The organism is Staphylococcus sp. FSL W8-1270 (genome assembly GCF_038007165.1).
In the GTDB taxonomy this organism is placed as follows: Bacteria; Bacillota; Bacilli; order Staphylococcales; family Staphylococcaceae; genus Staphylococcus; species Staphylococcus hominis.
Window position 1 is genome coordinate 519,043 of record NZ_JBBOWQ010000001.1, and the last position, 57,671, is coordinate 576,713.

38 protein-coding genes and 4 pseudogenes (2 of these 42 only partly in view) are annotated in these 57,671 nt (G+C 31.1%); 27 read left to right on the plus strand and 15 right to left on the minus strand.

The features are described from left to right. From narH to NSU06_RS02420, 7 genes are all read left to right on the plus strand, one after another. On the plus strand, nucleotides 1-1,521 hold the 3' portion of the coding sequence (gene narH, locus NSU06_RS02390; RefSeq protein ID WP_019834828.1) for a nitrate reductase subunit beta. The gene continues 39 nt to the left of window position 1, outside the view; 1,521 of the gene's 1,560 nt are visible here — the last part of the coding sequence; its start codon lies off the left edge, out of view; its stop codon occupies nucleotides 1,519-1,521. Continuing rightward, nucleotides 1,514-2,089, plus strand: a complete 576-nt coding sequence (narJ, locus tag NSU06_RS02395; protein WP_019834829.1) for a nitrate reductase molybdenum cofactor assembly chaperone — start codon at nucleotides 1,514-1,516, stop codon at nucleotides 2,087-2,089. Before narH ends, narJ begins: the two co-directional genes overlap by 8 nt. Beyond that, nucleotides 2,082-2,771, plus strand: a complete 690-nt coding sequence (narI, locus tag NSU06_RS02400) for a respiratory nitrate reductase subunit gamma (protein ID WP_017174958.1) — start codon at nucleotides 2,082-2,084, stop codon at nucleotides 2,769-2,771. The genes narJ and narI overlap by 8 nt, the downstream gene beginning before the upstream one ends. Before the next feature lie 20 nt (nucleotides 2,772-2,791). Further along, entirely contained in the window at nucleotides 2,792-3,244 is a 453-nt protein-coding gene (nreA, locus tag NSU06_RS02405; protein WP_019834830.1) for a nitrate respiration regulation accessory nitrate sensor NreA, read from the plus strand. A 33-nt stretch (nucleotides 3,245-3,277) separates the two neighbouring features. After that, a complete protein-coding gene (nreB, locus tag NSU06_RS02410) occupies nucleotides 3,278-4,288 on the plus strand; it encodes a sensor histidine kinase (protein WP_221413217.1) in 1,011 nt (336 codons plus the stop codon). Nucleotides 4,289-4,313: 25 nt separating this feature from the next. Further along, nucleotides 4,314-4,967 (plus strand): nitrate respiration regulation response regulator NreC, encoded by a 654-nt coding sequence (gene nreC, locus NSU06_RS02415; RefSeq protein WP_002448626.1) that lies wholly within the window; start codon nucleotides 4,314-4,316, stop codon nucleotides 4,965-4,967. A gap of 256 nt (nucleotides 4,968-5,223) precedes the next feature. Then, nucleotides 5,224-6,381, plus strand: a complete 1,158-nt coding sequence (locus NSU06_RS02420; RefSeq protein ID WP_049382389.1) for a nitrate/nitrite transporter — start codon at nucleotides 5,224-5,226, stop codon at nucleotides 6,379-6,381. A gap of 259 nt (nucleotides 6,382-6,640) precedes the next feature. Here NSU06_RS02420 and NSU06_RS02425 read toward each other — a convergent pair whose 3' ends face one another. After that, a complete protein-coding gene (locus NSU06_RS02425; RefSeq protein WP_002488807.1) occupies nucleotides 6,641-7,057 on the minus strand; it encodes an Hsp20 family protein in 417 nt (138 codons plus the stop codon). 233 nt (nucleotides 7,058-7,290) lie between these two features. Next, nucleotides 7,291-7,734, minus strand: coding sequence for a MarR family winged helix-turn-helix transcriptional regulator (locus NSU06_RS02430; protein WP_002448339.1), 444 nt, complete (start codon nucleotides 7,732-7,734; stop codon nucleotides 7,291-7,293). A 281-nt stretch (nucleotides 7,735-8,015) separates the two neighbouring features. Between NSU06_RS02430 and NSU06_RS02435 the strand changes: the two genes are divergently transcribed. Then, nucleotides 8,016-8,375 (plus strand): DUF3139 domain-containing protein, encoded by a 360-nt coding sequence (locus NSU06_RS02435; RefSeq protein ID WP_049414187.1) that lies wholly within the window; start codon nucleotides 8,016-8,018, stop codon nucleotides 8,373-8,375. 366 nt (nucleotides 8,376-8,741) lie between these two features. Next, nucleotides 8,742-10,019 (plus strand): cation:dicarboxylate symporter family transporter, encoded by a 1,278-nt coding sequence (locus NSU06_RS02440; protein ID WP_017174953.1) that lies wholly within the window; start codon nucleotides 8,742-8,744, stop codon nucleotides 10,017-10,019. 127 nt (nucleotides 10,020-10,146) lie between these two features. On the opposite strand, the gene NSU06_RS02445 is transcribed toward NSU06_RS02440, so the two are convergent. The 3 genes from NSU06_RS02445 to rsp form a co-directional block, all read right to left on the minus strand. Beyond that, entirely contained in the window at nucleotides 10,147-10,500 is a 354-nt protein-coding gene (locus NSU06_RS02445; RefSeq protein ID WP_002488761.1) for a DUF4889 domain-containing protein, read from the minus strand. Between the two features lie 175 nt (nucleotides 10,501-10,675). Beyond that, the gene (locus NSU06_RS02450) at nucleotides 10,676-11,098 is read right to left on the minus strand and encodes a pyridoxamine 5'-phosphate oxidase family protein (RefSeq protein WP_002488735.1); all 423 of its coding nucleotides are present in this window, start codon (nucleotides 11,096-11,098) and stop codon (nucleotides 10,676-10,678) included. Between the two features lie 44 nt (nucleotides 11,099-11,142). Next, on the minus strand, nucleotides 11,143-13,248 hold the full coding sequence (gene rsp / locus NSU06_RS02455) for an AraC family transcriptional regulator Rsp (protein ID WP_049379325.1): 2,106 nt from the start codon (nucleotides 13,246-13,248) through the stop codon (nucleotides 11,143-11,145). A 1,045-nt stretch (nucleotides 13,249-14,293) separates the two neighbouring features. On the opposite strand from rsp, the gene NSU06_RS02460 reads away from it, so the two are divergent. Beyond that, on the plus strand, nucleotides 14,294-15,736 hold the full coding sequence (locus NSU06_RS02460) for a sucrose-specific PTS transporter subunit IIBC (protein ID WP_002488727.1): 1,443 nt from the start codon (nucleotides 14,294-14,296) through the stop codon (nucleotides 15,734-15,736). Between the two features lie 273 nt (nucleotides 15,737-16,009). Then, nucleotides 16,010-17,704, plus strand: a complete 1,695-nt coding sequence (locus tag NSU06_RS02465; protein WP_340779273.1) for an IS1182 family transposase — start codon at nucleotides 16,010-16,012, stop codon at nucleotides 17,702-17,704. Here NSU06_RS02465 and NSU06_RS02470 read toward each other — a convergent pair. Together NSU06_RS02470 and NSU06_RS02475 are read right to left on the minus strand one after the other, a co-directional pair. Continuing rightward, nucleotides 17,681-18,622, minus strand: a complete 942-nt coding sequence (locus NSU06_RS02470) for a magnesium transporter CorA family protein (RefSeq protein ID WP_002454917.1) — start codon at nucleotides 18,620-18,622, stop codon at nucleotides 17,681-17,683. The two genes, NSU06_RS02465 and NSU06_RS02470, sit on opposite strands and share 24 nt — an antisense overlap. Nucleotides 18,623-18,646: 24 nt before the next feature. Further along, on the minus strand, nucleotides 18,647-19,270 hold the full coding sequence (locus NSU06_RS02475; RefSeq protein WP_002448440.1) for a TetR/AcrR family transcriptional regulator: 624 nt from the start codon (nucleotides 19,268-19,270) through the stop codon (nucleotides 18,647-18,649). A 168-nt stretch (nucleotides 19,271-19,438) separates the two neighbouring features. Here NSU06_RS02475 and NSU06_RS02480 point away from each other — a divergent pair. The 7 genes and pseudogenes from NSU06_RS02480 to ebh all read left to right on the plus strand — a co-directional run. After that, nucleotides 19,439-19,783 (plus strand): annotated as a pseudogene (locus NSU06_RS02480) (YhgE/Pip domain-containing protein); the annotation flags it as partial. 109 nt (nucleotides 19,784-19,892) lie between these two features. Then, a pseudogene (locus NSU06_RS02485) lies at nucleotides 19,893-20,051 on the plus strand (MATE family efflux transporter); the annotation flags it as partial. 154 nt (nucleotides 20,052-20,205) lie between these two features. Next, a complete protein-coding gene (locus NSU06_RS02490; RefSeq protein ID WP_017174946.1) occupies nucleotides 20,206-21,453 on the plus strand; it encodes a copper resistance CopC/CopD family protein in 1,248 nt (415 codons plus the stop codon). Nucleotides 21,454-21,469: 16 nt separating this feature from the next. Continuing rightward, nucleotides 21,470-22,081: a YcnI family protein gene (locus NSU06_RS02495; RefSeq protein ID WP_019834837.1), complete on the plus strand. Its 612-nt coding sequence runs from the start codon at nucleotides 21,470-21,472 to the stop codon at nucleotides 22,079-22,081. A 130-nt stretch (nucleotides 22,082-22,211) separates the two neighbouring features. Continuing rightward, nucleotides 22,212-22,628 (plus strand): DUF2871 domain-containing protein, encoded by a 417-nt coding sequence (locus tag NSU06_RS02500; protein WP_019834838.1) that lies wholly within the window; start codon nucleotides 22,212-22,214, stop codon nucleotides 22,626-22,628. Between the two features lie 88 nt (nucleotides 22,629-22,716). Then, the gene (locus tag NSU06_RS02505) at nucleotides 22,717-23,118 is read left to right on the plus strand and encodes a GNAT family N-acetyltransferase (protein ID WP_049382383.1); all 402 of its coding nucleotides are present in this window, start codon (nucleotides 22,717-22,719) and stop codon (nucleotides 23,116-23,118) included. Between the two features lie 404 nt (nucleotides 23,119-23,522). Then, nucleotides 23,523-38,210: pseudogene (gene ebh, locus NSU06_RS02510) on the plus strand (hyperosmolarity resistance protein Ebh); the annotation flags it as partial. A 540-nt stretch (nucleotides 38,211-38,750) separates the two neighbouring features. On the opposite strand, the gene NSU06_RS02515 reads toward ebh, so the two are convergent. Beyond that, a complete protein-coding gene (locus NSU06_RS02515) occupies nucleotides 38,751-39,746 on the minus strand; it encodes an acrylyl-CoA reductase family protein (protein WP_002448474.1) in 996 nt (331 codons plus the stop codon). Nucleotides 39,747-40,064: 318 nt separating this feature from the next. Here NSU06_RS02515 and efeO point away from each other — a divergent pair, with 318 nt between their 5' ends. The 3 genes and pseudogenes from efeO (at nucleotide 40,065) to NSU06_RS02530 (ending at nucleotide 43,830) form a co-directional block, all read left to right on the plus strand. Next, nucleotides 40,065-40,919 (plus strand): iron uptake system protein EfeO, encoded by an 855-nt coding sequence (gene efeO, locus NSU06_RS02520; protein ID WP_048680382.1) that lies wholly within the window; start codon nucleotides 40,065-40,067, stop codon nucleotides 40,917-40,919. Beyond that, nucleotides 40,916-42,142, plus strand: coding sequence for an iron uptake transporter deferrochelatase/peroxidase subunit (gene efeB / locus NSU06_RS02525; RefSeq protein WP_070436513.1), 1,227 nt, complete (start codon nucleotides 40,916-40,918; stop codon nucleotides 42,140-42,142). The genes efeO and efeB overlap by 4 nt, the downstream gene beginning before the upstream one ends. Next, nucleotides 42,123-43,830 (plus strand): annotated as a pseudogene (locus NSU06_RS02530) (FTR1 family protein). Before efeB ends, NSU06_RS02530 begins: the two are co-directional and overlap by 20 nt. Before the next feature lie 70 nt (nucleotides 43,831-43,900). Here the strand turns inward: NSU06_RS02530 and tatC are convergent. Further along, on the minus strand, nucleotides 43,901-44,656 hold the full coding sequence (tatC, locus tag NSU06_RS02535) for a twin-arginine translocase subunit TatC (RefSeq protein WP_170076295.1): 756 nt from the start codon (nucleotides 44,654-44,656) through the stop codon (nucleotides 43,901-43,903). Continuing rightward, nucleotides 44,598-44,822, minus strand: a complete 225-nt coding sequence (locus NSU06_RS02540; RefSeq protein WP_017174935.1) for a twin-arginine translocase TatA/TatE family subunit — start codon at nucleotides 44,820-44,822, stop codon at nucleotides 44,598-44,600. Before NSU06_RS02540 ends, tatC begins: the two co-directional genes overlap by 59 nt. Nucleotides 44,823-44,998: 176 nt before the next feature. Between NSU06_RS02540 and NSU06_RS02545 the strand changes: the two genes are divergently transcribed. Continuing rightward, on the plus strand, nucleotides 44,999-45,514 hold the full coding sequence (locus NSU06_RS02545) for a GNAT family N-acetyltransferase (RefSeq protein WP_070436511.1): 516 nt from the start codon (nucleotides 44,999-45,001) through the stop codon (nucleotides 45,512-45,514). 55 nt (nucleotides 45,515-45,569) lie between these two features. Here the strand turns inward: NSU06_RS02545 and NSU06_RS02550 are convergent, their stop codons facing one another. Further along, nucleotides 45,570-47,255, minus strand: coding sequence for a CDP-glycerol glycerophosphotransferase family protein (locus NSU06_RS02550; RefSeq protein WP_093514905.1), 1,686 nt, complete (start codon nucleotides 47,253-47,255; stop codon nucleotides 45,570-45,572). 355 nt (nucleotides 47,256-47,610) lie between these two features. Between NSU06_RS02550 and NSU06_RS02555 the strand changes: the two genes are divergently transcribed. Further along, the gene (locus tag NSU06_RS02555) at nucleotides 47,611-49,212 is read left to right on the plus strand and encodes an L-lactate permease (protein WP_049334634.1); all 1,602 of its coding nucleotides are present in this window, start codon (nucleotides 47,611-47,613) and stop codon (nucleotides 49,210-49,212) included. Nucleotides 49,213-49,261: 49 nt separating this feature from the next. Here NSU06_RS02555 and NSU06_RS02560 read toward each other — a convergent pair whose 3' ends face one another. After that, the gene (locus NSU06_RS02560; RefSeq protein ID WP_070436510.1) at nucleotides 49,262-50,407 is read right to left on the minus strand and encodes a glycosyltransferase family 4 protein; all 1,146 of its coding nucleotides are present in this window, start codon (nucleotides 50,405-50,407) and stop codon (nucleotides 49,262-49,264) included. Between the two features lie 310 nt (nucleotides 50,408-50,717). Here NSU06_RS02560 and mqo point away from each other — a divergent pair, with 310 nt between their 5' ends. Beyond that, nucleotides 50,718-52,196, plus strand: coding sequence for a malate dehydrogenase (quinone) (gene mqo / locus NSU06_RS02565; RefSeq protein ID WP_019834773.1), 1,479 nt, complete (start codon nucleotides 50,718-50,720; stop codon nucleotides 52,194-52,196). Between the two features lie 52 nt (nucleotides 52,197-52,248). On the opposite strand, the gene NSU06_RS02570 is transcribed toward mqo, so the two are convergent. Continuing rightward, nucleotides 52,249-53,622 carry a HAMP domain-containing sensor histidine kinase gene (locus NSU06_RS02570; RefSeq protein ID WP_340779286.1) on the minus strand — a complete coding sequence of 458 codons (1,374 nt, stop codon included), beginning with the start codon at nucleotides 53,620-53,622 and terminating at the stop codon, nucleotides 52,249-52,251. Continuing rightward, the gene (locus NSU06_RS02575) at nucleotides 53,615-54,289 is read right to left on the minus strand and encodes a response regulator transcription factor (protein WP_049415276.1); all 675 of its coding nucleotides are present in this window, start codon (nucleotides 54,287-54,289) and stop codon (nucleotides 53,615-53,617) included. Before NSU06_RS02575 ends, NSU06_RS02570 begins: the two co-directional genes overlap by 8 nt. Nucleotides 54,290-54,419: 130 nt before the next feature. Between NSU06_RS02575 and NSU06_RS02580 the strand changes: the two genes are divergently transcribed. Beyond that, the gene (locus NSU06_RS02580; protein ID WP_019834776.1) at nucleotides 54,420-55,475 is read left to right on the plus strand and encodes an ABC transporter permease; all 1,056 of its coding nucleotides are present in this window, start codon (nucleotides 54,420-54,422) and stop codon (nucleotides 55,473-55,475) included. After that, nucleotides 55,475-56,140, plus strand: a complete 666-nt coding sequence (locus NSU06_RS02585; RefSeq protein ID WP_017174927.1) for an ABC transporter ATP-binding protein — start codon at nucleotides 55,475-55,477, stop codon at nucleotides 56,138-56,140. Before NSU06_RS02580 ends, NSU06_RS02585 begins: the two co-directional genes overlap by 1 nt. A 69-nt stretch (nucleotides 56,141-56,209) precedes the next feature. Here the strand turns inward: NSU06_RS02585 and NSU06_RS02590 are convergent, their stop codons facing one another. Then, nucleotides 56,210-57,166, minus strand: coding sequence for a YdcF family protein (locus NSU06_RS02590; protein ID WP_019834777.1), 957 nt, complete (start codon nucleotides 57,164-57,166; stop codon nucleotides 56,210-56,212). Between the two features lie 171 nt (nucleotides 57,167-57,337). Here NSU06_RS02590 and NSU06_RS02595 point away from each other — a divergent pair, with 171 nt between their 5' ends. Then, nucleotides 57,338-57,671, plus strand: the 5' portion of a protein-coding gene (locus tag NSU06_RS02595) for a MarR family winged helix-turn-helix transcriptional regulator (RefSeq protein WP_049415279.1). Its footprint extends 128 nt past the window's final position; 334 of the gene's 462 nt are visible here — the first part of the coding sequence; it begins with the start codon at nucleotides 57,338-57,340; the stop codon falls past the right edge of the window.

Sequence of the window (57,671 nt, forward strand, 5' to 3'; positions counted from 1 at the left end):
GATAAATGTATTGGCTGTCATACATGTAGTGTGACATGTAAAAATACTTGGACCAATAGACCGGGTGCAGAATACATGTGGTTTAATAATGTAGAAACAAAACCAGGTGTAGGATATCCAAAACGTTGGGAAGATCAAGAGCACTATAAAGGTGGTTGGGTATTAAATAAAAAAGGTAAACTTGAACTTAAATCAGGTAGTAAGTGGTCTAAAATTGCCTTAGGTAAAATCTTCTATAATCCAGATATGCCGTTAATCAAAGATTATTATGAACCATGGACTTATAATTATGAACATTTAACCACAGCTAAAGAAGGTAAACATTCACCAGTTGCAAAAGCACATTCATTGATTTCAGGAGATAAACTAAATCTTGAATGGGGACCAAACTGGGAAGATGATTTAGCTGGTGGACATGTAACAGGACCAGAAGATCCAAATATTCAAAGAATTGAAGAAGATATCAAATTCCAATTTGATGAGACATTTATGATGTATTTACCTCGTCTATGCGAGCATTGCTTAAATCCTAGTTGTGTCGCTTCATGTCCTTCAGGGGCTATGTATAAAAGAGATGAAGATGGTATTGTTTTAGTCGATCAAGAGGCATGTCGTGGGTGGCGCTACTGTATGACAGGTTGTCCTTACAAAAAAGTATATTTCAACTGGAAAACAAATAAAGCTGAAAAATGTACATTCTGCTTCCCAAGAATTGAAGCAGGAATGCCAACTGTATGTTCAGAAACATGTACAGGAAGAATGAGATATTTAGGCGTTTTATTATATGACGCTGATCGTGTACACGAAGCGGCTTCAGCTGAAAATGAACAAGATTTATATGAAAAACAACTTGATATCTTCTTAAACCCATTTGATGAAGAAGTGATTGAACAAGCAGAAAAAGATGGTATCAGTTATGAATGGATCCAAGCTGCTCAAAATTCACCTGTGTATAAATTAGCGATTGAATATAAATTGGCATTTCCATTACATCCTGAATTTAGAACAATGCCAATGGTATGGTACTGCCCGCCTTTAAGTCCAATTATGAGTTATTTTGAAGGTAAAAATTCAGGTCAAAATCCTGATATGATTTTCCCAGCCATCGAAGAGATGCGTTTACCTATTGAATATTTAGCAAACTTATTTACAGCAGGTAAAGTAGAGCCAGTAAAAGAAGCGTTACAAAAAATGGCAATGATGAGAAGTTATATGCGTGCTCAAGTCACAAACAAACCATTTGATACTTCTAGATTAGAACGTTTAGGTTTATCAGAAATTCAAACAAAAGAAATGTATCGTCTATTAGGTTTAGCTAAATATGAAGATCGATTTGTTGTACCATCTTCACATAAAGAAACCTATTTAGATACGTATCACGCTCAAGGTAGCCAAGGATATGGCGGTGAATATTTCGGAGATAATTGTGAAGGCTGCGGTGTTCCAGTAGGTTCAACGTCAGGAAAATCTGGTCAAGAGATTTATAATGAGAATTTCTATGGAGGTATTTTCCGTGATTAATCTAACACAATTTAAATACTATCAAGAAAGTTTTGGATATCTTGCACAACAACTTAATTTTCCAGAAAAATTAACATTTCATCCTAATACATTTGAAGAAACGATTCATCCTTCGCATCCAGGATATTCAGATTTAATGAAATATCGTGAAATTATGTACCAATTTACTTTATCTGAAATTAAAGCAATTTATACGGATACGTTTGATTTCAATAAAACATCACCTCTTTATATGACTTACAATAAATTTGATACTCAAAAAGAAAGAGGTCAAATGCTCGCAAAACTAAAAGTACTTTATGAAATGTTTGGATTAAAAATGGTAGATAATGAATTATCAGATTATCTACCATTGATGTTGCAGTTTTTACATGTAGCAAGTTGGCATAATGATCCTCGTGCAGAAGGCAATATTGAGTTAGTGATTATGATTATTGAAGATGGTACATATGAAATGGCAAATCAATTAGCTAAGGAGAATAATCCTTACGCTTATGTGATTCGTGCATTACGAGAAACATTAAAAGCTTGTTTAGACATTCCAAAAGAGGTGACACATCATGCTTAATCAATTTCTTTGGATTATTTACCCATATTTATGTGTGGCAATTTTTATCGTTGGTCATATTGCTCGATATAAATATGATCAGTTTTCATGGACTGCAAAATCGAGTGAGTTTTTAGAAAAAAAACAACTTAAATGGGGCAGTCTGTTATTTCACTTAGGAATTATTCCAGTATTTTTTGGTCATGTGGTGGGGTTAGCTATTCCAGCAAAATGGATAGATGGACTTGGCATAAGCGAAAGTACATATCACTTTGGAGCTGTTTATATTGGTAGTATTTTTGGTATAATGACTCTAATTGGAATGTTACTTTTAACAGCAAGACGTTTAACGATTAGTAATGTGAGAAAGTTAAGTTCAGCTTCTGATATTTTCGTAAATTTCTTATTAATATTGATTATATTTATGGGATGTTTCTCAACTTTAGTTACTAATGCAATGGTAACTGACTTTGATTACCGTCAAACGATTTCTATATGGTTTAGACACTTATTTACATTCTCACCCAATGCAGCACTAATGACAGGCGTTCCATTATCATTTAAAATTCATATCTTATTAGGATTTACAATATTAGCTTGTTGGCCATTTACACGTCTTGTACATGTATGGAGTATTCCATTAGCATATACAAATAGACGTTATATTGTATATAGAAAACATAAAGCACCTCGTGCACATTAAATATAAAAGGAGTACGATATATGATTCCGGAACCTTTGTTTGAACCGGTACATTTTCAGCAGGAACTTGACACACTTAGAAAAAAAGTAAACTGTGATTTTGCTGCTGTTGCACTATATGAAAACCACGAACCTTCTGGACCTATTAAATGGCAATATGTTTCAGGTAATTTAAACAGTCGTTATAAATTGATTGTTTTGAGAAAAGGCAGAGGCTTAGCTGGGACAGTCATGAAAACAGGAAAGCGAATGGTTATAGAAAATGTTTCCAAAACAATAACACCAGAAGAAAAAATTAAGTACCCTATTTTGATGAGTGAAAACTTAAACGCGCTCGTTGCTATACCATTATGGCATGAACAGCATGTTGCAGGCGTGTTATTATTAGGACAAAGAGGTAATAAAACATTGCCTAAAGTGATTAATCAATTAAATATTAAAGGCCGTTTGTGGGAATTTAATGAAGAAATCTAGGTGATATATGTGTTAGAGTTATATAATCTGCAAATGGAAGACTTACTAAAAAAATATTATGAAACTACAAATGAAAAAATTGTTTTTGTAAATAAAGAAGGAAAAGTCATTGCAATGAATGACGCCGCTGAAGAAATTATTTCAAAAGATAATAATTATAGTGCGATGACAAATGCGATTTGTGATCGTTGTGAAGGGTATTCAAATGAATTTGAACTTCAAAGTTGCAAAAATTGTTATTTAGACACATCTAAACCAAACGATATCAATTTTCAAGTGTTTATGAAAACAGTAGATCATAAAGTTCGACCATTTACAGCTTCTTATCAAGCGATTGATGAAGATAATGAGATATATGCATTTACACTTCAAGATATTTCGCCGCAAATTGAAAGACAAGAAAAAATGTATCAACGTCAGATGATGAGAAAAACAATTTCCGCGCAAGAAAATGAAAGAAAACGTATTTCTAGAGAACTACACGATAGTGTTGTACAAGAAATGCTAAATATTGATGTTGAACTCAGATTGCTGAAATATCAAAAAGAATCCTCAGAACTTGTCCAACAATCACAACGTATTGAGGGATTAATGTCTAAATTGATTGATGATATAAGACATCTATCAGTTGAATTAAGACCCTCATCTCTAGATGATTTAGGCTTGGAAGCGGCTTTTAAATCATATTTTAAACAATTTGAAAATAATTATGGTATGCAAATTGTATATCAATCTAACATTCAAGATAAAAGATATGATAGTGAAGTAGAAACGGTGGTTTATCGTGTGGTACAGGAAGCGGTATTTAATGCATTAAAATATGCAGGCGTAAGTTCGGTAGATGTCTTTGTCCAGGAGGTTGGACGTTTATTAATGGCTGAAGTGATTGATCATGGTCAAGGTTTTGATCCGAATTCTCAACCACAAGGTACAGGACTAGGATTGTATGGTATGAATGAAAGAGCAGAGCTTGTAAACGGAAAAGTGAATGTAGAAACACATTTAGGAAAAGGAACGATTATCACTTTAGAAGTGCCACTCTAGAGAGCGTAAGGGGACTGACTTATAATTGAAAATAGTAATTGCAGATGATCATGCAGTAGTAAGAACAGGTTTTTCTATGATATTAAACTTTCAAGAAGATATGGAAGTTGTAGCTACGGCAGCTGATGGAGTAGAAGCGTACCAGAAGGTGATGGAATACAAACCGGATGTATTAATTATGGATTTAAGTATGCCACCTGGTGAGTCTGGCTTAATTGCTACTAGCAAAATTTCTGAAAGTTTTCCTGAAACAAAAATATTAATTTTAACAATGTATGATGATGAAGAATATCTATTTCATGTTTTAAGAAATGGTGCTAAAGGATATATTTTAAAAAATTCACCAGATGAACAACTGATTTTAGCAGTACGAACAGTGTATAAAGGTGAAACGTATATTGATATGAAACTAACGACGTCATTAGTAAATGAATTTGTAAATGTTTCTAATCAAGATGAAAAAGCAACCAATGATCCTTTCAAAATACTTTCTAAAAGAGAATTAGAAATATTACCATTAATTGCAAAGGGATATGGAAATAAAGAAATTGCTGAAAAATTGTTTGTATCCGTTAAAACAGTTGAGGCACATAAAACGCATATTATGACTAAATTAAATTTAAAATCTAAACCAGAGCTTGTAGAATATGCGCTTAAGAAGAAACTTTTAGACTTTTAAATATGTTGAAAGACTTAAATAATGACACTCATATTATAATTTTACCAGCACATAATATTCATGTGTTGGTTTTTCTTTGTCTTATTATTTAAATATAGGGGGATTATTAGAGAGTATAAGGGAAAATCCTTATGTTCATATTTTCACAAAGTGATTAAAATTTAAATGTAATCAGTAATTAATAACACAAATTGACTATATTGATATGTGGTTTAATTATCGATAATAGAAAATAAAAATTGATGAAGGTGAAAAAATGAATAAAACTAAGGGTGGTTTTCAACTTACGTTACAAACTTTAAGTCTTGTAGTTGGATTCATGGCTTGGAGCATTATTTCTCCATTGATGCCATTTATTTCACAAGATATTAAAATTAATCCAGGACAGTTATCAATTATTTTAGCGATACCAGTTATCCTAGGATCGATTCTTCGTGTACCATTTGGTTATTTAACAAATATTATTGGCGCTAAATGGGTATTCTTTTGTAGTTTCATTATATTATTATTTCCTATTTTCTTCTTAGGACAAGCCCAATCGCCTGGTATGTTAATGGCGTCTGGATTTTTTTTAGGAGTAGGAGGAGCCATTTTCTCTGTAGGTGTCACTTCAGTTCCTAAATATTTTTCAAAAGACAAAGTAGGATTAGCAAATGGTATTTATGGAATGGGAAATATTGGTACAGCAATTTCATCATTCTTAGCACCTCCTATTGCGGGTATTGTAGGATGGCAAACAACAGTAAGAAGTTATCTTATTATTATCGCTATTTTTGCAATATTAATGTTTTTCCTTGGAGATGCTAAAGAACCTAAAGTTAAAGTACCTTTAGGCGCTCAAGTTAAAGATTTATCTTCAAACTACAAACTATATTATTTGAGTTTATGGTACTTTATTACATTTGGTGCTTTTGTAGCATTTGGTTTATTCTTACCTAACTATTTAGTTAATAATTTCGGAATAGATAAAGTAGATGCAGGTATTCGATCAGGAGTATTTATCGCATTAGCAACATTCTTAAGACCTGTGGGTGGGATTTTAGGAGATAAATTCAACGCGGTTAAAGTCTTGATGATAGATTTTGTTGTGATGATTATCGGTGCAGTTATTTTAGGTGTTTCAAGTCATATTGCCTTGTTTACTATAGGTTGTTTAACAATTAGTATTTGTGCTGGATTAGGAAATGGACTCATCTTTAAACTTGTGCCATCTTATTTTGCTAAAGAATCTGGTACTGCAAATGGAATTGTTTCTATGATGGGAGGATTAGGTGGTTTCTTCCCACCACTTGTTATCACGTATGTTACTTCATTGACAGGTTCAAGTCATTTAGCATTTATTTTACTAGCTGTATTTGGAATACTTGCTTTTATTACAATGGGTCATCTTTACAAAAAAGAATACGCAAAATAAATAAACAACGTAGTGCACTAGCACTACGTTTGTTTATTAGCTTATGCTAAGTATCTATGTTTTCAATAATCTAATGTAAAATGAAATATGAATACAACGTACTTTGTTTGATGAGAGGTTGAAATAATAACACAAGCTGAAACTACCCTCTAAGAGAGTAAGGCAATAATACGAAGAATTATAAATAAGCCAGTAAATGAATGTCTCATCACTCATTTACTGGCTATTTTTCTGAAAGTTATATCTCAACTTCTTTTATTTATTCTACTGTAATTGTAGTACCTTCGTCTTCTTCAGTGACATTCTTAGGTAAAATCACCACTAAAACACCATCTTCATAACTTGCTTTGATTTGATTTTTATTAATATCTTCGAATTCAAAGCGTCTTACCAATTCTCCGCTTGAGCGTTCACTTAATTGAACACTACCTGTTTGCTCAGATACTTGTTTAATTACTTTAATCGTTAAAGTAGCATGTTCATATTTAAGATGAATGTCTTGTTTCTTTACGCCAGGTAATTCGGCTTCTAGAACATATTGATTTTTTTGACTGTAAACATTTGTTGGGAAGCTTTTAGTTGAAAATTGGTTAAATACTTGTTCACCTAGATCACGAAATACATCTCTTGGATTATTTTTAAAAATAGCTTGATCAAAAAATTCTCTATTATTCATATATGAAATCTCCTTTTCAGAGTAATATGTCATAAAATATATTGAAATTTTACAATATCATTATATAAATAGAGATACTACACGTAAAGTAAAAGCAATTTGAAAGTTTGAAGAATTAAAAAGTGAAAGATGTGGAATAAAGAAACATGACAAAAGACGTCGATATTATGTATTAGTTAGAAAATAAAAGAAAGAAGGAACAATAATTACTTAGCTTTTGTCATGTGTATTAACTATTCAGCATTAGAGCCGAAGTTCTCTGAAATAATATGTCTTAAGCTACTAGCAAGGCCATCCGCTTCATCGTCAGAAATATCAAAATCATTAAACACTTGATTAGAAATTTGCTCTAATACTGGTTTAATGTCTCTACCATTTTGAGTTAATGAAATTTGTAAATTACGTTCATCTTCTTTTTCTCGCATGCGTTGTACGTAACCTTTTTTCTCTAATTTTTTTAAGAGAGGCGTTAAAGTTCCAGAATCTAAGAAGACGCGTTGACCAAGGGACTTAATGTTTATTTTTTCGTCGTTTTCAATAGCCATAAGAACCATAAAACTTGTGTATGTTAAATCATACTCTTTTAGATAGTGAGTATATTTTTTAATTACCTCTTTTGAAGTAACATAAAGTAAAAAACATAATTGTTTACTTAAATAACTGTCCTTTACATACATATTCTTTCCCCCTCAACTTACTTAAAGATAGTATGAACAATAGCTATTGTCAAGACTATTGTTAGAGTAATATATAAGTTTTTTAATAAATTTAAAAGTAAATTTAAATAAGTCTACATATAATTTTAGATTGTTGATTTATTTCAAATTCTAAATTAAATTATTAGTATATTTTGTTACAAAAAAGATGTATCACTTTAAAAAAGTTACTATTTCATTCATAATTATTTAAATGATAAAAGAAGCTATTTTATTGAGTAATATGATGAAGGAGTGCTCTGATGAGTAAGAAGCAAAAGATTATTAGAATTATTATTATATTAGCTATTTCTCTTGTATTAGCTATTGCGTTCTTCTTTGGAACGAAAGCGTATCAAGGGCATAAAAATGTGCAACTTGTAGACAATTATATAGAACAAAAACATTTGAAAGATAAAATTAAATCAGAAAAAACATTATATAGTGCTAAAAGAGGCGTTTATTATAAACAAGTAGTGTTTAAAGACGAACCTAATTTAACATATATCATTCAGCCAATTGGTACACGTAAAGGTATTTTAGTTGAAGGATTTGATACGGAAACCAAGAAAAGTATTAAAGGTGCAAAACATAACTATTTCAACCAAAATTATAAGCCATAATATATAATCAATACGTAGAACCAGAGATATTAATGATGATTACTACTCAAAAAAACAATATCTATAGAAAAATAGATATTGTTTTTTTAAATGAAATTTTTTGTTAAATGGTAAAGGTAAACGAGTTAGTTAAAAAAGATTTTAGAGTAATGTAATTCATTTATAAACCGCTCTTACATTGAGAAGGTTAAAGATAGTGATTGAATTCCAACATCTATATTCTAAAAATATTCTCACTTTTCTGTTTTTAATTAATTATTTTTGCCAAATTAAATATGTATATTATTTAATAGTTTTTAATTTGTTATATCCGAATTTTGAATAATTTGATATAATTAAGCGATGTCAGAAGAAGGGGGTTTCAACGTGACTCTGTTCAAGAGAAAAGTTAGCCTACCTATGCAAGTATTAATTGCATTAGTGCTAGGTGTAGTAATTGGTTTATTATTATTTGGACAAACAGGTGTTGCAAATTATATTAAACCTTTCGGTGACGTTTTCTTAAATTTAATCAAAATGATCATCATCCCAATTGTATTCTGTTCACTTGCTTTATCTATTTCGAATTTAGGGGATTCGAAAAAAATAGGAAGCTATGGATGGAAATCAATTCTTTATTTCGAAATTATTACAACCATCGCCATCGGTTTAGGTTTAATTATTGGTAATATTTTTAAACCAGGAATTGGATTAGATCCTGATAAGTTACCTAAAGGCGATATTACTAAATATCAATCAACTGCGTCTGCCGCAGAACAATCTACATACGGTAACCACTTTATTGATACAATCGTAAATATTATACCAACTAATATTTTTGAAGCTTTAACTAAGGGTGAGTTATTGCCAATTATTTTCTTCGCAGTATTCTTTGGTTTGGGATTAGCTGCGATTGGAGAAAAAGCTGAACCAGTTAAAGGTTTCTTAAACGGTACATTAGAAGCCGTATTTTGGATGATTAATAAAATCTTAAAATTAGCACCAATTGGTGTATTTGCATTTATTTGTACAACTGTTATGACATTCGGTGCTTCAGCTTTAATTCCATTAGCTAAACTTGTTTTAGTAGTTGTGTTTGCGATGATTTTCTTCATTATTGTTGTTTTGGGTATTGTAGCAAGAATTTGTGGAATTAGTATTTTCTCAATCATTAAAATACTTAAAGATGAATTATTACTTGCATTCTCTACTTCAAGTTCTGAAGCAGTGTTACCAGTAATGATGAATAAAATGGAGAAATTTGGTTCACCAAAAGAAGTGACTTCTTTTGTTATACCAATTGGATATTCGTTTAATTTAGACGGATCAGCCTTATATCAATCTATCGCCGCTTTATTTGTTGCTCAAATGTATGGTATTCACTTATCATTATCTGAACAAATCATTTTAATGGTGACATTAATGGTTGCATCTAAAGGTATGGCAGGTGTGCCAGGAGTATCTATCGTAGTGTTATTAACAACATTGGGGGCAATGGGCTTACCAGCTCAAGGTCTTGCGTTAATTATCGGTGTAGATCGTTTGTTAGACATGGTTCGTACATGTGTGAACGTTATTGGTAATGCATTATCTACAGTAGTTATCTCTAAATGGGAACATGTTTATGATAAAGAAAAAGGTAAGAAATATCTAGAATCAATTTAAAAAAAGAAATCTGACATTTTTAGCGTCGCTTGGATAAGCGATGCTTTTTTATTCAAAAAGAAAAAGCGAGATAACTGATTTTAAATGAATGTTATCTCGCTCTTTATACTGCCTAATATATCAAAAGTTACATGCCTTTCATATCATGCATTTCATGAATTTTCATCATGAGACCATGTGGCACTTCATCATGATTTACTTTTGATACTCTAGAAAATGAATCAGAACCTTTTTCTTTTACTAAAAAGACAAAATCGCCTTTTTTTACTTTTACATTAGTGTTAGAAGGTAATTTAACATTTTTCTCTACTTTTTCAGTTTGTTCATTTACCATTTTATCAATAGTGTGACTATCTTTCATATAGCCATAGTAGGATTCTTTTTGCTGACCATTTAGCATTACAATGACTAAAATAATGCTAACAATTAACATAATTGCAATTAAAAAAATTCCTAACCCTAAACCTTTTTTGTTCTTCATTAAGACTCTCCTTAAATATATTAATTTATTTATACAAAAAATAGAATTAAATTGCAATAAAAGTTTCACAAAAATTCAATTGTACTTCAACTAATATAAATGAAGCATTATAAATAAGCAAAAAAAAGTAGATAGAATTCATGATACATTCTATCTACTCTTATTAACAATCAAATTAAAGATCAATTGTGATTGGTGTATCAATATCATCATCATTCATTAAAGTAATCGTTTTTGGATTTATTTTTAACACACATAAATTAGAATCCTCTTTAGAATCGAAGAATGTTTTGTCTTGTGTTTCCCACAACCAATCAATGACTTTCTGATCTTCTACAATGTCAATACTTGCTTCTATTTCAACAAAACTATTATTTGTTGTTTCATTATATCCTAGTAAAATATATGCTTCTGGATTACTTTGAATTTCTTTTACTTTAGAACTTTCATTGCTTGTTTTTGTATATAAATTAAGACCATCGTTATAGAACACCATATATCTGCTATTCGGTTTATTATTATATGCAGTTGATAATACGCCAATTTTAGAAGTATTTAAAACTTTCTCAATCGCTTGAGTCACTTTTTGTTTGTCCAAACTAATCATCTCCTTATTGTATTTATATCCTTTTAAAATTAAATTTAAACAGATTTGATATAAATATATTTCACTTCATCATGATGCAACGTTATGTTAAATGGATGATTGGTTTCTTCTTGTATAAATAGTTCTGTTTTAGGTTGATTGCATCTATCTAACTGATGAATAATACTTTTTTCAATGTATACAGGTAAATTATCTTGAGACATTAATTGATGGATCGTCCCATGTTCTTTATTTAATGTATTTGCGATGATTAAGCTGTTTTCGTTTAATTTATTTAGTATTTGATAATGCTGTTTACTGTCAGACAAATAGCGATCATTAATTTTATTAAATAAGATAAAATGATAATTTCCATCTTTTTGACTCATTAAGTAATTATTTGAAATATGGATAGGCACATCGATAAATGCTGCAATAAATTGATAAAGATGCATAATTGGAAGTAAACTCCCATGTCGATTAAATAATGCAATAAACATCGGATCATCTTCAAAAAGGTGATAGCAAATACCACCTCCATATTTTAATAGCGCCGTTAAATGACAAACTAAATCTGCTAGTTGAAGTGGATGCCTACCGTCATTTGTATACTTAAAGCAACGTAATGATAAGCTACTATAGACAAATTGGGTCGAAGGTATATTAGAATTCTTTATAAAATGAACGTAGTTTTCGAAATGAGTATTTGCATGAGTAAATCCGCGTTGGTATTCAATTAATATATTTTTCGTATCAATATTTTCAATGTCAACAAAATAGTAATCAAAATTAAGACGCTTCATTGTATCATAGACTTCTTGTAACTTTTCGTACTGATGTAATAATCCTTCCACTAAAACACCATATTTAATCGAACGATTTTTGTTTCTAAGTTTTAAATATGATAGATGAATATCTTGGATAGTCATTGACTTGGTATCAAATACGAGCATAAATCGTACACTTTTTTTATTCCATTTATAATCTTGATTATTTTCTAGAAACGTCATAATTAAATCGTAAAAAGTAGTGAACTCAGATTTATTTTTGATAATGACAGCTAAACTGATATTTTTTTCAAATAATTTTTCGAAGCAGCGATTGAGTAAGTTTCCGTTAATTGAATGTTGATTCATATCACTCATATCATTAATCAAAATGGCTGGTTTAGGTAAATAAGATAAATCGATATCATAATGATCATTAAAAACAAACTGGAATAATTCATTAATATTTTTAAAATGAATAAATGCCTTTGAAGATTGAGTATGTTGAAAGGCTTCTAATTGCTCAAGATCAATGATAGTTGTTTCGGTTGATAATTGTTCAGTTGTTTCAAACTGAGAGATTAATTCAAAATGCTTAGGTTCAATGTCACTCTTCAGTCGTATCGCAGATATAGGATCAGAATGATTCAGTTGAGAACGAAATTGTTTTGGACTTAAATTAAGATAATTTTTAAATTGATTAGTAAAATTGGTATGACTACTAAAACCGGATTGTTCAGAAATACTTGTAATAGAGTCATTTGTACAAATGAGTAATCTAATAGCATGATTAATTTTCAAACTTGTATAATAATCTTTAAAATTAATATTCAATATACGTACAAATAAATTTGAACAATATGACTCAGAAATAAGTACATGTGCTGCAATATCTTGTAGAGAAATATTGGAAGTGATGTGATCATGAATGAATGTAAGTATATTAATTAAGATGTGCTGTTCAACAGGAATCTTTGGAATATATATATGAGGATGTCTAATAACTGCTTCTTTATAAAAAGTTTGTATGATCTTTGGAATAACTTTGTCATCATGATGAGATGTGTTGTACATATGTTCTATATTATTTAAAATGATTGATTTGATAAAATGACTTGATTGTAAGAGATGTGCATCAAAGTGGCAATTAAAAAAAGCAGAGTCTTCAAGATAAAAGTAAGCCATTGGTATTTTGAGCTCAATCAGATTTCTTCCTTTATTAATTTGATATAAATCACCTTGATTAATGATTGCAATATGATTTGATAATGGGTGATACTTTCCATTGATTGTCATTTCTAATTCATTAGTTAAAGAAAATAATATAAGCACATGGTTGATGTTTCTCCTAGGCATAGAAGTAATATTTTCATGTAAAAAAAGAGTACTGCTCATAAATAAGTCTCCTCATCTAGTATAGTATTTGTAAGCGGGGATTTAGGTCTGTTTGAATAATAAGAGTTATTATATATGAAAATAAAAGAGATATTAATAGTTAAAAATAAAAAAATTTCGTTTATTTTTAAGTGAAAACGTTAACAATTTTATAGATGCACAATATTATTATTTTTTTTAGAATGTCGCATGAGACTATTGAAAATTTTTAGTAGGTCAATGAAACGAATTTAAATGCATAATAAATATAGATTTTGAGTGAAGAGATATAAGCTATTAAACAATGATTCACTTGAAATTAAAAATGACTAATTCTGTACATACATCACGATACAACATCATTTGAATATATAGCATCAAGAATGAATTTACTTATATATTTGATATGAGCCCCATATATTTAAAATCACTATTTAAATGTATATCAAGACACAACATCTTAGAGCATTAGCAACCGATATACAATAGTTTAATGAAACGAACGATTACGGTATTTTAAATAGAGAAAATGACATCACTCCGTAGAGTAAGCAACTTAGAATAAAAGATGCATGCAAATATAAAAGGTATTAACAGTAGCTAACTATTATATTTAGAATCATTATAACTCCCCAAAAATTTCTATTTAATGTGTAACAATTTTACATCATAACATCTAAATATACTTTTACTTAATTAAACATCACGAAACATATTCAAAGTTAAGAATGTCAGAATTAGTATTAAAAAAACCTGGGACAACATGCGTTGTCCCAGGTTTTTTGATGTATTAGCAAGTAGTAATTAAATTGAAAATACAGTAGATCAAGTTTTAAACTCTAGTAGAGGCGCTCTAGTACAAAGATGTTCATAAAGAAACTAATATCCAACACAAAGTGAGGTTAAATTGTAGAAGTGAGACATTGAATTTTATTTTACTTTCACCTTTTCATTAAATTAAAATTAATTATATAAAATATTTATAAGATATTGCTTTGTTTTTTGGAACCGATTACAATTATATAATGAATATTAAAATGAGTTTCATATATAGGAGGTTAGTAGAATGAGCTATAAGAAATCGGCTGAAGATATATTAGAAGCGATAGGCGGAGAAGATAACTTAGATGCTATGGCCCATTGTGCCACAAGATTAAGACTTGTATTAAAAGATGAAAGTATTATAGATGAAAAAAAGTTATCTGAAATGGATGTAGTTAAAGGAACCTTTTCTACAGGAGGACAATATCAAATTATTATCGGCTCAGGAACAGTCAATAAAGTATTTGCAGAGTTAGAAAAAATAACAGGAAAAGAGCCATCAACAACTGCTGATGTAAAAGACAAATCGTCGAAGCATATGAATCCTTTACAACGTTTTGTTAAGATGTTGTCAGATATATTCGTACCAATTATACCAGCCATCGTTGCCGGTGGATTATTAATGGGTATTAATAATCTACTTACAGCGCCAGATTTATTCTATCATCATAAATCATTTATAGATGTTCATAGTCAATTCGCTGGATTAGCAGATATGATTAATGTTTTTGCTAATGCACCGTTTACACTATTACCTATTTTAATTGGCTTTAGTGCATCGAAACGATTCGGCGGCAATCCATTTTTAGGTGCAGCGTTAGGAATGATTTTAGTACATCCTTCATTAATGAGTGCATATGATTTTCCTAAAGCAGTTGAAGCGGGTAAGGCTATTCCACATTGGGATTTATTTGGATTACATATTAATCAAGTTGGATATCAAGGACAAGTGTTACCTATGCTTGTGGCAGCCTATATCTTAGCAACTATTGAAAAAGGATTACGTAAAATCATTCCTACTGTATTGGATAATTTATTAACGCCTTTACTTGCAATATTGAGTACAGCATTCTTAACTTTCTTATTTGTAGGACCTATCACTAGACAGCTTGGTTATTGGTTATCAGATGGTTTAACATGGTTATATGAATTTGGAGGTGCAATTGGTGGATTTATCTTTGGATTATTTTATGCTCCAATTGTGATTACTGGTATGCACCATAGTTTTATTGCAGTAGAAACAACTTTAATTGCAGATCAAGCAAAAACAGGTGGATCATTTATTTTCCCAATCGCTACAATGTCAAATGTAGCACAAGGTGGGGCAGCGCTTGCTGCTTTCTTAATTATTAAAAATAATAAGAAACTTAAAGGTGTGGCTTCAGCAGCTGGTATCTCAGCTCTTTTAGGTATTACTGAACCCGCTTTATTTGGAGTTAACTTAAAATTAAGATATCCATTTATTGGTGCAATAACAGGTTCAGCTATAGGCTCAGCCTACATTTCGTTTTTCAAAGTTAAAGCCATTGCTTTAGGTACTGCAGGATTACCTGGATTTATTTCAATTAACCCAGCTCATGCTGGTTGGCTTCATTATTTCATAGGTATGTTTATTGCGTTTATAATTGCAGTGATTGTCACTTTAGTTTTATCACGAAGAAAAGCTTACAAAGCTGCAGCAGAATAAAAGAGGCTGGGACATAATTCCTAACAAAATAGCCAGTAAATGAGTTTATTATAAATTCATTTACTGGCTTCTTTATTTACAATACTACGTATTGTTGGCTCGCTTTCTTAGGGGACAGCTTCAGCCTGTAGTCTTCAGCTTGTCCTGTTCCCTCAAGAGTCTCGCCAAAATACTTTGTATTTATATGTAATTTTACATTGAAATACTTTAAAAAAATAAGGCCCTTTCGTATAATTTAATAAATATCACTAAACTAAATTAACGAGGTGCCTTATGTATAAAGATTATAACATGACTCAACTTACTCTACCATTGGAAACTTCAGTTCTTATCCCCACAAATGATATGTCACGACATGTCAATGATATTGTAGAAACAATTCCTAAAACTGAATTCGATGAATTCAGACATCATCGTGGTGCAACCTCATACCATCCAAAAATGATGTTAAAAGTCATTCTATATGCCTACACACAATCTGTGTTTTCAGGTCGTAAGATAGAAAAATTACTTAATGATAGCATCCGGATGATGTGGCTATCACAAAATCAAAAGCCTTCTTATAAAACGATTAATCGATTTAGAGTCAATCCAAAAGTAGATGCTTTATTAGAATCATTATTTATTCAATTTCATAGTCAGTGTTTGAAACAACATCTTATAGATGATCAGGCCATTTTTATTGATGGTACGAAAGTTGAGGCGAATGCCAATCGATATACATTTGTATGGAAAAAGAGTATTCAAAACCATGAGACAAAAATGAATGAAGATTCTAAAGCACTCTATCATGAATTGATAACAAATAAAATCATACCTGAGATTAAAAAAGATCACGATAATGACTTAACAAAGGAAGAAATAGATTTGATTGGTAGTCATTTGGATAAAGAAATCGAAGATTTAAATCAACATATCGATAATGAAAAATGTACTAAAATAAGAAAACAAATACGGCTCAAAAGAACTAAAATTAAACAATACAAAAAGCAAATTAATGATTACTCTGGGCGAAAGCATAAATACGACGTCCAAAAATCTATTTTAAAGGATAGAAATAGTTATTCTAAAACAGATCATGATGCCACATTTATGAGAATGAAAGAAGATCATATGAAAAATGGACAACTCAAGCCAGGTTATAATTTACAAATAGCGACAAATTCTCAATTCGTTTTATCTTATAATGTGTATCAAAATCCGACTGATACAAGAACGATGATACCATTTTTAAATTTAATTCAAGAGACCTACGGTCATTTACCTGAATATATTGTAGCTGATGCAGGTTATGGTAGCGAACCCAATTATATGGCAATTATAGATGATTTTAATCGAATACCACTTATAACCTACGGTATGTTTATAAAAGATAAAACTAAAAAATATAAAAGCGACATCTTTAACACTCAAAATTGGGATTATGACGAAATTAACGATGAATATATTTGTCCAAACAATAAGCGATTGGGTTTTAAAAGATATGCCTATCGCCATGATAAATATGGGTTTAAGAGAGACTTCAAATTATATGAATGTGATGATTGTTCAGAATGTCCTCTGAGACACCAATGCATGAAATACAATTCAAAAACGAATAAAAAAATAATGAAAAATTATAATTGGGAATATTTTAAAGCCCAAATTAATAAAAAGCTTTCAGAACCAAAAATAAAAACCATCTACAGTCAAAGAAAAATTGATGTGGAGCCTGTTTTTGGATTTATGAAGGCTATTTTGGGTTTCACTCGAATGTCCGTTCGAGGGATAAATAAAGCCAAAAGAGAACTAGGATTTGTGCTAATGGCACTTAATATAAGAAAAGTAACAGCTCAACGAGCTGAAAATAATCAAAAAAATTATAAAAAAGACAATTTCTATATTATTTCAATAGAAATTGTCTTTTTTCACTTATCTAGATACTTTATGTCCCGGACTCTTTTATTAAAGTTTTTGCTTACGCCATAAGAAAATACTTACAATAGTGACTAATATTAAAGAGATTCCTACGATAACCAGCCACGAAACGTAACTCTTATCATCAATAGGTAATGGAACGTTCATACCAAAGAAACTAAAGACAAGGGTAGGTAGTGTCAGTAATACCGTGAAAAGAGTTAATGTCTTCATAATATTGTTCATTTCATTTGAAAGTAATGAAGAATACGAAGACGTGATACTTTCTAAAATACCTGTGTATAATTCAGTTGTTTCAATCGCTTGGTTATTTTCAATGACTAAGTCCTCTAACAAATCTTCATCTTCTTCAAAACGTTTAATTGCAGGCAAACGGAATAATTTTTTAATAATCGTATCATTCCCTTTTAAAGCTGCTAAAAAGTAAACCAAACTTTTTTCTACTTCCATTAAACGATAAAGTTGTTTATTCGTAATACTATTTTTCAAATCTCTTTCAATACGGATTCTTGATTTATTTAAAAGACGCAAGTTTCTGTTATAGTGATTTGAAATAGTAAGTAAAATATCTAAAGCAAAGCGACTATGAAATTTTAAATTTACGTTATCTTGTCTTGAATAATTTTCAAGAAATTCATTTTCAGCATCACAAATTGTAAAAATCACACCATTTCCAATCACAATACCTAGAGGAATGGTAACAAATGAGAGAACATGACGATTCGTAGAACTTACAATAGGCAAGTCGACAATAATAAGAGAATAGCCAGTATCTTCATCATATTCAATACGTGCACTTTCATCTGCATCAAGAGGATCACGAATAAAATCTTCTGGCAGATTGTACTGTTCAATTAATTGCTCAATTTCTTCTCTATCAGGTTCGACAACATTTATCCATGATGCAGATTGGTTTATATTTGTTTCAACTATTTCATTAGTAGTTGAGTGTTTATATGCAGTCAACATAATCGATAGTTCCTTTCTTAGTCTTTATTTCGCTGTGTCAATATTTAAAGCTTTATATTGATGCTGAACCATGATTCTTAAAGGTCCATTATAAATAATTTTAAAAATATGATTGGTTAAATCTTCAACTGAAAGACGGTGGGGATCATTCACCCAAAATTTAACAGTAGATATTGTTGCACCAGCAACATAACTATGAAAATATTTTTCTGGTATACCTTCAATCTCATGATTTGTACTAATATATTTTTGCATATTTTCCCCGATTAAGGAATAAATTTTTTCTTCAAGTTTTGACTTCCTATTTAATTGTAAGATCGTTTGATAAAAAGTAATATTATCCGAAATATGTTGAAGCATATTTTTTAAAATAATATTAATAAAATTTTTAGCAGTATCTTCTGGATCTTTTCCCATAATATTATGAAGATGATTTAAGAATGTCATTTGAGAAATAAATTCATCTTCCATATCTGATAATAATAAATATTTATCTTCATAATGTAAATAAAAGGTACCTCTATTAATATCTGCACGATCTGCAATATCTTGAATTGTAATTTTTTCTAATTCCTTTTCATTTAATAATTCGATAAATGAAGACTTAATTGCTGACCTCGTCTTACGAACTCTCCGATCTTCTTTCATTCTGCATCAATCCTTTATAATTAATTAACAATATTAGGCATAATGTTCATTAATTAACGATATGATCATTATTGATTATTGTATTGAAGTGATAACCTCATTATAATTTACAACGTATTAAATATTCAACACATTGTTCAATAAATATAGGGAGGTAAGTAAAAATGAATATTTTTTAAAAGTAAATTACTATGGTTAGCACCAATTGCAGCTATTTTATTATTAGTGATATTCTCTTTAGTGTTTTATCCTGCATTCAATCCAAAACCGAAACAAATACAGATTGCAGTGGTAAATAATGACAAAGGTATAGATATTCAAGGTAATAAAGTGAATATTGGTAAAACAATTGAAGATAAATTAATGGATAGTGATTCTGATATTGTTAAATGGATTAAAGTAGATAAAGAATCAGATATTAAAAAAGGGCTTAATGATCATGAATATTACGGCGCAGCTATTTTTAATAAAAATTTTTCAAAAAATGCAATGAGTAAAACGCAGTTGATTATTTGAAAAAAGGTGTATTATATTATTTAGATATCTAACTAAATGAGATATGCAAAAATGGAATATAATTATTAATATTGGATTAGTGTGTTAGCATATAAAATGAAACACTATTCTGATACTATTTATATTAAATGCGTTGTTTGGTTTAACAGGGGCTGTATGGTCATTATTAATCGCTAAAACAATTTGTTCACTATTAGCAATGTTTATTGCATGTGTTTTAAGGAATGAGTTAACCTTGGACACACAAGCGTTAGTAGAAGAATAAAATAATTTGATATTAAAGCGAGCTATAAGGGAGGAGATCTCTTATTTAGCCCGCTTTAAATTTATATAAACGATGACATATTACAATAATTATTGTTAAATAAGTTATATTACTTTATTATTGTTAAATGAGTATTTTTTATAGGAGGACGTCAATGGTCATTTTAAAGCGAAGTTCTAAAGTAGCTATAGCGTTATTGATGATGTTCCTATTTTTATTCGTGCCGAGTATGACAAAAATAGCTTCTGCGCACGCTACTTTAGAAAAAACAACCCCAGCACAAAACGGTATCGTATCAAAACAACCAGATACAATCGAATTAACATTTAATGAGCCAGTAAATGCCGAATATTCAGGGATAACGATATATAATGATAAAGGAAAGAAAGTTGCTGATATTAAACCGAGTACAACAGGACATTCAGATACTTTATCTTTCTCAGGCGATCAATTAAAAGAAGGTACACAACAAATTAAATGGCATACTGTATCTGCTGATGGTCATGAAATTAGTGATCAATTTGAATTTTCAGTTGGTAAAAAAACAGCCAATGGTGTAGATACTACTCCTGTTGCATATGAAACGCCTGCATTTTGGTTTGGTGTGTTTAGATATATCGCTGAAGGCGCAACAATTATTTTAGTTGGTTTATATTGGTTAAACGGTATTGCACGTAGAAATAATTTATCAACATTTGATATTTTCCCTAGACATGTCGCTGTATCATTGATCATGATGATGGCATATATTATGTCACTTGTACTTTATCTGATGACTCTATCATCTGATATTTTGGATTCAGTTTTAACATTTAATCCAAGTGTCTTAATTCAATTCCCATATATACTGAGCGCTGTTGCTTTAATTATTTTAAGTGGATTATTTGTATTAAGAAATATGGAACGAACATGGTATTGGGCTATTTCGATAATTATGATTTTAGCTTTAAGTATGTCAGGACATGCTTGGTCTCAAAGTGTTCCTGTTTGGTCAATTATACTTAGAACATTACACTTAGCTGGTATCAGTTTATGGCTAGGCGCATTAATTTATTTGTTTTCTTCAGTATTTACTAAAAAACGAGATGCAGTTGATTTATTACGCGAAATCTTATTTAAAGTGAATGGAGCTGCTGTTGTAGTTATCATTATTACAGGTATATTAATGTCGATTGATGAAACTAAAATTTTATCAATATGGTCTAATATGCAAACATGGACAATATTATTAATAATTAAAATCGCAGGAACATTAATGATGATGGCTTTAGGATTTATGCAAACAACGCGCGCCTTAAACAAACGTTATAGAATTAATAAAGTCTCTTTAATCGTAGAAGTTTCTATTGGTATTATTTTAATACTTGTTGGTGTTATTATGAGTCAAATTAATATTCCATAAAAGGAGATTGTAAAATATGCTTAAAAAATTATTTGCTTCAGGTTTAGTGTTCTTCTTTTCATTAGGTTTATTTAAATATGCTGATGCACATGTGACGATAAATCCAAAAGCAGTTGAACCTGGATCTTACGAAAAAGTGGATGTTCGAGTGCCTGTTGAACAAAAAGATCATACTGAAAAAGTCGAATTAGATATTCCAAAAGAAGTACAAGTGTCAAATATTCAACCTGTAGAAGGATATAAATATAGTTTAGATAAAGACAAAAAAGGTAATATCACAAAAATCACTTGGAAAGCGAAAGATAAAGGCATTGGTCCTAATGAATTTATCGAATTCCCACTTCTTGTAGCAAGTCCTAAAGAAGAAGGCACATATTCATTTAAAGCTGTGCAGACATATGATAATAAAGATAAAGTAAAATGGACGGGCAAAGCGAATAGTGAACATCCTGCTCCAACATTGGAAGTGGAAAAAAATGCAAATGCTGACACTGTTAAAGGAGACAATGCTAAAAAAGATGAAAGAACTCAATCATCTTCAGGTGGTTCTATCGCATTGTGGATTATTTCACTTGTTGCCATTATTTTATCTTTAGTTGCATTATTTAAACATGCAAGAAATAAATAAGACATATAATAAAGTGACTTCTAGTGCTTGCTAGAGGTCATTTTTTCGTAACATGATTTGATTACAAAATTTTGTCACTTTAAAGACGAAGATAATCGATTATAATAATTGAAGTAAGGGAGGATTTTTTATGCGCAGATTATTATATGCTTTTTTAGTCTATATGATTATTGGACTTGTAAGTGGATTTTACTACAGAGAGTTAACGAAAGCACATGATTTTACGGGCGATACGCAACTAGCTCTTGTTCACACACATACATTAATATTAGGTATGTTTATGTTTTTAATTTTACTTCCGCTTGAAAAAGTATTTAAGTTAAGTAGTTATTATTTATTTAATTGGTTCTTCATTGTATACAATATCGGTGTTATTGTTACTGTGGGAATGATGCTGACAAAAGGTACTTACCAAGTCACTGGAAAAAGTTTTTCACCAGAAGCATTTGCTGGATTTGCAGGTATCGGTCATACAGGAATGCTTGCTGGCTTATTATTACTTTTCTTTTTACTAAGACAAGCCATTTTAAAAGAACAAAGAGATTAAAATAATAATTTGAGACACAATAGATTTAAACCTATTGTGTCTTTTTTTATAATTAAGCATAAAGAGACTACAAGAGGAGGACGTCTTAATGATTCATTATTCAAATCATCCGCCAAATGTTAAAGATTATTGTGAATTAAGAGTAAAAGCGGGCATGAGTCCTAAATCAGAAACAGCAGCACAAAAAGGATTACCCCATGCATGCTTTAATATTACTATTTATGAAGAATCAACATTGATTGGGATGGGTAGAGTCATTGGAGATGGGGGAACTGCATTTCAGATTATAGATATTGCTGTGCATCCATATTATCAAGGACAAGGTTTTGGGAAAGAAATCTTAAAACAAGTGATGGCATTTATTGAAAATCATGCAGAAAAAGGGACATATGTCAGTCTGATTGCAGATTATCCAGCTGATCAATTATATAAGAAGTTTGGATTTCAATCTACCGAGCCCAAATCTGGTGGAATGTTTAAAAAATATTAAAAAAGAGATGAGATTAAATGTCTTTTAAGTTCGTTATGTTATATCTAGATTATGCTTTACGTAGATATTCTAAATAAAAACCTCTAGGTGATGGCTTTTAGATTACAAAATATAAATGAATTTTTAAGTTCTAATAAGCTAAATAAAGCTGAAACAATTATTTGAAGTACATCTAGTACATAAATTAAATATATTATTTAATAAAATATTCATAAAATAATATACACATATAAAATGAATGATGATAATATATAAATGAACAAATACACCTATTGTTCAGTACAATATAGTAAATGATTGTGAGACATTGAGTCATAATATAGTTATATTTTAAATAAAAATGTTTCATCATTTACACCTATACAGCTAAGAATAAACATCAAGAATAGGAGTGAATAATCACTGTGAATTATCGAGAAAAATTACAGAAGTTTAGTATCCGTAAATACACAGTCGGTGCTTTTTCAACTGTTATTGCGACATTAATTTTCTTAGGTTCACCTCAAGCACACGCCAGTGAACAACTACAAAAAGATGCGCAAGTGATTCAAGCAAAAGCTAGAGCCCAAGAACAAACTTCAAATGAGACAAGTAACAAGCAAGTTCAATCTAACACAGAACCTAAAGCTTCACTTGTATCTGAGAGTCAAAAAGAAAACAATGAAACTCTAAATAAAGTTCAGACTACAGATACATTAACAAATGATTTAACATCATTTTCATCTCAAAACGAAAACAAAGATACATCTCATACAACAACAGATTTAAAAGAAAACAATGAAGCTAAATCTCAACTAAATAAATTAGATGATATAAATGTAACCGAGGTAAATGAAGGACATAGTCATGACAACCGTAATCGTACTCGTTACGAAGATAGAGAAGCATCAGATGATACACTAGTATCTTCAACTTTAACAACAATTGATGCTGATAAACTTCAAGCAGCTTATGACCGTTCTTACGCTGAATATCGAAAAATTGATAGAGAACAATCTGATAATAAAAAAGTTGCTAAAATTAAAGCAACATTTGACAAAGTTAATGACTTTTTTAGTACTAATGATAATACAAACCAAGCATTAATAAATGAATTATATAAAGAAATAGAACAAGCTAACGCTTTAATCGGTTCATTACCACAACGACAAGTAAGTACAATCAGTACAAGAGCAAATAGAGAAGCACGTGCTGTAAGATCAAGTAGACGTCCTGTACGTGGACAAGGTGGGACGAGACCCCCTAGCAATACTGCTAATACTTATACACCACCAGTAGTTCATAACTCTAGACCAAAACCTGGCTCAAAAGTAAAAAAGAATTCAGATTTGTATAATAATGCTAAAAAAGAATGGTATGTAGAAAATGAAAATGATGGTTCCGGTTATTGGTCAGGAACGTTTTTACATGCAACGAATAAAAGTGCACCATATTACGCTACACGTTCTCATTATCGAAATATGAGTCCATCTAGTGTTAGAGGTATTGCAGAAATTTCATCAATTAGACAAAATGATGGATATTTATGGACGATTAATTTTAATAAGTATCATATTAAACGTAATGGCATGGTATTTTGGTTTGGTTTACCTAAAGGTCAAACGCCAACGGGACCAGTACGTTTTACTACCACAGATGTAAATGGTCATGAAACATCATCATCTGGTACTGGAGACGGTAGAGATCAAGCATTATCAAGAATGTGGGATTCTGCTGGTGGTATTACTTCTAGTGCATATAATTTCAGACAAGGAAATCCTTTGAATAGAAGTGAGTTCTATAACGATTCAGTTAATCATATTTATAATTTAGGGGATTTTGCACGTGGTAATGAAAATCAACCATTTACATTCTTTGAAAGAGAAGGTGTTCCAAATAAAATTAAAGTAGCTGGAGACGATATTTATCGTTATTTAACTGGGCAAGTAGATCATAATCAAGGTATTGATCATATCTATGCATTTCAAGCTAGAGGAACAGATAGTTATACCATTCAATTTAAAACGTCTGGTAGCTCACAAGATAGATTATATTATGCAGCAGGTGGTAGAGGGATTGAATTTAATGAAATCAACAACTATAACCAATTATATTTAGAGCCGCTAGAACAGTATAATGATCGTAAAACTAAAATTGTAGATGTTATCGATCGCGTACTGCATATTGACCATGTTGAATCAGCTTATGATGTGCCAGAGCGTAGAATAATGAAAAAACATTACTTAGATGGCGATTTCGCTACACACGAATATGCTGAAGATGTTTCAAGTTATCTAAGTAACCCTAGTGATCATGTAATGGGTTTATTCCCTAGAGTGCCTACTGATCGTTATAGAGGTAATTTTGGTGTAAATCCGCTTAACTCTTATGAAATTCATGAAATGTTTTCTGAAGAAAAATTAAAAGAGGCTGCGAGAACAGGAAGACCAATTGAAATTTTTGTTGGGTTTAATGTAAGTGATGCATACCATAATGGTGAAACAATCAAAAAAGTAAATTTATTTGTCAAACCAAAGTTAGAACAATCTATTGGATTCTATTCAGATAATGCACCCGATAATAAAGAGAATTCACCTGAATCACAAGCTGCACATCATGCTGTCTTTTTACAACAAGAAGGTCAAATGCTTAATACAGTGACTAATGGTAATAGTAAGGATTATCATCAAAATATTCGGATTCAATTTAAAAGTAACGAGTCTGCAAATGTATGGGAAATCTCTGGATATCCACCCTCTCTACGAATTGAAGATGCAGTAGATAGACCCAATACAGAACTTGAGAAAAATAAAGTATTGGTTGGTCAATTGCCACCAGGACGCCATGTGATGACAGCGAGAATTGGTAATGAAACTAAAATCTTTGAAGTCATTGCCAAACCCAATCCGCCAGTTATTTCAACACTTGCGGCACAATTAGGACAAAAAGGTGGTAAAAAACCAACTATTACAGTGACACATGTACCACAAGATGAGAGAGCAAAAGTACGTTTAGTTTCAGGTGGTACAGATGGTGCAGGTCCTGGCACATCACCTTTAGGCTATACTGTACTCGCAGAAAAGATGGCAAACTTAGATGGCACGGTGACATTTGAAGAAAGTGATTATACTAATCCTTTACCTAATAATGGGGTTATTAGAGCAATTACATACTATGAAGATCCAGTGCAATCCAACTTTAGTAATTCGATTAATGTAGGACTAGATACTACACCGCCAACTTTTGGTGACGTAAGAGGCCTTCAAGATAAATATTATCGTGGAGATAACGTTAATATTTCAATTCCTGTTTCTGACAATGCATATGGTTCAGGTGTGGAAGATGCATCTATCACTGAAAATAGTGGTTTACAAGCAGTATTTAATAGAGATACTTCTGGAGACGCAGGTACTTTAGTGATTACTGGAACGATTTCTAATAATGCAACATGGAACAGTGATATTCTTGTTCAACCTGTAACACATGATAGAGCAGGTAATAATACTAATGTAAGTCCATATCATCTTCATATTGGAAAGTTATCAGATGATAAACCAGTTCAGTTATTTAGCCAGCAAGAATTGAAAACAGTGGGTAATCCTAATAGTATTTCGCAAAGCGAAAGAAATGATATCATTAACTCGCTTAAAGCTAAAAATAGTAGTTTGACATCATTTTTAAGTACACTTAACCCGTATATGGTTGGTAATGATGGTAGAGTAGTCTTGACATTTAAAGATGGTTCGACTCGTATCATTGATCCGACTCAAGTGATTACATATAGACCACAACGTAAATCAATATATACTGAGCCAGGTAGTTCAAATACAAAAGAAGCATTTATTACAATTGCTAAAGGTCAAGAGTATACAATTGGACCTGATTTAAGAAAATATTTCTCATTAAGTAATGGACAAGATATTCCTAATAATGCATTTACAACTATTAATGGTAGTTCAATACCATCAGCTCAAGCAATGAGTCGTCTAAATGCAGGTGTTTATACTTATAACGTAGATGCATTAAATGCTTACAACCATAGTTCAGAACGTTTGACAATTAAAGTTAACGTAGTTGATGTCAATACATTAGCAGAAAATCAACGTGTTTACCGTTCAACAACTAAAAATTTAAGTAATGATGAAATTACACAAGTTAGAAATGCCTTTAAAGCTGCTAATCCGCAATTAAATCTAAATGATAGTGATATCAGAATTGAAAACGATGAACCTTTAAGTAATCATCCAAGTCGTGTAAGAGTGACGATTACTAAAGGTGAATTAACAAAACAATTCATTTCAACATTTGATCATATGGATTTCTTAAAATGGATAAATTTACGTAATGATTATACTGTGACTTGGACAAGTCAAAAACTTAATGGAAGAAGCACAGATGGTGGATTTGAGTGGTCTCCAGATGGTAAAACAATAATTTATCGTTATGATGCAACGATTGGAAGAAGAATAACAGGCAATGACGTATTATCACTTTTAAGAGCAACGCCTAAACATGCAGGGTTGAGAAACCATATAGAAGGTCAAGAGAAAATATTAGCAGAATCAGGCTCAGCTCGTGGATTTAAACCTGTAGGATATTCTAAAGGGAATAGTATATATTCGGATGGAGAACATCCATTTACATATGATGGTCAACCTATTCAAGTATTAGACATAGTTGACAGCAATACTGGATATAGCAACTCTGCCGTTGCACGCAGTGACTATAGACATACAAGCAGCAATTCAACAGTGATGAGTGGTGATATTCCAGCCATGAATGGCGCTGCTGGTTTCCATTTAGATAAAGTGCTTAAACAAAATGGTACTGATAATGGAATTATGGGTGCGGTAGATAAACAACAATTGTATTTAACGCCTTATGGTGCAAAAAGCTATATTGAACGCCTTGGACAATCAATGTCATCAACAGACAATGTGATTAATATCGTATTTGTACCAACTGATAAAGTAACGCCAAATATTGTATTAGATAATTATAATGATCATGTTGTATTTTCAGGAGAAACTTTCAGAAATACACTTACATTAACTGATAACTTTGGTATTAAAAATGTTACTGTACCTAATGACAGTCAAATACCTATGAATGTATTAAATCATTCAACATTAAGTGGTGTTGCCCCTAATGTATCTACCCCAATGTCTAAACAAGTGAAAGTTAAAGTAACAGATGGTAGTGATAACGAAACAACGGCTGTATTTAATGTATTAATCAAACCATTAAAAGATAAATATAGTGTCATGACAACTGCTGATGAGTCGCATCCAATACGTATAGCGAATATTAGTAACAATGCAAGTTTATCTGAGACAGATAGACAAGCTATTTTTAACAGTTTAGATATTTCGAAATCAATTACCAATAGAAATTACGTTACAGAGGGCAGTAATGAAATAAGAAGTAGAGAAATTAGTAATGTTCATCGTTCAGGTAATAATGCAAATGTTGAAGTGACTATCACTTATGCAGATAATTCAAGAACATCCATTACTGTACCAGTAAAACATGTCATTCCTAATATCAGAGGAATAGAATTATTTACAGTACAAGGTCAGCCATTCCCAAGTGGTAAAGGAACAAATAATAATGACTTCTTCGTTATAAACAATGATCAACCTTTGACAGATGCTACTGTGACTTGGATTGGTAATGGACCAGATATTAACTCTACAACAGTAGGTGTCCCACAAATTTTAAGAGCAAACATCTTATTTGATGGTGAAACAACACCCATTGAAAAAGAAGCACACTATAGAGTAGTTAAAGCGAAACCAAAAAGAGTATATCAAACAACAATAAATGGTAATTTCTTATCTGCAAATGAAGGCTCGTCATCTAATGTAGGAGCATTTGTAGAAGGTATTGCAAATTATTTACCATCGGGTACGAACTTCGATTGGGCACCTGGTTCTGGACGACCTTTATCAAATAGTCCAGGTGTTTTCACAGAAACAATTAATGTGATATATCCTAACGGTCAAGTAGACCCAGTTAATGTATTGTTTAAAGTGAAACCAACTACGCCTTCAATTGATGCTTTAAGTACAAAATATAAAGCTGATTTATCTGGACAATCTATTAAAGTAAATAATGTTCCACATAATGCACAGGTTAAACTATATACTGAAGATGGTAGAGAAATGAGTAATACAACTATGACTAGAAATCGTGATGGTTCAGTGTCTATTACAATTCCAGGAGTATTACCACTTGGTAATATTAAAGCTAAATCAATTATCACGGTTGATCATGTAACGATTACTGAACAAAATAATAGTGGTTCTGTTGTGAACTCAACACGTTCAGAATCAATAGAATCAGATTTAAGTGCATCTTCACCTGTAACAAAACAACTTGAAGCGGTAGACGGCGGATTAAAATTTGTTAAAGGGGACAACATTGATTTAAATAATCCTAGAACTTACATTAAATCTAATTCAGATATCATACGAGTAGAATGGGAACAGAATGCTAATCAATGGAAAAACACAATTGGTACTACAACTAAACGCGCCATTGTCACATTGAGTAATGGAGAAACGAGAACAGTTTCTATTCCAGTAACCATTTATGCACCAGCCACTGCTAAAGCACCACAACGTGATGTGGTCGGTCACGCGTTAACTTATGGCGATGACGCAGCAAATTATGTGACATTTGAAAATAATTATATGAATGGGGCTACAGTGACTTGGAAAAATAATAATGCTCCAAGTAATAATATTGCTGGCGTTCAAAGCTTAACTGCTGAAGTAAGGTATAACGGTATTAATCACGTATATAATGTCCCAGTAAAAGTATATGAATATAAATATAAATTTAAAAAATCAGAGTATAGTACGATTGTAGGAACAAGTTTTGAAGGAAATGGAAATATTAATAATTATGTAGCATTAGAAAATGCGAATGGTTTACCTACAGATGGTTTCCATTTTGTTTGGACTCAAAACACCACAGCTTCTCATAGCGACCAATGGTCAAATTTAGCACATCCAAATCAAGCTTTTAAAAAAGAAGCGAGATTTGAAGTATTAGATAACCAAAACCACGTATTCTTTACTTCTGATCCAGCAATATTTAAAGTGACAAATGCAGTTCCAAATCCAGCAACTGTTACACAAAATGATGTTGGTGATGTAGTCATTTCACCAGGGGTAGGTAAAAACTTAGGCGTTAATGCTGGAAATATAATTGTAAATCCAGATAGAATTACTGTTAAAAAAGGAAATCAAGTTATTGGTACATTTGTCAAAAATAATACAGGCAAATGGGCAAAAGCTAGTGATTCTATAAACACACCTGGTTTATCAGTTTCTCCAGATGGTAATGAAATTATTTATGACAAAATGTCAGTTCCAAATGATACATTGATTAACACCGAATCAACGACAGGTAATGGAGAATTGACAAGTGAAGCTGCTACAAGTGCAACTTATAAAGTTAAGCCAGCAACACCATCTAACACAACATTTGCATTTAAACAAAATGGTGAGTTCGAAGTTATTCCAAACAATGCTAATACATCAACAACAAAAAATCCTACAGATAAAGTTAAAATTAGCTATGTTGAAAAAATGGGTAATAGTGCAGAACAATCTAGAGAATTAATTGTAACTAAAAATAATCAAAATCGATGGTCGATGAATAATCAGCCAGATTATGTGATATTTGATTCTATAACAGGTAAAGTGACATTTAAAGCTAATTCTTTAAAACCACATGTACTGATTAATACAGAATCTATTGCTGGAAATGATGATAATTTTAGCCATAATACTGTTGGAGTTGTGGGACCTGATCATCATGATGTTATCATTCATGAGATAGTCAAAGAACCTGGGGAAAGAGTTAGTAATGAGGAACTTAATAATGCAATTAGTGTAGATAATAAAGATCATGCTAATGTAAACGAAGGAGTAAGTTTACCTACAAATTTACAGAGTGATACAACGCAAGCAGTACCAACACGTATTACTTATAGAGATGGAAGTATAGAAATTGTAAATGTACCAATTAGAACCCATGCAGATAAATCGAGTATTAGAAATACTTTACCTAAACTTGACGCACAAGGAGACACTAATGGTAAAACACCATCAAGTGTGAGTGCATATAATAATGAAATGCAGCATTTACATGATGAAATTGAAGCAGTTCGAAGAAAAGCTAATGAAGTGTTATCAAATGATAGAGCAACAAATACTGATGTTGCAAATGTGACAAATAATATTAATGATGTCTCATTGAAAATTCAACATGCAATTTCATTACTACAAAATAAAGCAGATAATAGTGCTTTAGTTGAAGCAAAACGTCAACTTGATGAAGCAACGGCAGAACAAGATCCAACGCCAGGAATGACACAAGTAACATCAGATAATTATAGAGCGAAAAAAGCAGAAGCAGAGCGAATTAGTGCAGAAGCCCAAGGCGTGATTAACAATGGAGATGCGACAGCTGAAGAAATCAGAAATGAGAAAGCGAAAGTAGAAGAAGCATTAACTCAATTAACTGAAGCAAAAAATGCATTAAAAGCAGATAAGTCAGTGTTAGAACAAAAACGTCCAGGATTAAATCATGTGGGAGTTACCGAAGGTAAGAAACCAGCGAGCGTGACTGCATACAATAATGAAATGACTAAAATTCATGATGAACTTGAAGCAGCAAAAACAGAAGCAGATAGAGTGATTCATGATGACAATGCGACACCAGCACAAGTGACAGCGGTTATCGCAAAAATAGATGTAGTACAACCTAAGTTAGACAATGCCATTAGTTTACTTCATGACAAAGAAAATAATAGTGAGTTAGTTGAAGCGAAACGTCAACTTGATGAAGCAATAGCAGAACAAGACCCAACACCAGGAATGACGCAAGCAACAGCAGATAACTATAGAGCGAAAAAAGCAGAAGCAGAACGAATTAGTGCAGAAGCTCAAAAAGTAATAGATAATGGTGATGCGACAGTTGAAGAAATCAGAAATGAGAAAGCAAAAGTAGAAGAAGCATTAACTCAATTAACTGAAGCAAAAAATGCATTAAAAGCAGATAAGTCAGCGCTAGAACAAAAACGTCCAGGATTAAATCATGTGGGAGTTACCGAAGGTAAGAAACCAGCGAGTGTGACTGCATATAATAATGAAATGATTAAAATTCATGATGAACTTGAAACTGCAAAAACAGAAGCAGATAGAGTCATCAATGATGATAATGCGACACCAGCCCAAGTGACAGCGGCTATCGCAAAAATTGACGCGGTACAACCTAAGTTAGACAATGCCATTAGTTTACTTCACGATAAAGAAAACAACAGTGAATTAGTGAAAGCAAAAGCGAAATTAGATGCAGCGACTAGCGAGGAAGATCCAACGCCAGGAATGACACAAGCAACAGCAGATAACTATAGAGCGAAAAAGGCAGAAGCAGAACGAATTAGTGCAGAAGCCCAAGGTGTGATTAACAATGGAGATGCGACAGCTGAAGAAATCAGAAATGAGAAAGCGAAAGTAGAAGAAGCATTAACTCAATTAACTGAAGCAAAAAATGCATTAAAAGCAGATAAGTCAGTGTTAGAACAAAAACGTCCAGGATTAAATCATGTGGGAGTTACCGAAGGTAAGAAACCAGCGAGCGTGACTGCATACAATAATGAAATGACTAAAATTCATGATGAACTTGAAGCAGCAAAAACAGAAGCAGATAGAGTGATTCATGATGACAATGCGACACCAGCACAAGTAACAGCGGCTATCGCAAAAATTGACGCGGTACAACCTAAGTTAGATAATGCCATTAGTTTACTTCACGACAAAGAAAACAACAGTGGATTAGTTGAAGCGAAACGTCAACTTGATGAAGCAACGGCAGAACAAGATCCAACACCAGGAATGACGCCAACAACAGCAGATAACTATAGAGCGAAAAAAGCAGAAGCAGAACGAATTAGTGCAGAAGCTCAAAAAGTAATAGATAATGGTGATGCGACAGTTGAAGAAATCAGAAATGAGAAAGCAAAAGTAGAAGAAGCATTAACTCAATTAACTGAAGCAAAAAATGCATTAAAAGCAGATAAGTCAGCGCTAGAACAAAAACGTCCAGGATTAAATCATGTGGGAGTTACCGAAGGTAAGAAACCAGCGAGTGTGACTGCATATAATAATGAAATGATTAAAATTCATGATGAACTTGAAACTGCAAAAACAGAAGCAGATAGAGTCATCAATGATGATAATGCGACACCAGCCCAAGTGACAGCGGCTATCGCAAAAATTGACGCGGTACAACCTAAGTTAGACAATGCCATTAGTTTACTTCACGATAAAGAAAACAACAGTGAATTAGTGAAAGCAAAAGCGAAATTAGATGCAGCGACTAGCGAGGAAGATCCAACGCCAGGAATGACACAAGCAACAGCAGATAACTATAGAGCGAAAAAGGCAGAAGCAGAACGAATTAGTGCAGAAGCGCAAAGCGTGATTGACAATGGAGATGCGACAGCTGAAGAAATCAGAGATGAGAAAGCGAAAGTAGAAGAAGCATTAACTCAATTAACTGAAGCAAAAAATGCATTAAAAGCAGATAAATCAGTGCTAGAACAAAAACGTCCAGGATTAAATCATGTAGGTGTTACCGAAGGTAAGAAACCAGCGAGTGTGACTGCATACAATAATGAAATGGCTAAAATCCATGATGAACTTGAAGCAGCAAAAACAGAAGCAGATAGAGTGATTCATGATGACAATGCGACACCAGCACAAGTGACAGCGGCTATCGCAAAAATTGACGCGGTACAACCTAAGTTAGACAATGCCATTAGCTTACTTCACGACAAAGAAAATAACAGCGAATTAGTGAAAGCAAAAACAAAATTAGATGCAGCGACTAGCGAGGAAGATCCAACACCAGGAATGACGCAAGCAACAACAGATAATTATAGAGCGAAAAAAGCAGAAGCAGAGCGAATTAGTTCAGAAGCCCAAAGCGTGATTGACAATAGTGATGCGACATCAGAAGAAATCGCTCAAGTAAAAGCAAAAGTAGAAAAAGCATTAACAGCATTAAATCAAGCGAAAGATGATTTAAGAGCAGATAAAACAGAATTACAACATAAACTTCCAGAATTAGATCAACGTGGCATTACCGAAGGTAAAAAACCAGCAAGTATCACTGCTTATAATGAAGCTCTAGGAAGAATACAAAGTGAAATTGAAGAAGCTAAGACGAAAGCACAAGAAGTGTTAAATAAAGAAAAAGCAACACCAGCAGAAGTGAAAGAAGCATTAGACAAAGTGAAAGCAGTCTTACCAAAACTTACTGAAGCGATTAGTTTACTTCACGACAAAGAAAACAACAGTGGATTAGTTGAAGCGAAACGTCAACTTGATGAAGCAACGGCAGAACAAGATCCAACACCAGGAATGACGCAAGCAACAGCAGATAACTATAGAGCGAAAAAAGCAGAAGCAGAACGAATTAGTTCAGAAGCTCAAGAAGTAATAGATAATGGTGATGCGACAGTTGAAGAAATTAGAAATGAGAAAGCAAAAGTAGAAGAAGCATTAACTCAATTAACTGAAGCAAAAAATGCATTAAAAGCAGATAAGTTGGTGCTAGAACAAAAACGCCCAGGATTAAATCATGTAGGAGTTACCGAAGGTAAGAAACCAGCAAGTGTGACTGCATACAATAATGAAATGGCTAAAATCCATGATGAACTGGAAGCAGCAAAAACAGAAGCAGATAGAGTGATTCATGATGACAATGCGACACCAGCACAAGTAACAGCGGCTATCGCAAAAATTGACGCGGTACAACCTAAGTTAGATAATGCCATTAGTTTACTTCACGACAAAGAAAACAACAGTGGATTAGTTGAAGCGAAACGTCAACTTGATGAAGCAACGGCAGAACAAGATCCAACACCAGGAATGACGCAAGCAACAGCAGATAATTATAGAGCGAAAAAAGTAGAAGCAGAGCGAATTAGTGCAGAAGCTCAAGGTGTGATTAATAACGGTGATGCGACAGCTGAAGAAATCAGAGATGAGAAAGCAAAAGTAGAAGAAGCATTAATTCATTTAACTGAAGCAAAAAATGCATTAAAAGCAGATAAGTCAGTGCTAGAACAAAAACGTCCAGGATTAAATCATGTAGGAGTTACCGAAGGTAAACAACCAGCGAGCGTGACTGCATATAATAATGAAATGGCTAAAATTCATGATGAACTGGAAGCAGCAAAAACAGAAGCAGATAGAGTCATCAACGATGACAATGCGACACCAGCACAAGTGACAGCGGCTATCGCAAAAATAGATGTAGTGCAACCTAAGTTAGATAATGCCATTAGTTTACTTCACGACAAAGAAAATAATAGTGAGTTAGTTGAAGCGAAACGTCAACTTGATGAAGCAACGGCAGAACAAGATCCAACGCCAGGAATGACGCCAGCAACAGCAGATAACTATAGAGCGAAGAAAGCAGCAGCAGAACAAGTAAGTGCAGAAGCGCAAAGCGTGATTGACAATGGAGATGCGACAGCTGAAGAAATCAGAGATGAGAAAACGAAAGTAGAAGAAGCATTAACTCAATTAACTGAAGCAAAAAATGCATTAAAAGCAGATAAATCAGTGCTAGAACAAAAACGTCCAGGATTAAATCATGTAGGTGTTACCGAAGGTAAGAAACCAGCGAGTGTGACTGCATACAATAATGAAATGGCTAAAATCCATGATGAACTTGAAGCAGCAAAAACAGAAGCAGATAGAGTCATCAACGATGACAATGCGACACCAGCACAAGTAACAGCGGCTATCGCAAAAATAGATGCAGTACAACCTAAGTTAGAAAATGCCATTAGTTTACTTCACGACAAAGAAAATAATAGTGAGTTAGTTGAAGCGAAACGTCAACTTGATGAAGCAATAGCAGAACAAGATCCAACACTAGGAATGACGCCAGCAACAGCAGATAACTATAGAGCGAAAAAAGCAGAAGCAGAACGAATTAGTTCAGAAGCTCAAGGTGTGATTAACAACGGAGATGCGACAGCTGAAGAAATCAGAGATGAGAAAGCAAAAGTAGCAGAAGCATTAACTCAATTAACTGAAGCGAAAAGTGCATTAAAAGCAGATAAATCAGTGTTAGAACAAAAACGTCCAGGATTAAATCATGTAGGTGTTACCGAAGGTAAACAACCGGCGAGCGTGACTGCATATAATAATGAAATGGCTAAAATTCATGATGAACTTGAAGCAGCGAAAACAGAAGCAGATAGAGTGATTCATGATGACAATGCGACACCAGCACAAGTAACAGCGGCTATCGCAAAAATTGACGCGGTACAACCTAAGTTAGATAATGCCATTAGTTTACTTCACGACAAAGAAAACAACAGTGAATTAGTGAAAGCAAAAGCGAAATTAGATGCAGCGACTAGCGAGGAAGATCCAACGCCAGGAATGACGCCAGCAACAGCAGATAATTATAGAGCGAAAAAAGCAGAAGCAGAACAAGTCAGCAGAGACGCACAAAAAGTGATTGAAAATGACGATGCAACATCTGGGGAAATTGCGCAAGCAATAGCTAAAGTAAATGAAGCTACAGTTGCATTAAAACAAGCTAAACATGATTTAATTCCAGACAAAACTTTATTGAATAATGCTAAAAACAATTTAGAAACAAGCATTAATCAGGTGCCTGAAACTAAAAATATGACTAGTGATTCTGTTGAAAATTATAGAAATAAATTAAGTCAAGCAAAAGATACATTAGCTAATGCACAAAAAGTTATTGATAACCTAACTTCAACAGTTGATGAAATTCATAAAACTATCGAAAATGTGAAACGTGCTAAAGATGAACTTGAACAAGCTAAACATGACTTAATATTAGATTATGATGCTGTCATTAAAAAAATTAAACAACAAACTGATTTAACAGAATCACAGAAGGATAAATTAATAGAAAAGACAAAAGCTTCTACAACTTCTGATGAATTAGAAAATATTAAACATAATACTAATTTATTAAATGATGCGATGAAACAATTAAAAGAAAACATCGCTGAAAAAGATAAAATCAAAGCAAGTATTAATTATACTGATGGAGATAAAGATAAAAAAGATACCTATGATGATGCTTTAAAAGAAGCTGAAAAACTAATTAATGATGCAAAAAATCCTATTATTGATCCTAGCGTGATAAATCAACTTAAAGATAAGATAATTGATGCTAAAAATAATTTAAATGGTGCAGAAAAATTACAAAATGCTAGAAATAATGTTAAACACATATTGGAAAACTTAGAACATTTGAACAATGCACAAAAAGATGCGTTTAACAATATGGTAGATAATGAAAATTCACGTGATAATTTAGATATAATTATTAATAAAGCTAAAGAAGTGGATAAAGCTATGAAACATTTAATTGATGAAATAGCTGATAATTTAGATATCAAGCATTCTGTTAATTATTCAGAAGCTTCACCAGATAAAAAATCCGCTTACGATGAACTTATTAAAAAAGCTGAAGACTTAATAAATAAAGGTATTGGTACAAATGCATCACTTGAAGAAATTAATAAATTAATTCAAGATATTAAAAAAGCAAAATATGATTTAGATGGAAAACATCAAGTTGAATTAGCTAAACAAAAAGCTTTAGTAGAGTTAGAAAATGAAGTTAACCGATTGAAAGATGAAATTGACAACAATCCTAACCTTTCTAAAGAAGATAAAGAAAAACTTAAATCTAAATTAGAGCGTCTTCTTGAAAATGCAAAAGGTCAGATTAATAATGCAACTACATTAACAGACCTTAATAAGATTAAAAATAATACTCAAAAAGAAATCGATAAATTAAAAGCATTAATTGATGCTAAAACTTTGGCTAAACAAGAAATTATTGATTTTGCTAATAAAAAACATCAAGAAATTCTAAATAATTCTAACTTAACTGATGCTCAGAAACAAAAAGTGGTAGCTGAAATAGATAAAACTTTACAAAAAGTGCTTGAAAACATTGATAACGCCAATGACATCAATGAAATTAACCGTAAACTTAAAGAGGGCAAAGATAATATAGCGAAAATTGTTGCAAAAGAAATTACTAATGCGTTAATAGATAATAAAATTAAAGAAATTAAAGCACGCAAAGATTTAACAGATGAACAAAAAGCTAAATTAATTGATTATCTTGAAAAACTTAGACGTGATACGTTAAAAGAAATTGATAAATCACATATTGATGATATCGGTTCAATTATCCAACAATTAATGGACAAATTGAATATGCTTGATATTGATAAAATTGAAAACATCTTAAGTCATAACAATAAAGACAATAATCAAAATCAATCAAATATTGACGGTATTCAATCTAATAACAGTCATTTATCTAAATCACATAGATTACCTGATACTGGTTCAGAAAGTACATCTATTCAATTAGAGATTGAATTAATGACACTATTAGTTGGTCTAGGATTAGTATTAAAAAATCGTAGAAAAAAACAAAAAAATAACAAGAATAAAAGATAAAAAAGATATAACTTAGTATCTTTAAAAATAAAGAGCAGGAAACCACTATAAACTGGGTTTCTTGCTCTTTTTTTATTAAATAAATATGAACTATGCTTCAAAATCTATAATAATTCTTCCAGCGTTTTCATGATTAAGTACTGTCTCAATAGAATGTTTTAAATCTTTAAAAGCAATTGTATTTTTAATTTCATGTAATTTATTAGATTTTAAATCAGTTGCTAATCTTCTCCATACACGTTGACGTAATTTCATTGGTGTCATAACTGAATCAAGTCCAACGACGCTTACACCGCGAAGAATAAATGGAAATACTGAAGTTTCAAAGTGGTTACCTCCAGTCATACCAATTAATGCAACACCGCCACCATTTGTTAGATGCTTTGCTATATAAGGTGTTCCAGGACCACCGCAAGGATCAATAGCAGCTTGCCAAGTTCTTTTTCCTAATATTTCATTACTATCTTCAGAAATACGATCGATAACTTCTCTTGCTCCTAATTCTTTTAATTTATTTGTAGCTTTTTTATTTCCAGTACTTGCTACAACTTTATAACCAAGTTCATTTAACATCATTACAGCTAAAGACCCAACACCACCAGAAGCGCCACGTACAAGTACTTTATCGCCTTCAAGTGTCATAAAGTTTGCTTTTTCTAATTTTTCTATTGCTAAACCAGCTGTGTAACCAGCAGTCCCATAAATCATCGCTTCTTCAAGTGTTAGATTTTCAGGACATTTAACAATCCAATCTGATTTAACACGGGCATACTCACTAAATCCACCGTAATGATTGACGCCTAAATCATAGCCAGTAATAATAACTTCTTCACCTTTTTCGATTGTAGGGTCATCAGATTCTACGACTGTACCTGCCAAATCAATTCCAGGAACCATTGGATATGATTTAAGTACACCGCTATCTTTAACAGTGGCTAAGGCATCTTTATAATTAATACCAGAATATTGAACTTTTATTAAAACTTCACCTTCAGGTAAATCATTGATTGATAAATCTTTGAAATCACTTGTGACAGTGCCATCATTATCTTTTTCAACCATAAACGCTTTGAAATTTACACTCATAAAATCGTACTCCTTAAAAATAAAAAATTAGATGTTAATTGCATATCCTAAATAACCATACCACATTTTAAATGAGTCATTAAGTTAAAAAGTTTATATAAATTAAATATAAAATAGTCTGTATTTTGATAAAAAATAATTATATTGACAGTAAAACAGCATAAATATATAATTTTATTGATAATGATTATCACTTGATAATAATCATGTTGATAGAGATATAAAACTGCAATTTTAAAATTTAGATGTAGAGAATATACATTTTAAAATATTTAACATCAAAAGATAATCACTAAATTTTAATGAGGTGAATTTATTATGAAGAAATTACCAACTATTTTACTAACATCATCACTACTATTAACAGCTTGTGGTCATAATAATCACGATAATGCTAATGAGAAAACTTCAAAAAAATCTACAAATGAGAATAAAGTAGCATTACAGAAAGCAGCTAAAGAATATAGAAAATATACAAATGAACAGTTAGATCAGTTTTTAAAAGGAACTGAAGAATTTGTATCTGCAATAAAAGCAGATGATATTGAAAAAGCAAAATTTTTGTATCCTAAAGTACGCATGTATTATGAACGTTCTGAACCCGTAGCTGAAGCATTTGGCGATTTAGATCCTAAAATCGATGCCCGCCTAGCTGATATGAAAGAAGAGAAAAAAGAAGATAAGTGGACAGGGTATCATAAAATTGAAAAATCTCTTTATCAAGAAAATAAAATAGATGAAATGACTAAGAAGGATGCTGATCAATTACTAAAAGATGCTAAAGAATTAGATGCTAAAATAGATACATTAGATATTACACCTAAGTTAATGCTACAAGGATCAGTGGATTTATTAAATGAAGTATCTACATCAAAAATTACTGGAGAAGAAGAGATATACTCTCACACCGATTTATATGATTTTAAAGCAAATATCGAAGGTGCTCAAAAAATTTATGAATTATTTAAATCTGAATTAGAAAAGAAAGACAAAAAATTGAGTTCTACAATTATGGATAATTTTAATAAAGTGAATCAATTACTTAATAAATATAAAAATAATAATGGTTATAAAGATTATAGTGCAATAACTAAAGAAGATAGAAAAGCGTTATCAGATGCAGTTAACTCACTAGGAGAACCATTAAGTAAAATGGCTGTGATTACAGAATGAGTAATATAAATCATAAAAATCACCCTCAAATGACTAGACGTTCATTTTTAAAGTTACTAGGTATAGGAAGTGCTGGTGCTGTTATTGGAGCAAGTAGTGTAGGCAGTATCTTTTCGTTTAAATCTATGTTTGATACTCCTGAAAGTGAAGAAAACGATTCATATGAATTTTATGGACATATTCAAGCTGGTATTACTACACCAACTCAAAAAAATTGTAATTTCATTGCATTAGATTTAAAGTCCAAAGATCAAACATTAATTAAAGATATGTTTAAAAAATGGACTCAAATGTCTGTTAGTATGACTGACGGTGCTATTATTGGGGGAAATAGTAACAATACACTATTACCACCTGTAGATACTGGTGAATCAATAGGATTAGATGCTAGTAAACTCACTTTAACATATGGCGTGAGTAAGTCTTTTTTGAAAAAAATAGGATTATCATCTAAAATTCCATTTGATTTTAGAGATATACCTCATTTTCCTAATGATCAATTAGATGAAGAGTATAGTGATGGAGATATTATGATTCAAGCATGTTCAAATGATCCTCAAGTTACTTTTCATGCTATACATAACTTAATACGACCTTTTAGAGACATCATTAAAATTCGTTGGTCACAACATGGTTTTATTTCTGCTAAAAAAAATGAAACACCGAGAAATTTAATGGCATTTAAAGATGGTACAGTTAATCCACGAAAAAATAACGATTTGAAAAAATATGTATTTATTGATAATGGATGGGCAGAAAATGGAACGTATTGCATTATAAGACGAATCCAAATACATATTGAGACATGGGATCGTACCGCATTAGAAGAGCAAGAAGCAACATTTGGTCGTAAACGTTCTACAGGTGCACCTCTAACAGGTAAGAAAGAATTCGATAATATTGATTTAAATGCTAAAAATAATAAGGGCAAGTATGTTATCGATGAGAATGCGCATACACGTTTAGCTCGTGAAGTAAAAACTTCTATTAAACGTAGAGCATATAATTATAATGATGGTACAAATGCTAAAACAGGTGACTTAGATACTGGACTCATGTTTATTTGTTTCCAAAAATCTATTCAACAGTTTATCGATATTCAAAATAATTTAGGACACAATGATAAATTAAATGAATATATCACACATCGAGGTTCTGCATCATTTCTTGTATTACCAGGGATACAAAAGGGAGGTTATATCGGTGAAACACTCTTTAATTAGGATATCGATAATTACTCTCTTAATCATTATTACACGTCTGTTTTCATTGACTTCAGTTAGTGTTGCAAATGATAGTCAATTAAATGATGCGTATGTAGCTATCTCTGATGCGAAATCGACGTTAGAGCACAAACAATTAAATTATAACGAAAAACAAAACGTGTTGAATGAAGTAAAACATAAAATAATGTCTTTAAATATTAAAGAAAATAAAAAAGGAAAAGATGTTAAATCGAAACTTCATATGATTGATCAAGCAACGACTACAAATAAACAAATCGAATCGTTATCGGAGTTAACAAAATCTCTCATCGTTTACGAAAGTTCTGTATCGACTGATGATATTGATAAAGATATTAGAAATTTAAAAAAACAAATTAACGCAAAAGATAATATCATGCAAGAAGCTGTAAAAAATAAAGATAGATCAAAATTACAATCTATTAATAATATGTTAAATCAAATTTGGAAAAAACATGAAACGGCCATCAGAAATTATGATGAAAATAAATATGGACAAATAGAAGTATACTTGATGCAGTTACGTGTAGCTATTCAAAAAGAACCATTAGACATAAAAAAAGTAGATAATGCTTGGAAGACATTTAAAACAAGTATTGATACTGTTGATAAAAAGCAATCCAATACTGAAAAAAATCAATATAAAGTTACCCAACTTAATATTGAATTAGAGAAAGCAATCAAAGGTATCGAGAGTCATCAGTTAAAACAATCAGATGAGGCACTGACTAAATTTATACAAATATGGCCTTATGTTGAAGGCAAAATTCAAACTAAAAACAGTAGTTTATATACAAAAATTGAAGATAAAATTCCATATTATCAAAGTATTTTAGATAATAGTAATAAAGATCGTATTAAAGAAAGTTTAATAAAAATAAATTCTGAAATTAAAGATACTGTAAGTGAAGACGCATATTCATCTATAGATGTAATGATTATATTTTTACGTGAAGGATTAGAAGTATTATTAATCATATTGACATTAACAACTATGACAAGAAATGTTAGAGACACTAAAGGGACAACAAGTGTCATTGGTGGCGCTATATTAGGTTTGATTTTAAGTCTCGCATTAGCACTTATCTTTATTCAAGTACTAGGAAATAATGGATTATTACGTGAAGGTATGGAAGCAGCACTAGGAATAATAGCAGTTGTTTTAATGTATATTGTGGGTATATGGATGCATAGACGTTCAAGTGCTAAGCGATGGAATGATATGATTCAACAAATGTATCACCATGCAATAAGTAATCGAAACTTAGCATTATTAGGTACAATTGGATTAATATCCGTTTTGAGAGAAGGCGTTGAAGTCATTATCTTTTATATGGGAATGATGGGAAGTATAAAAACTTTAGATTTTGTTATAGGAATTATACTAGCCATTGTTATTCAAAACAGTTATACGATTGATACCTATATATTTTATTTTTAGAGTACTTTCTATTTTAATATTTATTATGGCATTTAAAATGTTAGGAATTAGTATTCAAAAATTACAATTACTTGGAATGATAACACAACATAGTATTGAGCATATTCCAACACTTAATATCATTGGTTTTTATCCAAGTATTGAAACGATGAGTGCACAATTAATTTATATACTATTAATTGCTTATTTCACTGTAAAACATACTAAAACAAAGCATCATATCTAAATTGAAAATAAAGTCTCAAACGAGTAGATTAATTTACTCGTTTGAGACTTTTGCATTTGATTCGAATTCATTAATGTCGAGTAGTTATTTTAGTTAAAAGAATGCTTATTTCAAATAAAATAATGAGTGGTAAAGTCAAAAATAGATTCAAAGTGATATCTGGTGGTGCAAGAATACTAGCAATAATGAAACAAGTAAAATAAATATATTTGCGATATTGGTGTAATTGTTTAATATCTATTACATCCATTTTAACTAGTCCCATACAAAACATAGGTAATTGAAAGACGACACCAAATATAAATAACCACCTTATTAATTCATGTAAATAAGCATTAAAACCAATCACTGGTTGAATATACATTGTTTTCGATAATGTTAATGAAAATTTTATAATTAATGGAAATCCGATAGTATAGGCGAAACCGACACCAATGATAAATAACGCAGTACATAATAAACTATATTTATAAATAAAAAAACGTTCACGTCGATGAAGCCCTGGTGATATAAATGCCCATAATTGATAGAAAATAATAGGAAGAACTAAGCACAAAGTTACAAAACTAATGATTAGTATATAGACTTGAATCATTTCAGTGAATGAAAAAGTATGTAAAACAACTTGAGTGCGTTTAATATGGTAAACAAAAGTTGTGATCCACCATTTAGATGATATGTATACTAACGGCAAAGTAATTAAAAATGAAATAAGTATATTAATTAAACGTCGCCTTAATTCTTCAAAGTGTTCGAGTAAGGTCGAACTAGTTTGATTTGTCTCGCTGTTGTTTAGAATGTTTACTGGGTGTTTCCTCCACCTCATCTGAATCAATGTGTTCAGCTGCAGACTTAAATTCTCTTAAAGTACTGCCAATCGCTTTACCAAATTGTGGTAATTTTTTAGGACCAAAAATAATTAATGCAACAATACTAATAATGACTAAACTGGTAGGTCCAGCAATGCCTAATATAAATAACTCATGAAACATCTTAAACACCTCACTTTAATATAATCTATCTTTACTTTATACTTATTGATAATTATTATCAATACATATTTTAATTTATAAAAAAATAATTTAATATAGTGTTTGAAATGTGTTTGATAAGGAATAAGATATTATCTGGTTTTGAGAAAAATAAGTACAATAAAAAGAGGGAAAATATGAAAGAAGAAATTGAAGAAATTAAAAAAGATAATGTAAGTGAGTTAAGAAAAATTGCAGAAAAAACGTTTTATGATACTTTTAAAGGTAGTTATACTGATGAAAACTTTAAAAAATTTTTTAAAGAAAACTATAATGAAACGAAGTTATTATCAGAAATCGAACATCACCAATCATTTCACTATTTCTATAAGGTCGATGATGAGATTGCTGGTTATTTAAAATTAAATATTAATGAAACACAAACTGAACCAAAAGGTGATCAATATTTAGAAATTCAACGCATTTATTTTGATAAGGATTACCAAGGTGGAGGAAGAGGAAGTCAATTTATTCAATTAGCTATTGATAAAGCAAGGGAGTATAATAAATCAAAAATATGGTTAGGTGTTTGGGAAAATAATCCTTCTGCCATTAGCTTTTATAAAAAGCAAGGCTTTGAAATTACAGGACAACATGATTTTATTAATGGTAATGTAATAGACACGGATTTAATTATGGAAAAAGAAATTTAAAATAACACAATAAAGCACTAAGCGTACAGAAAAGTTCTGTACGCTTAGTGCTTTATTATTTATCTAAAATATCTCTCATAAGTTGAGTTAATTTTTTTAGAGATTGATTATTACGATTTATAAGTGCATGTTGATGAATGGTAGGAATCCTATCATGAATTAAATGATTTAGTAACAATTCTTCGTCTGTGTACCAAACTTTTGCTAGACTATTCAGCACATCAATATAGACGCCACGTTCTTCTTTATATTCTTCGTGGTTAGGAGTATATAAACAAACTTTTTTATCAATAGTTAGGGCATCAAAAATGATAGAAGAATAATCAGTAAGTACAATGTCTGATACTAAGATTAAGTCTTGTGTTTCGATATCCATAGGAGCCTCAATGACACCTTCTGGAATAGCATCATCACCTTCAATATGCCCCTTATATATCACATAGTATTTTTCTAGTAACTCTGGTGTCATCGTTAAAGGCGTAAATGATTCTGTATTTTTATGCCATGTTGGCGCATATAATAAAACAGGTTTTGTATGATTGAGTTTTAATTTTTCACGTATTTTTCTTTGCTGATTTTGATTATCTTTATAGTTTAGTAAATAACTTACTCTTGGATAACCAAAAGGAAGAAATTGAACCGTTTCATTAGGAAAAGCAGTCTCAAATAAACCTTCTGAAGCTTTTGAATCTAATAAGACATATGATTGGTGTTTCCATTTATTATATTTTCTTGCTCTGTAATTATAAATAGTTTGATTTTGATAAGGTTCTTTACTATCTAAAAATAATTCTTTAATAGGTGTACCATGCCATAATTGAATGACTGTACCATTAGGTTGGTAAGCTTCAGGCATATAACTTTCAATGACTACAATTTTTGCAGTTTCAATAAGTTCTTTATTATGTTCTGCATCAATGGGAAGGAAATACGGTCCACGTCTATCGTCAGTAATGTAATAAGCTTCTGTTGTTGGATTTCGTTTTACAAAATAATTAAAAAGGTATTTAGAGTTACCCCTATAGCCATAATCGAATCCTAAAAATACGACATGATTTTTCAATTTGGATGTATCTTTAGTATAGATATAACTTAATTTTTTATGATTTTGAATAGCACGTTGATGAATTTTATTGTACATCCATTTAGGTAATTTAAATTTTGTTGTTACAAGCCAGCTATCAGCAAAACGAAGAGTTTCGTCAGCTAATGGATGCTTATATTTAGGAAATGGAATCGAATGGCCGTGGATATAAGCTAATTTATTTAAATCAAAGTGATTGGCAATTTTAATTTCTCGTGTATCTAATGAATTCCAAAATGAACTAGATGTCTGTAATTCTTCAATAAAATCAAAAACAACATGTCCATCTATATCGATCTCATTTTTTAAAATAGTGATGACTGCTAGATCCATAATAGATTGAATTTGATATTTTGAAAGGTAAATCAGCGCAGTATCAATATTATAAATGATATTTGGATAATGATTAATATTATTCATCCAAGCGAGAAAACTTAATTTATCATTCCCAAAATAACGACAATCATTAAGATAAACACCATGGATTGTGTAATCAACCGCAATAGAATGTTCACCTAATGAGACAGCATTAAGCATGTCTTGATTAATTTTTATTTCGTTAGAATAGGGGATAAAATGTGAATACCCTGCAGATTTAGCTTTATTAAGTTGTATATCTAGATGTGCCATATTAGATATATTTATTTGTTTAATCATTATGCATTATCCTTTAACTCCTAAATTTCATATTTTTATTTTACCATGCACTTTTAAAAAATTCATATTTACATGAATGATAATATAAAATCGTATGTTAATGAAAATTCAAATAGATTTTACTACTATTGTTGACATAAATTATTTTTACAGTATTGTCAATTGTGACAAGAAGTGTTATATTATTTTTGTGAAAATATTCACAAAAATAAAAAGTGTAATATTCTAATTTTAACTTGATTACAATATGTTAATTTTTGTGAATACCTGTTAAAATTAGAAAAGTGAATTTTTAGTTGTTTAGCTAGATAATTCATCAATATAATAAAATATTAAGGAAAGAAGCGTTTAAACTATGTTAGTACATTCTTTTAACCCTTTTGGTAACTTAGTGTTATCTAGTTTGATTGCAGCGATTCCAATCATTTTATTCTTGTTATGTTTAACAGTGTTTAAAATGAAAGGTATTTATGCAGCAATTACTACTTTAGTAGTGACTTTACTTATCGCTATCCCATTCTTTAAATTACCAGGTGGTATTGCGACAGGCGGTGTAATCGAAGGATTCTATCAAGGTATTATTCCCATTGGTTATATTGTTATCATGGCCGTTTTATTATATAAAACGACTCAAGAATCAGGTCAATTTAGTACAATTCAAGATAGTATCATGAGTATCTCTCAAGACCAACGTATTCAATTACTATTAATTGGTTTTGCGTTTAATGGTTTCTTAGAAGGTGCTGCTGGTTTTGGTGTGCCAATTGCAATCTGTGCATTATTACTTGCTCAATTAGGTTTCAAACCTTTACAAGCAGCAATGTTATGTTTAATTGCTAATGCGGCTTCAGGTGCATTTGGTGCAATTGGTATTCCAGTAGGTATTGTGAATACACTTCATTTACCAGGTCACGTACAAGCCATGGCTGTTTCTCAAACATCTACTTTAACTTTGGCAATTATTAACTTTATTATTCCATTCTTATTAATCTTTATTATTGATGGATTTAAAGGTATTAAAGAAACATTACCTCAAATTTTGGTAGCATCAATTACGTTTACTGTATTACAAGGTTTAATTACAGTATTTGTTGGACCAGAATTAGCTGATATTATTCCACCATTAGTAACAATGGGAGTTTTAGCAGTATTTTCTAAAAAAGTTCAACCGAAAAATATCTTTAGAATTCAAAAAGATGTTAAACCAGAAGCAGTTAAACCGCATAGTGGTAAAGAAATTCTATATGCATGGAGTCCATTCATTATCTTAACGATTATTGTTATGATTTGGAGTGCAACTTTCTTCAAAAACTTATTTGCACCAAATGGTCCTTTATCAGCATTAGTATTTAATTTCAATTTACCAGGCACATACAGTGATGTTACACACAAACCAATTATGTTAACTTTTAACTTTATTGGTCAAACTGGTACTGCCATTTTACTAACAATTATTATTACAGTATTAATGTCTAAAAAAGTTAGCTTTGGTGATGCAGGTCGTTTATTTGTTGAAGCATTTAAAGAATTATGGTTACCAATTGTAACAATTTGCTTCATCTTAGCAATTTCTAAAATCACAACTTATGGTGGTTTAAGTGCAGCTATGGGTCAAGGTATTGCAAAAGCAGGTGGCGTCTTCCCAATCTTATCTCCAGTATTAGGTTGGATTGGTGTGTTTATGACAGGTTCAGTAGTAAACAACAACTCACTATTTGCACCAATCCAAGCTTCTGTAGCACAACAAATTGGTACAAGTGCACCATTACTTGTTGCAGCTAATACTGTTGGTGGGGTTGCAGCTAAATTGATTTCACCACAATCTATTGCGATTGCAACAGCAGCTGTAAAACAAGTGGGTAAAGAATCAGAATTACTTAAAATGACTCTGAAATACAGTATAGGATTACTTATCTTTATCTGTATTTGGACATTTATCTTATCTATATTTATGTAGATATCATTAAAAGGATTGCAATTCGGAGAATTCCGATTGCAATCCTTTTTTATTTGAAAATAGAATAAAAATAATCGTAAATTTTATCTGGAGAATAATGTTCAAGAGTTCGATGACTTGATTTAATCATGTTTTCTGAATGCTCTTTCTTTTGAATAGCAAGATCAATATATTTTGCTAATGATTGTGCATTCGCATAGTCTGCTAAATAACCATTTTTATTATGTTGAATCAGTTGTGAAGGTCCAAGTGTATCTTTAAAACTAATAACAATATTGTCTTGAGCCATTGCTTCTAATATGACCATTCCAAACCCTTCATTTCGTGAAGGGACGACAGTCATTCGACTTTGCGCTAATTTTTCATTAAGGTGTTGAGTGGCTGGATGTATGGTTATTAAGTCATTAAGCTGGTAATGATTAATAGTTTCTTGTAAATTTTGATGTTCTTGACCTTCACCATAAATCTCTATTTTATAATTTTTCTGTATAAGCGTATCTTTAATGAGTTGGACACTTTCGATTAAAATATCATAACCTTTTTCATATTCTAGACGTCCGGCACTTAAAATAATATTTTTTTTAGGTAGATTTAATTTTTTAGTTCGAATAATATTAGGAACGACATATACAGGTGTTTCAATGAATGATTCATAATGGTTTTTATCAGTAAGAGTTAAAGTGGTTAGTGCGTCTAGATGTTGATAAGCATCTAATATTTCTTGTCGATACGCTTTGGGATAGGCATTTAAATTCATATGTTCCATACCTATTGTCATTGCATGTCCATGATAATATTTAGAAATAAATATATTAAAACTTGCTCTTGTACCTATGAGTACATCGGTATCTATATCATTAATTGCACGTATCAGTTTATGTTCAATATACTTGGAGAATTGATTTAAACCAGGCTCATGTTTTGAAAGGTAGATAGGCTTTAATAAAGGAGTGTATTTATTAAGTCGATTCATAAAGATAGAAATCACATTTTGTGGTTTTAGTCTATAATCAACTAAGTGTTTTATTTTAATAGAAGAATTGAGTTTGAAGTAAGGCATATCTTTAGCTCTAAAAATAGAAATAATTTCAACGTTATGACCTTTGTCCGCTAAGGTATTTGCTAATTCAGTCATTGCTTTAACTGTGCCACCTAAGGCGTATATATTATGCATTAAAAAAGTAAATGATTTCATGATTGTACCTCGTTATTAATAATATTATAAAAATTATAGCATGTAATAAACCAACTGTATAAATATTGTAAGCTTTATAATAAAATTAAAATATTTTTGAAAATAGAAACGAAATAATGTAATAATTCGTGTAAATACTTTTTTCAAAGAGAAATTATGTATATAATTACTATAGTAATTAAAATGTTATTTACGCTTTTAACGTCAAATTAATATTTATTTTTTATCAATTAAAGAAAGCGTTTTAAATTAAAAATGGTCGTGTTTATTTCGACTGAAGATGTGATTATAAAAGGGGGACTGGGTTGTTATGAGTATAGAACATAGCAAAACAGATGTCATCTTAATCGGTGGCGGAATCATGAGCGCAACATTAGGAACATTACTAAAAGACTTATCTCCAGAAAAAGAAATTAAAATTTTCGAAAAATTGGAACAATCTGGTGAAGAAAGTTCAAATGTTTGGAATAATGCTGGCACAGGTCATTCAGCTCTATGTGAATTGAATTATACAAAAGAAAATAAAGATGGCAGTATTGATGTAACAAAAGCAATTAAAATTAATGAACAGTTCCAAGTATCTAAACAATTTTGGGCTTATCTAGTCAGAACTGGTCAACTAGAACATCCAGGTAATTTTATTCAATCTGTGCCACATATGAGCTTTGTTAAAGGTATTTTAAACGTAGACTTTTTGAAAAAACGTGTAAAAGCTTTAAAAGAAAATATTTTATTTCAAAAAATGGAAATCACAGAAGATCGGGATCAAATTGATGAATGGGTGCCGTTAATGGTAGAAGGTAGAACATCACCCGTTCCTATTGCATTATCTCGTGATGAAACTGGTACAGATGTAAACTTTGGAGCACTCACTAAAAAATTAATTTCTAATTTAAAAGAACGTAATGTAGACGTTACGTATCATCAAGAAGTTCAAAATATTGAACGATTGAACAATGGTTATTGGAAAGTGACTGTCAAAGATTTGAACTCTAATACAATTCATACGTTTGAATCTGAGTTTGTGTTCATCGGTGCTGGAGGAGCAAGTCTTCCACTTCTACAAAAAACTGGAATTAAGCAGTCTAAACATGTAGGTGGTTTCCCAGTAAGTGGTCTTTTCTTACGTTGTAAAAACGAAGACGTTATTGAACGTCACTATGCAAAAGTATATGGTAAAGCAGATGTTGGAGCACCGCCGATGTCTGTACCACATTTAGATACACGATTTGTAAATGGAGAACGCTCTCTATTATTTGGACCGTTTGCAGGTTTCTCACCTAAATTTTTGAAAACAGGATCCAATTTAGATTTAATTCGCTCTGTTAAACCGAATAATATTGTGACGATGTTAACAGCAGGAGTTAAAGAGTTCAATTTAACTAAATACTTAGTTTCTCAATTAATGCTTAGTCATAAAGATCGAATGAATGATTTAAGAATCTTTTTACCGAATGCTAGAGACGAAGATTGGGAAGTTGTTATTGCTGGACAACGTGTTCAAGTGATTAAAGATACAGAAGATAGTAAAGGGAACTTACAATTTGGTACAGAGGTCATTACTTCTGATGATGGATCACTTGCAGCATTATTAGGTGCTTCTCCAGGAGCTTCAACAGCTGTCGACATCATGTTAGATGTATTAAAACGCTGTTACAAAAATGAATTTGATGCTTGGATTCCAAAAATTAAAGAGATGATTCCATCGTATGGACTTAAACTTAATGAGCATGAAGAAGTTTATAACGCAGTAAATAAAGAAGTAAGAAAATATTTAAATGTGAAATAATCAAAAAAACAGGTAGTGTCCTTTTTAACACTGCCTGTTTTTGTCTAATAAGTTAAAATAGGGTATGTGGAAATAGAATTTTAAATGTCGTGCCACTTTCAGAATTACTAGATACACATATTTTACCGTGATGTAAATCAATGATGGACTTAGTAATTGCTAGTCCTAAACCATTACTATTATCACTAGCATTGAGTTTATAAAAACGATCAAATAGATGTGGTATCGCTTGTTTAGAAATAGTTTGTCCTTCATTTGTTACCGCAAACATAATATGATTATTTTCTTGATTCAAAGTAATATCGATAATGCCATTTATATCTGAATATTTAATAGCATTTTGAATTAGATTCGAAAATGCTTGATGTAAAAGGCGACGATTTCCCTGGAAATATATGTTATGCATATCAGATAATAACATCAATGATTTATCATCAATCGTGTATTGTTCATGTCGAATGATATCAGTAATGAGTGAAGATAATTCTAAATTATCGTCAACAGATAAGTGATTCGCATTATCTAATTCAGATAGTAATAGTAGTTCTTTTATTAAGTTACTAAGACGTGTAATTTCTAAATGAATATCATTGATTAAGCTATGACGTTCATCTTCTGAATGCGCAAATTGTAATTCAGTTAATAGTCTTTCAATATGTGTAAGAGGTGTTTTAATTTCATGTGAAACATTTTGAACAAAATGTTGACGCATGTCATCTAATTGTTTTAATGACTGACGCATGGTATCAAAGCGAAACTGTAAAGTTCCAATTTCATCATGACGTGTACGAGAAATGGGTGTTTCAAAATTCCCATTCATTAATTGTTCTGTCGCCATTTTTAACTTTTTAATAGGTTTAATGATCGAGTATGTTGAAGCAATAACAAGCGAAATAGATATCAGCAATAAGAAAATAAGTAATACCAATAAAAATATTCTAAACTCGCCGAATGTTTTACCTATATCTGGCCGCATAAATACTGCTATAGGTTCATGGTCTTCATAAAATCTTATGCCCACCGTGTTATCTGTTTCGTTATCAAAGAAACCTGTCACAAATAATTCAAAAGGTTTGTTTTTTATACCGTGATAATCATGACCACGCATAACTTGGTTAATAGATGATGAGGACAGTGTATCTTTTCTAAAAGGTTCACCATAAAATGTTTTTTGTCCTTGTTTATCGACGGTAACGATTTGATAATTCATTTGTCCTAAATGTTGAAAATAAGACTTTACGTATTTTGAAGGAAGTTGATGTTCGTATGTACGAGCTTCTTTTAAAGTACGCATAATTTTAGTGTCATTATTTTCTTTGAGATTGAAATGATAATATATATTTGCAATGAAAAAACTAACTAATGCACTAAAAATAATCACAGTAATAGTATAAATCGCAATGCGACTATATAATGTTTTAAACATCTTTATTCACCTTGTATCCCTGTCCCCTTACTGTTTGAATTTCAATAGTTGCTTCTAATTTTTTTAAGCGTGCTCTTAAACGCTTAATATGAACATCTACTGTTCTTTCATCGCCTGCATAATCGAAACCCCAAATTTTTTCAATAATAGACTCTCTTGTGAAAATTTGTCTTGGATGAGTACACAATAAAAATAGAAGTTGGAATTCTTTAGTAGGAAGATTCATTTTTTTAGATTCTACACTTACCTCCATAAATTCATCATTTAAACTAACATTTCCTATTTCAATCTTATTTTGTATATTAATTTGATAACGACGCAAAACGGCACGAATTCTAAATAATAATTCTTTAATTTCAAATGGTTTAGTTACATAGTCATCTGTGCCACTGACAAATGCGCGTTCTTTATCACTTAATGCATCTCGTGCTGTAAGCATAATAACTGGTAATTGATAGCGATCTTTTAATAATTGACATAATTCAAATCCATCCATACCTGTCATCATAATATCTACAACTGCGATATCCACAAGATGATGATTAAGATATTTTAAAGCTTGTTCTCCACTCGAATGTGTCACTGTTTTTATATGATCCGCTTCTAAATGTTTAGAAACATAATGCAAGAGTTTTGGATCATCATCTACAATTAAACATTTTATCATTTACTTTTCGCTCCTTTTCTTGTTATTATACGAATCTTTAAAATCTAAGACAATTTTCTTTGTTGTTCATATTCAGTTCATATTTACTCTCTATACTGTTTAATAAAGATAAATAGGGAGGAAAAAAGAAATGAATTTAGCTTGGAAAGAAATAAAATTTTATAAATTTCGATATATATTAATTATGCTAATCATCTTTTTACTAGGAAGTATGGTATTGTTTATTAATGGTTTAGCTCAAGGTTTAGCGAGAGAAAATGTGTCATTTTTAAACAATCAAAATGCACAAACATATATTATTGAAAAAATGAAAGAACCTAAAATTGAAAAATCACAACTTGATTCAAATCAACAAAATAAGATAGAAGATATTATAAATCAACAAGCAACACATCTTGGACCTCAAACATTAAAATTAAAACAACAAGATCAAGATATTCTTACTTTCTCTACCTCTAAAGAAGGTCGTCCCTCTTTAAAAGAAGGTCGATATCCTAATCACTCACATGAAGTTGCAATAAATGATAAATTAACAGGACAAGATGTAAAAAAAGGGGATACGATTAAGTTTAAAGGTCATAAAGAAGATTATAAAGTAAGTGGTATTATTGAAGATACAATGTATTCTCATAGCTCAATGGTTATGATGAATCATTCAGATTTTAAAGCACTTAATAAAAATTATTCTACATTCTATCCAGTTAAAGAATTAAGTAAAAAAGATAAAAATAGAATAAATGATATTTCTAATGTAACAACTGTTAATGAAAAAACATTGACTGATAACATTGCAAGTTACCAAGCAGAACAAATGCCATTGAATTTAATGATAATTAGTTTGTTCGTGATTACAGCAATTGTATTAAGTGCATTCTTTTATGTTATGACCATCCAAAAAATCTCACAAATAGGTATATTAAAAGCAGTAGGAATTAAAACGAGACATTTATTAAGCTCATTAATTATAGAGATTATTTTAACTACTATGGTGGGTGTTATTTTAGCCACAATACTTATTTTAATATTAAGTTTAATTATGCCAGTGACTATGCCATTTTATTTAGGTTACGGTACAATTTTATTAATGATTGTTATTTTTCTTATTGTAGGATGTATCGGTGCCTTACTATCATTTATCAAAGTATTAAAAGTGGATCCAATTGATGCTATTGGAGGTATGGAATAATGACATTAAAACTCGAACATATTAGTAAAACATTTGGAGAAGGTTTAGCGAAGACAAACGTATTAAAGGATATTAATTTAGAAGTTCAACCAGGAGAGTTTATTATTTTAAATGGTGCATCAGGTTCAGGTAAATCGACACTATTAAATATATTAGGTGGGTTGTTGACACCTACTGATGGTAAGATATTATATGAAGGTCATGATTTGTATTCAAATTATAAAAATAGTACAGAATTAAGACTTAATGATATTGGTTTTATTTTTCAAGCATCACACCTTGTTCCTTATCTAACTGTTGAAGAGCAACTCACTGTTATTGCTAAGGAAGCGGGAGTAAATAAAAAAGAAGCTGCTTCAAATGCTAAATATTTATTAACAGAAATTGGTCTCAAAGATCGTTTGAATGCATTTCCACATATGTTATCAGGAGGAGAAAAGCAGCGTGTAGCAATTATGCGTGCCTTTACAAATAATCCTAAAATCATTCTTGCTGATGAACCAACAGCAAGCTTAGATGCAAGTCGTGCTACGAAAGTAGTAGAGATGATTAGGGAACGTATAAAATCTGAACAGATGGTAGGTATTATGATTACACATGACGAGCGATTATTTGACTATGCTGATCGCGTCGTAAAATTAGAAGACGGCAAAATACTTAATTAAAAAGTGAGTAGTATGAATATGATGGAAAAGTCTGGGTCATATAAGAAAATGATCCAGACTTTTTGTATATTAAAGTAATATCCAAATTGATACTATAAATAGTCCAACTAAATACAAAGTCAAAAGTAATTTATATTGATACATAAGTGCAAGGAAATCGCGTAAAAGCGCTTTATCTAGAAAATGATAAGGCGTTGAACTTCCTAATCCTATTATGTTTATATTTAACTTTTGTGCAAGACGTAAGGCTCTTAAAATATGAAACTGACTCGTCACACATAAAATATTAGGGACATTTTCAAACGATGTATTAATGAAAGATTTAGAATATAAAAAGTTCTCATATGTACTGCTTGATTGTGATTCCATCAATATTGAAGAAGATGACACGCCACATTTCATGAGATAATTCTTCATTGCTAAAGCCTCTGAAATTGGTTCGTCAGGACCTTGACCACCACTTACCAATATGTTGCAATTATGCGACTGTACTTTATAGATTTTTAAAGCTCTATCCAGTCTAGAGGCTAGCATAGGAGTGACTGTTTCAGTGAATATACCTGCGCCAAGTATAAGAATCACATCATATTGTTTATGGGTTTTAGCACGTCCAAATGCAGAAGAAAAAATTAAATATATAATGAAAGTGTAACAAGCACTAAATAAAATTAAAGCAATCCATAAAAACATGCCATTTAAAATAGATAATGGTATTGTACTAAGATATATAAATATACCAATAAATAAGACACCATTTATTAATCTACGAAACATTTTGTTTAAGAAACGGGTTCCTTTTTTTATTTTAAATAGATGAGAATGTTTGACAAGCAAACCGATGGTAGAAATGATAATTAATATAAACAATCCAGTTGGTAGAGTCATGGTCATGATATTAATGAGATTAATGGTGAAACATAATATCACGCTTGTAATAAAAAAAGAAAGGGAGATAAAATGTCTTATATTAAACAAAACACTTAGGATAATAATTAAAACAATAAATAATAAAATGATTGCTAGCATATTTAATAACCTCATATCTATTTATATATTTAAATGTAATGAAAGGGTCACAATTTAGCAACTATTATATTTTTCTATTTGTTTTCAACGTGGAAAATTATTGATATTATTTAACAGAGTATAAAAATTAACTACATAATATATGAAATTATTTAAGTAAGGAGATTTGTAATGAATAGAATCTCAAAAAATCATATTGAATTTATGAAACATTTCATAGACGATACAAATACATTAACGTCTAAACTTTTAAAAGATCAACAAGTAAAATATGGTGTTTCTACTGAGCAATCGAATGTACTACGATTACTTAGTCATCATCAAGCTTTATCTATAACAGAAATTACTGAAAAACAAGGGGTTAATAAAGCGGCAGTAAGTCGTCGTATAAAAAAATTAATAGAAAGTGACTTTGTTGCATTACAGAAGCCTAACGATAAAATAGATCAACGTTTAAAGTATATTGTCTTAACAGAGAAAGGGCACCAATATACGGAAGAAAATA

Coding starts and splice junctions, on each gene's coding strand:
- mqo (WP_019834773.1), top strand. CDS start 50,718: ATGAGTATAGAACATAGCAAAACAGATGTCATCTTAATCGGTGGCGGA.
- nreB (WP_221413217.1), top strand. CDS start 3,278: ATGGAAGACTTACTAAAAAAATATTATGAAACTACAAATGAAAAAATT.
- efeB (WP_070436513.1), top strand. CDS start 40,916: ATGAGTAATATAAATCATAAAAATCACCCTCAAATGACTAGACGTTCA.
- NSU06_RS02470 (WP_002454917.1), bottom strand. CDS start 18,622: ATGTTGACTGCATATAAACACTCAACTACTAATGAAATAGTTGAAACA.
- NSU06_RS02495 (WP_019834837.1), top strand. CDS start 21,470: ATGCTTAAAAAATTATTTGCTTCAGGTTTAGTGTTCTTCTTTTCATTA.
- NSU06_RS02590 (WP_019834777.1), bottom strand. CDS start 57,166: ATGCTAGCAATCATTTTATTATTTATTGTTTTAATTATTATCCTAAGT.
- NSU06_RS02545 (WP_070436511.1), top strand. CDS start 44,999: ATGAAAGAAGAAATTGAAGAAATTAAAAAAGATAATGTAAGTGAGTTA.
- NSU06_RS02475 (WP_002448440.1), bottom strand. CDS start 19,270: ATGAAAGAAGATCGGAGAGTTCGTAAGACGAGGTCAGCAATTAAGTCT.
- NSU06_RS02555 (WP_049334634.1), top strand. CDS start 47,611: ATGTTAGTACATTCTTTTAACCCTTTTGGTAACTTAGTGTTATCTAGT.
- NSU06_RS02515 (WP_002448474.1), bottom strand. CDS start 39,746: ATGAGTGTAAATTTCAAAGCGTTTATGGTTGAAAAAGATAATGATGGC.
- NSU06_RS02425 (WP_002488807.1), bottom strand. CDS start 7,057: ATGAATAATAGAGAATTTTTTGATCAAGCTATTTTTAAAAATAATCCA.
- NSU06_RS02540 (WP_017174935.1), bottom strand. CDS start 44,822: ATGTTTCATGAGTTATTTATATTAGGCATTGCTGGACCTACCAGTTTA.
- NSU06_RS02420 (WP_049382389.1), top strand. CDS start 5,224: ATGAATAAAACTAAGGGTGGTTTTCAACTTACGTTACAAACTTTAAGT.
- NSU06_RS02585 (WP_017174927.1), top strand. CDS start 55,475: ATGACATTAAAACTCGAACATATTAGTAAAACATTTGGAGAAGGTTTA.
- NSU06_RS02460 (WP_002488727.1), top strand. CDS start 14,294: ATGAGCTATAAGAAATCGGCTGAAGATATATTAGAAGCGATAGGCGGA.
- NSU06_RS02550 (WP_093514905.1), bottom strand. CDS start 47,255: ATGATTAAACAAATAAATATATCTAATATGGCACATCTAGATATACAA.
- NSU06_RS02505 (WP_049382383.1), top strand. CDS start 22,717: ATGATTCATTATTCAAATCATCCGCCAAATGTTAAAGATTATTGTGAA.
- NSU06_RS02445 (WP_002488761.1), bottom strand. CDS start 10,500: ATGAAGAACAAAAAAGGTTTAGGGTTAGGAATTTTTTTAATTGCAATT.
- NSU06_RS02575 (WP_049415276.1), bottom strand. CDS start 54,289: ATGATAAAATGTTTAATTGTAGATGATGATCCAAAACTCTTGCATTAT.
- NSU06_RS02430 (WP_002448339.1), bottom strand. CDS start 7,734: ATGTATGTAAAGGACAGTTATTTAAGTAAACAATTATGTTTTTTACTT.
- NSU06_RS02570 (WP_340779286.1), bottom strand. CDS start 53,622: ATGTTTAAAACATTATATAGTCGCATTGCGATTTATACTATTACTGTG.
- nreA (WP_019834830.1), top strand. CDS start 2,792: ATGATTCCGGAACCTTTGTTTGAACCGGTACATTTTCAGCAGGAACTT.
- rsp (WP_049379325.1), bottom strand. CDS start 13,248: ATGAGCAGTACTCTTTTTTTACATGAAAATATTACTTCTATGCCTAGG.
- narI (WP_017174958.1), top strand. CDS start 2,082: ATGCTTAATCAATTTCTTTGGATTATTTACCCATATTTATGTGTGGCA.
- NSU06_RS02580 (WP_019834776.1), top strand. CDS start 54,420: ATGAATTTAGCTTGGAAAGAAATAAAATTTTATAAATTTCGATATATA.
- NSU06_RS02490 (WP_017174946.1), top strand. CDS start 20,206: ATGGTCATTTTAAAGCGAAGTTCTAAAGTAGCTATAGCGTTATTGATG.
- NSU06_RS02465 (WP_340779273.1), top strand. CDS start 16,010: ATGTATAAAGATTATAACATGACTCAACTTACTCTACCATTGGAAACT.
- NSU06_RS02560 (WP_070436510.1), bottom strand. CDS start 50,407: ATGAAATCATTTACTTTTTTAATGCATAATATATACGCCTTAGGTGGC.
- NSU06_RS02500 (WP_019834838.1), top strand. CDS start 22,212: ATGCGCAGATTATTATATGCTTTTTTAGTCTATATGATTATTGGACTT.
- NSU06_RS02435 (WP_049414187.1), top strand. CDS start 8,016: ATGAGTAAGAAGCAAAAGATTATTAGAATTATTATTATATTAGCTATT.
- tatC (WP_170076295.1), bottom strand. CDS start 44,656: ATGAGGTGGAGGAAACACCCAGTAAACATTCTAAACAACAGCGAGACA.
- efeO (WP_048680382.1), top strand. CDS start 40,065: ATGAAGAAATTACCAACTATTTTACTAACATCATCACTACTATTAACA.